The sequence below is a fragment of the Pseudoalteromonas sp. MQS005 genome (genome assembly GCF_001661605.1).
Taxonomy (GTDB): Bacteria; Pseudomonadota; Gammaproteobacteria; order Enterobacterales; family Alteromonadaceae; genus Pseudoalteromonas; species Pseudoalteromonas tetraodonis.
Window position 1 is genome coordinate 1 of the sequence record NZ_LYRQ01000035.1, and the last position, 48,261, is coordinate 48,261.

Here is a 48,261-nt window from a genome sequence, read left to right on the forward strand (position 1 = left end):
CCGGAGGCTCCGATTGATATCAAAAGGGTAGGACCGATAATTTAGATAGAAAGCCAAAATCAAATTCAGAAACAATCCAGCAACTGATTTGCCTGTAGGACTCGCTCATTATGAAACAGTCGCACCAGCGCGCCGTGTTTTTAAAACAAGTTGAGCCAACCAGTAAATTAGAAACTTATTAAAAATATCAATCTAAGCTCAAAAAACAAAACTGTCAAGTTGCATTGAGCTTATGTCGATATGAATAGTCATATTTAATCTACAGAGCAAGGACAAATTAGCGCCCCCTAACATTGTCAATCCAACTTAATTGCGTGATCTACGGAAATCAATAGAAGCAGATCGCTTTGAAGATGATTGTTGTAGTAAAAAGTTAGCTTGCCTTACTGAGAAGCACGATCCGAGTGACAATCAACTCGACGAATGGATGCTGGACACTGTGGTTGAGACACATGCCATTTTGCGGTTAAAAGCCCGTCCAACTTCAGGCGTTAATGTCCGCTCTATCAAGCAAAGCATACTTTCGCATGAGTACTATGATGCGGAGAGAAATTTCTGCTTTTCGCTCAAAGCGGTCCAATCATAAATTTGGCTCGTTAAAATTAGCTGTTGTTACTGGTCACAACAGCTAGTCAGAAAAACACACGATTCATTCATCTATCTGGCCAATCGCTCTTACCGGGATCATTAGCATGTTAGCTCTATGAAATTTTCTGGAGCTGACAATGAGAACCCCCTTGTTCCCTTGGTTCATCCTATGGGTGACCATCCCAATCATTATTTTCTTGCTATTCATCTTGCCCGCCCATGCCAGTGATGGGCAATTCTATCAGCGTGGTCAGGAAGGCTGGTTTTGGTATCAGGTCATTCCTGAACCTGAGCAGCCTGATGAGCTGATAGAGCCGGAAGCTGGTGTCGTGGAGTCCAGTCAGAGTGAGCTAAAGCCCTTCAGTGCCGCATGGTTCCGAGAGCATATGCAATCGTTTATGGACAAGGCAATTGATGAGCCTACGAATGAGAACGTCAGAGCCTATCTGTATCTTCAGCGCGTTATGATGGATAAGGGCTCACTATTTGCTGATGTTAGCCAGCAGGTGGTCATGGGCGATCCTGTTTTGGATGAAATCAGTCGCAGACCCTTGGCGACCTATGCTGCCAATCGGATGGATCGAGAAGCTGGTGCTCAACGGGATGTTGCTTTAGGTGAGATAGCAAAACGGGCTGGCTTGTTCTTCTTCTATCGTTCGGATTGCCCTTACTGCCATGCTCAAGCGCCAATTATTGAGTCCATGGCCTTGAACTACGGTTTCAAGGTGTTTGCTATTGCTGTCGATGGCTTGCCTTTACCTGGTGGAGAATTTCCAAACTACAAAGTCGATTCAGGACAAGCTCAATCCCTGTCCGTTACGACTGTTCCAGCTGTGTTCTTAGTAGACCCGCCTAATGTTATTACTCCAATTGGCCAAGGTGCAATGAGCCTTGATGAGCTCAATAATCGAATCATTCTAGCAGCCCATCAAGCCGGTTGGATTGACGATCAAACTTACTATGCAACCAGACCTGTTCAGCCCGGCGTGTCACTCGCGATGTCAGCCCAAGAGCTTAACGAGAAGATATTACAGGACCCTGAGTTCCTTGTTCGCTATCTGCGTGCACAAGGAGGGTTATAACGATGAAAAAAGTATTCCAAGTATCGCTAATCGCCTGTGCGATTGGTTTTTCTTCTATAAGCCAAGCAAGCTTGCAACAGGAGATGAACCAGTTATTTGGTTCAATGACCAACACCACTGCGCCTGGTGTATTCGAGAGTCAGCGGCGTGGCGTTATATCTGGCGGAAGTGTTGTTGTCCGTAACAGAATCATGAACGAGAACCTCGTCTCTATGGTGCCTCCATCATTCCAAGCAGGTTGTGGCGGCATTGATATGTTCGCTGGAAGTTTGTCATTTGTTAATGCTGATCAGTTTGTTCAATTACTTCGTTCTGTAGCGGCAAATGCCAAGGGGTACGCATTCCAATTGGCGCTCAGTGCTATGTGTGAGAAATGTTCCCAGCACATGGAGACTCTGCAAAAGAAAATCCAGCAGTTGAACGAGTATTTCGGCAATTCCTGTCAAATGGCTCAGGGAGTCGTGAACGATACCCTGGCTGCTTTTGGTAAAAAGGGGCAAACAGAAGCCAGCATGTTGAGCTCACTTAAAGGGGCTGGAGACATTTTTACCAGTTGGAGTGAGTCCAACGGTAAGAACCCTTATGAGAATGCTTCAAGTGTCGCGGCATCTGATGTGAACAAAACGATTAAAGGTAACTTGGTCTGGCGAGCACTGAAACGTCACTCGGCATCAAGCTGGTTTGCATCGGGGGATGACCGTTTTCTTGAAGCGGTTATGTCGGTGACTGGTTCGATCATCGTTGGTGATTTAGCGAATGCGGCTGATGGCCAAGGTAAAGCCCCGAAACTGACCAGACTGAATGGCAATAAAGTGACTATTGAGCATCTAATTCACGGCGGTAACGTCGCTATGTACCGATGTGACACAGTGACACAAGACGGCTGTCTGAATCCGACAATCACTAACGTGACCCTGACGGGGTTATCAACCCAAGTAGAAAATTTACTTCTTGGTACAGGTTCCAGTAACGGCATAATTTTTAAGTTTGCTAGAAATACAGGGGCTGCTAGCACCACCGAAAAGGCTTTTATGACATCGGCTCCTGCGAGCATTGGCGGCATGATTCGAACACTTTCTGCATTAAATGAAGGGGCCGCTAGGTCGTTTGCTTCACGAGCGGCACCATTTATTGCTGTTGAGATGGCGCGAGCATTGGTTGAAGACATGCTCAATGCAGCTAGAAGCACCTCCGGTGTGGAAGATCATGCCTATGCGAAGTTGTTAACTGAAGACCTTGAACGTGCACGTCGCCAAATCAATGAGGAGTACGCTGCGTTGCAGCGAAGATACGGCTCAGAGCAAGAATTGCTGGCGCATTTTAACCAGGTGATTCAGACCATTCGCAAACAGCGTTATTACACCGTTAAATCTACGGCGCTGGGGGAATAGGTCATGTGGGAAATCTATTCCATCGGGGATTCGGCTTTTTTAGAGCAGGTCCTGAACGCTGTCGCGATGATCACTGGTACAGGCGACTTTACTTCAATGGTTCGCATTGGCTTGCTCATTGGGGTATTGATGGTCTCTGTTCAGGCCTTAATGCAAGGTGGTCGTGGGATTAACTTTCAACACGTTTTAGTCTCATGGCTAGTCTTTGCAACCATGTTTGGGCCCAGTACCCGAGTGAGCATTGAGGATGCGTACACGGGACAAGTTCGAGTGGTTGATAATGTGCCCATCGGTGTTGCTGCCGCAGGTAGTACGATTTCGACTGTTGGCTTTCAAATCACGCGATTGTTTGAAACGGCGTTCTCAACTCCCGCCATGACGGAATACGGCTTTGCATCCAGTTTACAGTCACTGATTAAAGTGAGAAAACAGGTGATGGATCGCTCTGGGTTGGGTGATGCAAATCGTGTCGGTGGCTCAGATATCGAGCAATCGTGGTTTAACTACATCAAAGAATGCACCTTGATTGGCATCGACATCGGCCAAAAGAACCTAGATCAGGTGCTGAGTGATCCTAACCCGATGACTGCGATTAGGTTTGATTCGCGCATATATGGCACACGCATCATGCTCAGTGGTAGCAGTAGCGATCTGGACTGCACCGATGCCTATAGCCAACTGAAACTCATGACAGAATCAACCTTCATTCCAAGGCTTAAACAGGTTTTGTCAGCCTCATTGGGGACTTCGTCAGCAACGGATACTGATGACGTGATTCGAAATGCACTGAATAATCTTGGTTTGGCCTCGGTTAACACCCAAGAGTACATGACCGCGTCGGTGCTTTTGCCTATTTATGAGCAAAGCGTGACGGGCAAGTATATGGATGATCAAGCTTTCACCGCAGCCGTGATGGTTAACCAAGCGATTGAGCAGCGCAATACGCAATGGGCGGCGGAGCAGACCCTGTTCCAAAGTATCGTTCGTCCGATGATGACGTTTTTTGAGGGTTTCATTTACGCCATCACCCCATTGATGGCCTTTGTGATTGCCCTTGGCCAAATCGGGATGCGAATGGCCGGGAAGTACTTGTTAATCCTGCTTTGGATTCAACTTTGGATGCCTGTCATGGCCATCATTAACCTATATGTCCATTTAACTGTAGCTGGGAAAATGTCGGCTCTTGATGCCTTTGCAGGTACAGAAGTGCCATCTTTTGCTGGGATGATGCAGATGGATTCAGTGCTGCAAACCTGGATAGCTACTGGCGGCATGTTGGCGTCGAGTGTTCCGGCGATTTCGCTCATGCTCGTGTATGGCTCAGCAATAACCGCTACCCACTTGGCTGGACGTCTTCAAAACGGTGATGCAATTGATGAAAAGATGGCAAGTCCAGATGTCGCGAAAAATGCCCCGGTGATGCAATCACAGTCAATGTTCCAAAATTCAGCCCTTACGGGTTCTGCTATGACCGGCGCGTCAAACCTACTAAGCAGTTTCTCTGTCGGAAACGCAGTGGGTTCAATGGTCGGCTCGGCAAAAGAATCCATGACTCAGGCAACTCAAGCCTTTAGCCGTCAAGTTGGCAATACCATGAGCCGAACTTTTGGTGAAAAGCTAAGTTACGACAACCTTTCTTCGGTTGGACGTCAGATTGGTTCTTCTAATTCCGCATCTAGCGCCGTTGTTAATCAGGTCACTGATGACCTGCAAACACGGTATGGTTTCGGAGACGATAAAAAAGACGCTGTACGTGGCTTGGTATCGGGCGTGTTATCTGGCGGACTAAGGGTTGGTGGCGATGGAACCATTACTAATCCCGGTGAGAAAGAAGTTGCCGATAAGGGTTTTCTTGGGAGGCTTCTTGGAACGGGAGGCAATGATTCTCCACAAGGTAATTTGCCTGGAGTTGATAAGCCAGATTCATCTCGTGTACCAAAACTATCAAGGGTACGAGCTGGGTTGGATCTAGGTGGTAACTTTAGTGGCCAAGTTGAGTCGTCAGAAGGCAGTTCTCGGTCTACGACGGCAAATACGCTCACTGGGGAGATGGAAAGCTTGGCATCGAGTGATTCACGACGTGCTGAGTTTCGCGATGCGATGGTTAAGGACCTTTCAGATTCAAGACGCTCTGGCGTTGAGATGTCGTTGTCTAATCAAGACTATCAGTCACTTCAGAGTTCAGCACAAGACGTTATAACGGCATCAAACCGCTTTAGTGAGCTTGATCAGGCCAGCTACAGTCTATCAGGACAAAGGAACACGGATGGTGCGACGTTAACTCGATTAGCAGCGGATAATCCTGAAGTCATGGATTATTTAGGTCGCTATATGAACCAGCATGTTGAAGCAGGTAACCGATTACGTGAAAACCTTCCAATGTATCAGCGCTTGCTACCTGATGATAATCAGGCGTATGTGGCCGCAGCTATGGAGTCTTTAACCTATAGCAACTCCTCAACGCCCGCTGAACGAGACAATGATTATCAAGCAGCAATGACTGTTATGGCCATGGCTACCGGAGCCGATTTACGATCTATTCAACCGCGCTCTAATGAAGGCTTGTCATCAACAGCACCTACTTTTGGAGGCACTCAAAGCCAAGTGGAATCGGGTGTTCTGGGAGGCTATGAGGATGCTGCAACAGTTCAAACGCAGTTCAACTCAGCTCAATCAGCTTACCAAGCCAATCTGTCTGGTGTAGATGGACAGCTGAATGCGCATCAGCAACAAGCCCAGCAGGCCGTAGCTTCTGACACAAGTACCTATCAATCTGGACTAAACAGTGAAGCTGGCTCTCAGTGGCGATCTCGCATTATGGCTGATGATAGGGGAGTCTCTGGTGCTGAAATGTTCTTCAACAGCGCCAGTGCTATTGGTGATTTCAGTGGCAAGCATACTGATGCAGCATTGCATACCTTGAATCATTTTGGCGAAGACTATGAGAGTTACAAGGAGCAAGCCCTTGCAGAACCTGGCTCACGAGGTTTCTTGCACAATGCAACGGTGGCCAGCAAATCAACATGGGATGGGTTAAAAGCCGCCGTTGATGCCGGAACCTCTTTGGAGAACCCTTTGACGGCGTTTAATGATGCATACAGTGGATCGAGTTCGCAGTATGCCTCCGAAGTTAACTGGGGCACTAAGTCTGAAGCCATGTTGGCGGGGGCATTTGGTGCGGCAGTTAACAATCGGTATGGTGAGTTCTTAGAACAGTACGCCGATGATTTTAAACAGGAAGCATACAGCGAAGGGCAGAGAATGGGATTGACCCCGATTCAAAGTCAAGTGTTCGCTCAAGCTTTCAATGAAGGTTTGGCAGGGCGCGTATTCAACTCTGAAGACTCATCGAGTTGGTCGCCTGAAATGCTTGGTCTAAGGGAGCAAATGCTAAATGAGTATCGTCAAAAGGATGAGAGTGGCGCTTACATCCCTGACAGTGTGTCTGAAGAAGATAAAGCATTTGTGGATAAGCAGATAGCGGTGATCTCAAATGCTTCCCTTGCGGGAGATTATGCTCAGAACAACTTGATTGATATTAGGGCCTATAACCAGGCATCAGGAAGGAACTAGAAATAGAAGGTAGTCAGCGTGGTAGGCTGGCTACTTTTTTGGTTTTTTGGGATACCTTGGATAAAAGCCATCAAAAAACGAATGGAGCTTATACCAATACCATTTTTCTTCAATGCTCAAAGTTCTACCCGAATCTTTAACTTGGCTGCTCAAGAATCTAATTCCAGTACAAATAGCTAAGAAAAAGAGTCCCAATCCAACAATTGTCCAACTCGCTTGCCAATATGCGATTGCTACAAGCAGAGTGATGATGGCTATAAGTCCGATGGGATTACAGGTCGCTTTGAATCCCAAGTAGCTGAAAAAAACGATGGTGCAAATCAGAAATGGCAAAGCCGCTAACTTGGCAAATGCTGTTAATATTTCTGATGGAAAAAAATGAGCCGCAGCCAAAGTCGCCAGAAAAAGCCCCAGAGATATAAACCAGCAGCGTGCTGGTAAAGATTTAAGTAAGTTTGTCATCTTCTTAGTACTCTCAAAGTGCACGGGCGGTGCACAATCAAATCATGCATCAGCATGTTAGTTCTCAAAAAGTGCTCTAGTGGTTTGCTCGGCCATAATCTCACACACAGGACATTTAAGCTGAATGCGCTGTTGTGATACCGTCAAATACAGACTGCCGCACCGACACCGGTGTAAGGATGCAAGCTGTGATCTTAAATCACGAGCTAGAACCCAACCTTCATTGATGGTTAGTTTTTTCCATGGGATCTCAGCTGGAAGATCTGCTTCTTCTCTTGCAACCAAGTACGCATCGTAAGCCTTCATCAAAGCATCAATATTTAATTGCTTGTAGACATTGTCACCACCAATATTGACATAAAGCGCCATCAGCAGAGAGCCTTCAACTAAGGCTCTTCTACTTTTAACGATGGCATCAGATTCTGGCAATTGACCAGGACAAGGTGACTTGCCAGTCACTTCTTTGTGGAGCCTTCTGATAATGTGGATTGGCAAACCTGTATCGAGCGCGATGATGGTTGTTCGAAATCCGTATTTAATAAGCAGCGAGGCTCGGGTAAATAGCTCACTTTTGGACAGGTTATCAATCATGAATCCCCCTTGTTGTTTAGGGTTGATAATAAATAAGCGATTCTTGGGATACCTGTGCCTTTGCTCTTCACCATCTCAATCAGTTGGCTTTGGTTACCCCTTGGTTGAAACAGCATGAATGATGAGGTCGCCACTCGTTGCAGGTCGTCAACACCAGCATTAATCAGAGCATCAACCACGTCGCGTGTAAGTCCAAAGCGCAAGACGGCCTCTTGCGGATCAATTCGCGCCAATTCCCGTGCTGCGTGTAGGTATGCCAAATTTAATTGATAGAAGTCTTGTTGATTGGTTGTCATTGACGGACCTCCAGTTCATGTAAAATATTGCGATAAATAGAAAGCACTCTTTGCCCATACCAGCGTGCACGCTCTTCGTTCCAGCTGTGATAGCGGCCTATGCCAAGCTCTAAATCATTTGGTGAAGACTTAATTGCTTCGGCCAAAATACTTGAGCCGACCGTAAGGTTGGTGATGGGGTCTAGCAGTTCCGCTGCTGAGCTCACCCGATGCCCATACCAATGCAAATTGATTTGCATAAGGCCAATATCGAGCTGATATTTTTCAGTCTCTTGCAGTGCCTGGTTTAACAGTTGCTCTGCTTCTGTCTTAGATTTGGCGTAGGTTGCGTTTGAGCCATTGCGAATTGCGTATGGCCATGGACTGGTCATGTTGAGACCACGATGTGAGGCCGACTCAGCCAAGGCAACGGCGTAGAGCATGACTGGATCAATACCAACGCTTTGTGCTGCTTTTTCCCACTGATAGCCCGGAAACGCATAGACTGAAGTGCTTGCGGACATGGCTATCACTAGGGCAATGGTTTTTGCTTTAATCGTTTTCATTTTTGTCCTCTAATTGATTTCCGAGAAGCGCCTGAATGGCTTTCGGGCTTATTCTTTTTAAAGGCACTGCGCTAAAGTCGGCGATGCCTCTTGTATAAACTTGTGCTGCTTTTGACCAGTCGCCCACGGCAACCGGCGCTTGCATATCAAATCCTTTTTGCTGGTTCTGATGGTCTGCAATACCTTGTAATAGCCTTGGGTATTCACCCACTTCGTCCCGTAGCAAGTAAGCCTGGTAGCGTGTTAAAAACTCTTTTTGCTTAAAGGAGTATTCCCTATCATCTACCTTGCAGAGTTCAACCCATCCCCCCATGTCTGAAATAACGCGGTGGATAAGCGCATCGTCAAACATCACGGATGTCCAAGCGCCAACCTGACGAACAGCCTTGTCAACTTTGTTCCAAGCAATCATGGCTCTTGAACCCGAGTTGCCATCGATATGCTTGATGACGTCAGCGGGCTTTGGAAAAAATTGCCCAGTATCCGGTGATTGAATATGCCGAGTCAGACCGATTCGCACTTCTTCAATGCTATAAGCACGAAGGGCTTCAAATGCGATGGATAGCAATTGTGGTGATACGCTTTTGCCATACATGGCCCAAGCAGCTCCCCAAACTTCAGCAAACTCGCGTTTATCAACCTCCTGCACTTGAACGAACCTCCCGAATACCTGGTCCGGCCCAGCTTTCAGCAATGCGGCGATTGCTTTCTTCAATATTCAATTGGTGATTGCTGCCCTTTAGGCTCGTCGATGATTGCTGTACTTCATCAATGCGAACGTACTCGTCTTCCCATTGCCGGTTTAAAAGCCAGTTATGTGGCATAGGGGTCTTAGTCCGATCTTGATACTGTAATCGGTTGTCTCGTTGCTCTTTCCAGCGTGTTAGCACTTCCAAGGCGAGTTCATGGTCTTCATTGAGGCCCATGCGTAGCCATTCTTCTTTGGCTTTCGCTTTTTTTTCTTTGCGTATTTGTACATCCCAGAAGTCTTCAAACTGTATCTGGTCAACAGTTTTAACTGTTGGTTTATTGCTTCTCTCAGAGTCATCCGACCGTTGAGAGTCCCTTACCGGGTTGCCATCAGGCATAAACAATGATGAAAATTCTTCTGGTAGCCGAGCTTGAAAAGCGGCAAGAGATTTCAAAAGCGATGCCATACCAATGAAGTCGGCAGGTACATCTTTAAGCAACCGAAAGGCTGCCTTACCTTGGTTTGGGTTTTCGATTGGGTTGTGCTTCAGAAAGCTTCGAATCAAAGTCCAACCAGATGCCTCGCAACGAATCAGGAACTGATCTTGTTCTAACTCACTTAACGTCTTGGCAACCTGTTGCTCATCCCAGTTCAAGTCAGAAGCAACGTAACCAATCGGCAGTCGAAAGCAGCCAAGCAAATTACAATGCGGGCATGTAAGCAAATACAGTCCTAGCAACTTCGCTGAGTCACTCCAGGACAAAACATTTTGCTTTAGCCAAAAGCGGGTATAGACCTTGCCATAATCACGCATGGAGGAACTCGCTTTTGTGTTTACGTAAAATGCTGACCATTATTTGCCCTTAATCCTACTGGTTACTGGCTTTCAGCTCGCTTGGGCATTCGGGATAGATGTCCGGTCTTAACTGAGATCGGGTTACCTGTCCTTGCGTAGCTTGTTCGATGGGTAAAACGAATTCAGCGGGAACACGCCCTGATTTATTCAACCAAAACCAGACGTTTTGCTGTTTTGAGTTGATGGCTCTTGCTAATGCTGATTGCCCGCCGACCAAGTCAATGGCACGGCGGAGATGTTTTTGTGTCGTTTTGAACACTTCCATACCGTCTCCTGTTACAATAATAACTGTTACAAGATTGAATGTTACAGTTTAAACTGTAGATAAGTCAACAGTTAAAATTGTTGAAAGACTACAGTTTTATTTGTAGAATGCGGGCTTATGAAAACTTTATCCGAACGACTAAACCATGCCTTGCAGCTTACTGGGGTAACTCAGTCTGAGTTGGCTCGTCGCATTGGTATCAAACAGCAGTCGATCAGCCAGATTTGCTCTGGTAAATCGGCTAGGTCTCGTTACACCATGCAGATCGCGGAGGCGCTTCGCGTGAATGCTCATTGGCTCGCCACAGGTGATGGCGAGATTGGCTTGGGGGTCGGTAATGTAGAAGTCGGGCCTGATATTAAGGGAAGAATTCCTCTCATTAACTGGGTTCAGGCCGGTGATTGGACTGAAATAGCGGAGGGATTTGCCCATGAAGATGCTGAAGAGTGGCGTGAAGTCACTGGGAAAGCACATGAGGGTTGTTTCGCACTTCGCGTAAAAGGCGACAGTATGGAAAATCCAAGCGGGAAAAAATCCATACCTGAGGGGGCAGTGATCGTTGTTGATCCTGAGTTACCTTACTCTTCAGGTTCATTGGTTGTTGCGCGTTTGGATGATTCGAAAGAAGCAACCTTTAAGCAGTTGGTTATTGATGGTGAACAGAAGTATCTAAAACCTTTGAACCCGCAATACCCGGCAATACCGATCAACGGCAACTGCACCATCATCGGTGTAGTACGACAAGCTATCATCGATTTCTGGTAGTATGGCCCTAGTAAGTTTTGTCCTTGAACTCTGATTCTGAGCGAACCGGTTGTAGCTCAATGTTGGACTCCGGTTTTTAAATTTTTATTGATATGTGTGTAAATAAGCACTGATTGAAATTGCGGGTATGAATGCGGGTATGGTTACCATCGCTGTGATAAAATTTACAATTAAAACAATGAGGTAATGCCTGTATGCTACTTATGATCGATAACTATGACTCGTTCACCTATAACTTGGTACAGTATTTTCAGCGCTTAGATCAAGACGTGTTGGTAAAACGTAACGACCAAATAACGCTGAGTGAGATCAAACAGTTAAACCCAGATCATATTGTGATTTCTCCAGGACCTAAAAACCCGACTGAAGCGGGAGTGTCGTTATCTGTGGTAGAGCAGTTTAAAGGAGTTTATCCTATATTAGGTATTTGTTTGGGGCACCAAACCATTGCTCAAGTGCTAGGTGGTAAAGTAGTGCGAGCTAAACAGGTTATGCATGGAAAAACATCGCCTATTTATCATCAGCACCAAGGCATGTTTAAAGGCCTACCTAATCCACTTACGGTGTGCCGCTACCATTCATTAATTGTTGAAGCGCACTCATTGCCAAAGGAGTTAGAAGTAACAGCATGGACTCAAAGCATCGCTGGGCAGCGTGATGAAATTATGGGATTATTACATAACGAGCTCGCACTTGAAGGTGTGCAATTTCACCCTGAAGCGATTTTGACCGAGCAGGGCTTAGCTTTACTTGATAACTTTTTAACGCGCTTCTAGGCTTATACCTGCAAGCTATTTACTTTTTGCCCTAAGATAGAGCTTATGACCGACATATTGCAGCAACAGCGTATTGTTAATGTGCTAAACCAACGAGCGCATGATTTGCTACTGGGTCATAGTTTTGCCAATCAGCAAATTGGCTTTATTCATACCTTAGATCTTAATGACGGCAAACCCGTTAAAAAACGCACCTTATTAGAAGTAGAAGTAGCTGCGCAGCAAAAGCGCCAACAAAAAAGCTCTTCACATCAAAAGTTACAGGCTAAAACCAGTCAAAAACTCCATACCGTTATTGAAAGCGTGATTGCTAAACGTCTTGAAGACATCGATTTTGTGATTAAAGACACCATTGGCATAGAAGATAACGTGTGCGCCATACTCGATATACTGGCTACTCGCGCCGCCTCGGTTGGCCGTCTAGAGCCGCTAATTAACGATTTAAGTTGGTTGGGGCGAGAGCTGGTTACCTTAGTTAATTTACCTTTTTATCGTAAGCAACGCAGTAAAGGCACCTCAGTCAAAGTAGATACCCCAGCGTTGGCATTACGTTATTTGGGCTTAGACAACCTGCAACTGGTAGTGCCTACTTTTGCAGTGCGTCATTGGATGCCACATAGCACAGAACCATTCACGTTATTAAAACGCAGGTTAAAAGACAACACCATGTCGTGTGCCATTGCAGCGCAAACGCTTGCCCAGCTTAACGGGGTAAACCCAATGCATGCGTTTACATTGGGCATGTTACTGAATGTAGGGCAAATTGCTTTAGTGCGCTTATACCTAAAAGTGTTTGATCAGGTATGGCAGCGCAAAGTACTGCGTGCTCGTGAAGAAGGTGATAAAAACCTACACACCGCGCTATTAGAGCTAAAACCAGATCCGTTATTTTTAACAACACTGCTACACGAAAAATCACTGCTTGTCAGCGCCAAGGTCATAGAAACCATGTCGTTCAAATATTTGCCCTTTAACAGTGTTATGCAGCAGTTAGTGAATGGGGTTGAAAAGGGCGATAGTTTATTGCCATTATCGCAAGTGATTTTAAAGGCTCGCTGTTATTCTCAATATTTAAATTTAAAAGAGCACCAGCTGATTGAAGACGATGAATTACAAAGCTGGTTTAGCTATTATCAGTTCACTAAAAAAGAGTTAGATACCCTAAAAACAGGTAATTTTACTAATTTGGCACTTCAAATTGATTAAATCTGTTAATTTTTTTGCGACTATTCATTCACTTTAATTCTACTTATTCATGTGCAGTTGATTTATAAGCGCCATGCTTTTTTCGTTGTAGAGGCGCTCACTAAGGTAAATGCACATCATAATTAGCTCTCAAATAGTTATTCACTATCTATGAAATAATATCTTAAGCCCTTTATTTTAAAGGGGTACATGAAAGTTTTTGAAGAGACATCCCCCTAAATTTCTGAAATAATGAGCGCCTGAAAATTGAACCACAACGTAGTTTCAGGCAAATATACAGCTATTAATTTTTGCCGGCACATTTGGTTATTAACAATAATCACACCCCTATTCTACTGCTTTGTGATGCACACAATTAAGAGGAAATAAAATGACAGTCAATCGCGAATTATTTGATCACGTAATGGTTCCTAACTACGCACCTTCAAGCGTAATTCCTGTTCGAGGCGAAGGCTCTCGTGTATGGGATCAACAAGGACGAGAGTTTATCGACTTTGCTGGTGGTATTGCCGTTAACTGTCTTGGCCATTGCCATCCTGCATTAGTGGGCGCATTAAAAGAGCAAGGCGAAAAAATTTGGCATTTATCAAATGTAATGACCAACGAGCCGGCACTTCGCCTAGCTAAAAAAATGGTTGATGCGACCTTTGCTGAAAAAGTTTACTTTGCAAACTCAGGCGCAGAAGCAAACGAAGCGGCACTTAAATTGGCGCGTCGTTTTGCGCTTGATAAATTTGGCGCAGAAAAATCGCAAATCATCGCCTTTAATAAAGGTTTCCATGGCCGTACATTCTTCACCGTTACTGTAGGCGGTCAAGCAGCCTATTCAGATGGTTTTGGTCCTAAGCCAGGCGACATTGTTCATTGTGATTACAATGACCTTGCCGCATTTGAAGCACTGATCAGCGATAACACCTGTGCGGTAATGATGGAGCCAATTCAAGGTGAAGGCGGTATCATTTCGCCAACTGACGAATTTGCACAGGGCGTTCGCGATTTATGTACTAAACACAACGCATTGCTTATTTTTGATGAAGTACAATCAGGTGTTGGCCGTACAGGTGAGCTATACGCATACCAAGGTTTAAACGTAGTGCCTGATATTTTAACCTCAGCAAAAGCTCTCGGTGGCGGTTTCCCAATTGGCGCTATGCTAACAACCACTGATATTGCACAGCATCTTAAAGTGGGTACACATGGTTCTACTTACGGTGGTAACCCATTAGCGTGTGCAGTTGCAGAAGCTGCATTTGATACTGTAAATAACCCAGAAGTTTTAGCGGGCGTTAAAGCAAAGTCGGCGTTATTTACTGAGCTATTAAATGCCATTAACGACAAGTACAACGTATTTAGTGAAATTCGTGGCCAAGGTTTATTAATTGGTGCTGTGGTAAACGAGCAATACAAAGGCCGTGCAAAAGAGTTTTTAGTTGCCGGTACTGAGCATGGCTTAATGTCATTGGTTGCTGGTGCTGATGTGGTTCGTTTCACACCTTCTTTAGTAATACCAGAAGCGGATATTCGCGAAGGTATGGCACGCTTTGAAAAAGCAGTAGCCCACGTTGTAAATGCGTAATTGCTAATTCAACTTCTTTAGGGGCAAACTTAGTTTGCCTTGCAGTTCCTATTTACCGTTATATATAAGGGAGTAAGCGGATTCATGATGATCCTTCGCCCAATCCAAAAAAGTGATTATGCAGCTTTAGTAACCATCGCCGACGAGTCGGGACATGGCTTTACTTCTTTGCCTAATAATGAAGAGTTATTACAAAAGAAGATAGCGCATTCAGTTAACTCATTTACAAAAACGACATCACAACCAGGTGATGAGGGTTACTTATTTGTTCTTGAAGATACTGAAACTGGTGAAGTAGTCGGTACTTCAGGTATTGAAGCCGCAGTTGGCTTAGATGACGCATTTTATCATTATCATTTGAGTAAAGTGATTCACTCTTCGCGCACGCTAGATGTGTATAAAGCGGTAGATATTCTCACCCTTTGTAATGACTACACTGGGGCGACAGAGCTGTGCACACTGTTTTTAAAAAACGGCTATCGTAAAAATTGTAACGGTAAGCTGCTTTCAAAAGCACGTTTTATGTTTATAAAACAGCATCAACAACGCTTTGCACAAACCGTTATTGCAGAAATGCGCGGTGTATCTGACGAAAACGGTAGTAGCCCATTTTGGCAGTGGCTTGAAGAGCACTTTTTCTCTATGGACTTCCCAACGGCAGATTATCTGACGGGAATAGGGCAAAAAGTATTTATTGCTGAGCTTATGCCTAAATACCCAATTTACGTCAACTTATTGAGTAAAGACGCGCAAGCGGTTATAGGTCAAGTGCATGACAATACGCGCCCTGCAATTCAACTATTAAAAAGTGAAGGTTTTACTTTTAATGGTTACGTTGACATTTTTGATGCGGGTCCAACCGTTGAAGCAAAAGTAGATAACATTGCGACAATTCGCAATGCACAAAACTTTAGCGTTGAAATTGGCGAAATGACAGGCGATACCATGGTGTTGTTAGCCAATGACAAGCTTGAAGATTTTAGAGCAACCGTTGTTCCTATGACATTTGATTCGCGATCAAACAGCCTAGTGCTTACGCAAGAACTTGCTGATGCATTACATTTGAAATCGGGCGATTTTGTTACTGCTACCCCAGTTTAATTTAGGAGAAAGTATATGACTCATCCTGCACAATTTATTAATGGTCAATGGTCACCAGGCCAAGGCACCGAATTTAACTCAGTTAACCCTGCAAATAACGATGTTATTTGGCAGGCATCAGCTGCAAGCGCTGAGCAAGTAAATAGCGCGGTAGCCTCTGCGCGTGAAGCATTTTATAGCTGGGCTGATAAAAGCTTTGCGCAGCGCTTAGAAATTGTAAAAACCTTTGCTGCAACGTTAAAAGAGCATAGCGAAGAGTTGGCTGTGGCAATAGCTCAAGAAACAGGTAAGCCACTTTGGGAAACGCGTACTGAGGCGGGTGCCATGGTCGGAAAAATTGCCATTGCTGAAAAAGCATTTTTAGAGCGTACCGGCGACGTTGAAAACGCGATGCCGCAAGGCCGTGCGATGATCCGCCATAAGCCACACGGTGTTGTTGCTGTATTTGGTCCTTATAACTTCCCTGGGCATTTACCAAATGGCCACATTGTACCTGCACTTTTAGCTGGTAATACCGTGGTATTTAAACCCTCTGAACTAACACCTATGGTGGCTGAGCTAACCCTTAAACTATGGGAAAAAGCCGGTTTACCAGCAGGGGTTATTAACCTTGTACAAGGTGAGGTTGAAACAGGTAAAGCATTGGCGTCACACAAAGGCATTGATGGTTTATTCTTTACTGGGTCTTCTCGTACGGGTCATATTTTACATGAGCAGTTCGCAGGTCAACCAGGTAAGATTTTAGCGCTTGAAATGGGTGGTAATAATCCGCTAATCGTTAAAGATGCAGAAGATACGCTTGCTGTTGTGCACGATATTGTGCAATCTGCGTTTATCTCAAGCGGCCAACGCTGTACGTGTGCGCGTAAATTGTTTTTACCAACAGGTGCTAAAGGCGATGAAATTTTAGCACGCCTAATTACAGCCACTAAAGCAATCAAAGTTGGTAATTATGACGATGCTGACCAACCATTTATGGGCTCTATGATTTCAACGGCCGCTGCCGCTGGAATGGTTAAAGCACAAGATGAGTTAAAGGCCATGGGTGGCGAAGTGCTGGTTGAACTTGAGCACACAGCAAACACTGGTTTTGTTACACCGGGTATTATTGAGTGTACAAATATCAATGACTTCCCAGATGAAGAGCATTTTGGTCCGCTTCTAAAAGTATTCCGTTTTGATGACTTTGACCAAGCAATTGATAAAGCAAACGACACGAGCTTTGGTTTATCAGCAGGCTTACTCAGTGATAACCAAGCTGACTACGATCATTTCTTACGTCGTATCCGTGCGGGTATTGTTAACTGGAACCGTCCTATTACCGGTGCATCAAGTGCAGCGCCGTTTGGCGGTATTGGTGCCTCAGGTAACCACAGAGCAAGCGCTTATTATGCCGCTGACTACTGTGCATACCCTGTTGCGTCTGTGGAACTTGAAAAAGTAACCATGCCAGCAACACTAAGCCCAGGTTTAAAAATCGATTAACTGATTTTTAAACTAGTAATAAATCACTAAAAAAGCAGCTTCGGCTGCTTTTTTTGTACTGCAATCTCACAAAGCTAGCAATTATCAGTGCTTTCTGCTTAAATTAAGCAACCAGTATTTTTGAGGTAAGTAGACAATGGTTTTAAACAGGCAAGGGTACGATGACTTAATAATGTACCTAACTCAGAACTTAGCGTTGTTTGAAAAACCAGGTGAAATAAAGCCAGGTGCACCAACGGTTATTGAGTTAATTGAAGATGTAATTGCCGAAAATGTCATACGCATTTGTCAACAACACCCCGATCTATCTACAGAGCAGCGTAGTCAAATTGTACGCGAAGTTGATGGCATTGTTTACGACTTACAAGAAGTACTCAGCAGTGTGACTTCTCACACCGTCACAGTCGAACAGCATGCTTTTATTGATGAGTTTGCAGGGCTAGTCAAAAACTTATTTGATAACGCTATTAGTTAATATTTCCCCCTTTAAAACCACGCTTTATTCGCTATTTAATTTTAAATGCGCGCGAGTGTCTGCGTGTAATGAATATAAATTATTGAGATAAAACAATGCAAGCAAATGTAAAATGGGTTGAAGGTAATACTTACATCGGTCGCTCTAGCAGTAATCATAATGTCGTGTTTGATGCGGGCAGTGACGGAGCAGCACCTAGCCCAATGGAAATGGTATTGATGTCGGTTGGTGGTTGTTCATCGGTTGATGTGGTGAGTATTTTAAAAAAAACTAAGCAAGAGTTCTCATCAGTAGATGTGCAGTTAACCGCTGAACGAGCAGAAACAGCCCCGCGCGTGTTCACCAAAATTAATTTACACTTTGTTGTAACCGGTAATAATGTGTCTGAAAAGCACCTAGAAAGAGCGGTTTCGCTTTCGGCAGAAAAGTATTGTTCAGTTGCATTAATGCTTGATAAAACAGTAGAAATTACCCACAGCCATGAAGTTGTTCAAGATCAGGGAAAATAACGCTTTTTCCGTGAGTAAAATTCGTATAAAATCCGCGAACTTTTCATTCTGCAGGTGCAGATTTCACTAATTTATAGGTTGGTTTATATGAACAAACCCTTCGATAAACTTAAACTTCATGGCTTTAATAATTTAACTAAAAGCCTAAGCTTTAGTATTTACGATATTTGCTATGCAAAAACAGAGCAACAACGTAAAGAATATATAGAATATATCGATGAGCAGTATAGTGCAGATAGACTAACCGACATTTTAGGTGATGTGGTTGATATTATTGGTGCCAATATTTTAAATATTGCACGTCAAGATTACGAGCCACAAGGTGCCAGCGTAACTATTTTGGTTTCAGAAGAGCCGGTAGAAGAGCAGCAAAATTATGATGCTGACGAAGCACCAGGGCCGTTACCTGACTCAGTGGTTGCACACCTTGATAAAAGCCACATTTGTGTTCACACGTACCCTGAAGCACACCCTGATGATGGTATTTGTACTTTCCGTGCTGATATTGAAGTATCAACCTGTGGCATTATTTCGCCACTTAAAGCGTTAAACTTCTTAATCCATAGCCTTGAGTCAGATGTGGTTACAATTGACTACCGTGTACGTGGCTTTACCCGCGATATTAACGGCGTTAAACATTACATTGACCATGCAATTAACTCGATTCAAAACTTCATGACAGAAGATACTAAAGAAGCGTACCAAATGATGGACGTGAACGTGTATCAAGAAAACCTGTTTCATACCAAAATGATGTTAAAAGAAACCGATTTAAATACGTATTTATTTGGTTTATCTACTGATGATTTGTCAGATGACGAAGAAGAAGAGATTCGCTCAAAACTAACACGTGAAATGCAAGAAATATTCTATGGTCGTAATCTGCCAGATACAGAATAATAGCAACGCATTAAATAAAAAATGGCGCTCACTGAGCGCCATTTTTGTATGTGTTGTTTAATGCTACTTAATCAGTAATAACTCGGTTTGTCGGCCATTTAGATACCACACACCGGTTTTATCAAATAGGGCGTCTTCTTCTAGCATTATTCTTATTTCTTTATTCCACGGCTTTATAAACACCGCATTGTTAAGCTCAATAGAATAAGCGGTATTTAAATGCAGTGGGTAATCGCCATCACCCGGCACACCTTGCTGTGAATCCCACATGCCTAATGTCGTGCCAGCTGCATGGCCATGATAGCCAAGCGGGTGCGTATAAATAGTGGGTTTTAAACCTTGTGCAATGGCTTTTTCGCGGGCGGCTTTTAATACCTGATTACCCGTTTTCCCAGCTGTAAATTCAGCCGTAAAAATGTCCTGTAGCTTATTACCCTTTTTTAACGCATCAACAAGGTAATCTGGGGCTTTTGTCTCGCCTGGTTTTAAAACATACGCATGTTGTTGAGTGTCGGTATTTAGGCGTAAATACGTAATACCAAAATCAACATGCAGTAAATCGCCAGCTTGAATAACATTGTCGGCATAGCCATTGGTAAAACTGTCTTCGTGGTGGAACGATTTACTGTCGGCGCGTTGTATTGCAATACTTGGGTGAAACCACGTTTGCAGTTTAAGCTCCCTTACGCGCTCTCTAAACCACCATACTAAGTCGTCGCTGGTTGTTTTGCCCACCGTAATTACTTTATTTGAAAAGCCCTCAGCAATAATAGAATGAGCAATAGCAACAATGTGTTTGTACATGTCCACTTCTTCTGGAATGCGTTGCTCTAACCATGCAACAGCCAGCGGCTCGGCTGAGGTTATTTTATTTTTATATGTCGCAGGTAAGTTGGCCATTAAAGTGGTGTAATCGCCAAGCACTAAGCCATCAGCGTGTGCCCAGTCTGTAGATGTATTGAGAGCAATATTTCGCGGTTGGTATTGCTCAATAAGCTCATTAAGGGCAAGCCACTGATTGGGCTGGGCTTGCTTGTCCCATGCCTTTTTAAACACATTCCCTATTTTATAAGGCGCAATAGCAAAAGCATCTACAGCCCCTGAGGCATTGCGTGCTAGCACTAAAATGGTGGTGCGTCTTGCCGACAACCACGTTGCTGGCAGCATGGTTTTTAATATCGGATCTTCATTATATTCGCGGCTTATCATTAGCCACATATCTATATTGTGTTGCTGCATTAATGTGGGTAATAACGTATTGATGCGTTTTTCGGTAATGCTATCGATAAACGCGGCCCTGTTTTTCATTGATAAAATAGTCGGGGACTCAGCGGCTTTAATTACAGGGCTAAGAAGTATGAGTATAAAGGCTAATAAAAAAACGCATTTATTGTTTTGCATAGTTGGCTTATTTTTAGGCGAATATATAAGCTAACATCTCACAAGCAATACGATAAAAAAATCATTTGCGATAAACCGCAGGCACAAAAAAGCCCAGCAAAATACTGGGCTTTTTAGAGTCAAAACGTTTAGCTAAGCATGCTGTACAGTAACGCACACACGGCTAACGAACCGACCGCCAGTACAAATAAGGTACTTAAACGGTTACGGTATTTTTGTAAGCTAGGTACTTTGTAAACCGCAATCATTGGCATAATGAATAAAATCATCGCAATGATTGGGCCCGATAACTGATCCATCATATCTAGTATGCTTGGGTTTTTAACCGCGCAGAACCAAATAGCAAAAAACATCAGTACCGCACCCACTTTGTCAGCCACTTTAGGGCTCATGCTTGAGTGTTTAGTTACTAATCCGGTAAAGCTTTCGCGCGCCCCTAAAAAGTGACCTAAAAACGACGACATTATCGCAATAAAGGCAACCAAAGGTCCCAGCGTTGCAATGAATGAGTTTTCTGTAATATTAGCTAAGTAAGACAAAACAGAAACGTTTGCCGCTTTAGCTTCTGCCATTTGTTCACCGGTAAGTGATAGCACACATGAGAACACAAATAACAAAACAAAGGTGATCAGTAATAAACTAGTGCGCTTTAAAATCGCTTCTGACTTAGACGTTGCCAGTTCACCGTAGTGGCTGCGTTGTTTATTAACAAAGCTTGAAATAGCCGCTGCATGGCTAAACGAAAATACAATAATAGGAATTGATAACCAAAGTGTTTTACTAAAGCTGCCTAGCTCAGGCAAACTTGTATCCGGCATTTGCCAGCTTGGGATTAAATACAGCGATAAAAAGAATAATATACCCACTAACGGATACACTAAAATAGCAAAGGCGCGCAGCATTAAGCGCTCACCGCCCATCATTAAGCCAATCATCAGCGCAACTAAGATACCCGATAACGCAACGCGTGACGGCGACTCCATCCCTAGCTGATTGACCATAAAGCTGTCTACCGTATTGGTTAAACCCACACCGTAAATAAGCAAAATAGGAAAAATTGATAAAAAGTATAACAAGGAGATCAGTCGACCCGCATTTACGCCAAAGTGCTCTTCTACCACATCGGTAAAATCAGCCTCTTTATTTTTTGACGATAATACAAAACGCGCCAAGCCACGGTGGGCTAAAAAGGTCATCGGAAAGGCTAAACACGCCATAATAATCAGCGGCCAAAAACCACCAATACCAATGTTAATCGGTAAAAATAAAATACCTGCACCTACTGCGGTGCCAAAAAGACTAAGTGTCCACTGCGTATCATGCAGATTCCATTTTGATTTAGACGTGTGTGCGTCTTGTGCTGGTGCATTTGAAAGTGTTGCACCTTGAGATGTTGTCATGTGTGTGTATCCATTATTTATCATAATAATTGCGCCGAAGAATATAGTTTTTAGGCACTCATTTCATGTGTTTTTATGTCTTGGATATAAATTTGTTGTAGCGTATTAGTTACTGACTGTCACGAATATGAAACAGTGTTTAAAAGCTGCGCAATTAGTGCAGGAATATGCCGCGAAATGCGTGAATAATCAGCATGATTGGTGTGAAAGGCGGGACATACAATCTGAAAAGTTATTTTCAAGTCAATGTGTACTTGGTATAGATTAACTCAGTGAATGATTGATAAGTGTACTTATGAGAATTGAGAGTACTTGCTCACTTTCTTGGCCAGTTAATTGATAGCTAATAACTCAAAACGGGTTTTATCCTGTAATATTGAAGCCATTAATCGGAACTTCATAAGAGATTTTTTCTAAACTCCGTTATACTTTCTACAATTCAATAAGCCAAATGAAGTAAATAGGCCGCTAATTGCAATGAGCAAAGACATTCTTTTCCATACTATTTTTGTGCACGAAACCAGTAAAACATGGGTAGTATTTGTCCATGGCGCAGGGGGTAGTTCGGCAATCTGGTTTCGTCAGCTTAAAGCTTATAAAAAAGAATATAATGTGTTGTTGCTTGATCTTCGTGGTCACGGTAAATCTAATGATCTATTACAAAACTTTGTAGATAATAATTACTCATTTAATAATGTTTCTAAAGACATTATTGATGTGTTAGATCATAACAATATCACCAGCGCACACTTTGTTGGTATTTCATTGGGCACAATTCTTATTCGAAATATTGCAGAAATCGCCCCGCAATATGTTTCTAGCATGGTGCTAGGTGGAGCGGTTACTCGTTTTAATACTCGTAGTAATACTTTGGTTTATTTAGGCAATACCTTTAAACACTTGTTGCCTTACATGTGGCTGTATCGTTTATTTGCTTTTATTATGATGCCGAAAAAGCGCCATAAAGAGTCCCGACTTTTGTTTGTTCGTGAAGCAAAACGCTTGTGTCAAAAAGAGTTTATAAAATGGTTTAAATTAGCCATGGACGTAAACCCTTTAATGCAATATTTCAAAGAAAAAGACATTGATATACCCATTCTTTACATTATGGGTAAAGAAGATCACATGTTCCTTGGCCCGGTTAAAGAAATGGTTAAGCGCCATAAAAATAGCGTACTGCAAACTATTCACCAATGCGGCCATGTTTGTAACGTAGAACGCCCTGACTTATTCAATCAACACTCGCTTGCTTTTATCGCCCAGCAAAATCGTTAGGGTTGTAGATAAATAGGGATAGGACTTTCTTTTTTGACTTACAAAACTTAAAAAAGATCTAAATGGGTTAACTTAAAAGGAATTTAAATTGGAAGCGTTAAGTACAGCTAAGCAAGTTATTGATATCTTTTCGGCTTTATTAAGCCCTGTAATTGCCATCTCAGTAGGCTTTATTGCATACCAGCAGTGGAAGCTTAATGTTGATAAAGAGAAGCGTGAAAGTAACTCAAATAAACTGCATATTTATATAGTTGTTAAAAGGTTTTTGCGTAGCGTTGATATAAATCGTGTGGTCGATGATAAGTTATACGAAGAGCTTCAAGAGGCACTCGCCCTAGCTGATTTTTATTTTGACGGTATTGTGACCGATTGGTTATTTCAAGTAGACTCTGATGCATCAGCCTGGCTAAACTTAATGCAAATTAATTCATTACCTGGTACGCAAGAATCAAATCCCGAGTTTACTCGTAATCTAAGGGAAATTGAGGAGCTAATTGATAGTCTTCAAAAGTTTCATTGTGAGTTATTTGATGTATTTAAAGGTAGTATGATGTACTTAAAACCTAGCAAGTAATAAATTAGGCATGTTTTTTCACCGTTTGCTAGACATCAACTGGTAACATCAAAGAGTTAAAGCTACCACTTGTCTTGCTGACAACTGATAGCTAACCACTAAAAACTACCCTTACTCTTCTATCGCACTCACAATAAAATACGGATTCAAGTATTCATCTTTGGTGTTGTACAAAAGCGGGCTTCCATCAAGTTGAGTGACTTTTGCTCCGGCTATTTCGGCGATGGCGTGGCCTGCTCCGGTATCCCATTCACAAGTTGGGCCTAAGCGCGGGTATATGTCGGCGCTGCCTTCGGCGACTAAACACAGTTTCAGTGAGCTGCCTTTTGACACCATTTCAACCTCATCAAAGCGTTTTACAAATTCAGCTAAATCAGGGGAAGGGTGCGAGCGGCTACCTACAACACGAATAAGGCCTTTGTTAGGCTTGGTGGTCACTTTAAGCTCGATGCGCTCATCGCCTTTATCTTTAAAAGCACCAATGGCTTCGGCGGCTAAATAAGATACACCCAGTGCAGGGGCATCAACCACGGCTAAAACCGGTTTGCCGTTTTCGATTAGGGCAATATTAACGGTAAACTCGCCGTTCTTTTTTATAAATTCTTTGGTGCCATCGATTGGGTCAACCAGCCAGTAGCTGTTCCATGTTTGGCGTACATCCCAACCAATATCGGCACTTTCTTCACTAAGCACAGGAATATCGGGGGTGAGCTCTTTTAGTCCTGCACTAATGATTTTATGAGCTGCTAAGTCGGCGTCGGTTACAGGGCTTTCATCGGCTTTGTACTCAACGTTAAAGTCTTTATTGTAAATACCCATAATCGCGCTTCCCGCTTTGCGGGCGAGAATAAGGGTTTCTTCTAGCAGTTCAGTTTGGTTCATTACATGGGCCTATAGTATATGCTGATGTTTTAGATACGTTATCAGTTGAGCTACCGATTGGTCTAGGGTGTTTTTACTGGTATCTAAAATTATTTCAGGATTAACCGGCGGCTGGTAAGTTGAATCAATCCCAGTAAAGTGTTTAATTTCACCGGCGCGCGCCTTTTTATATAAGCCTTTTGGATCGCGGCTTTCGCACACCTCAAGAGGGGTGTCGATAAAAACTTCGATAAATTCACCCTCATCTACTAATTCACGAACCATGTCGCGCTCAGCTTTAAAAGGAGATATAAACGCAGTAAGGACTAACAAACCAGCGTCAACCATTAGCTTGGCGGTTTCGCCTACGCGGCGGATATTTTCAACGCGATCGGCATCGCTAAAGCCTAAATCTTTACATAAACCATGGCGTACATTGTCGCCATCAAGTAGGTACGTGTGCGCGCCTTGCTGATTGAGTGCCGCTTCTAAAGCATTCGCAACGGTGCTTTTACCTGAGCCAGAAAAACCAGTAAACCATATAATAGCGCTCTTATGCTTTTTTTGTTCGCTGCGCTGTACTTTAGTGGTGGCGTAATTATGCCAAACAATATTGTTATCCATTTGCTGTGTCTCTTTATGCTATAAGCGCGGGCATTAAAACGGAAATACCAGCGGGATCAAAGTTAGTACGGTAATTGAATAAATAATAGAAAGGGGTAGCCCCATCATTACATAGTCTTTTAGTCGGTAGTTACCCGCGCTATAAACCATTAAGTTAGTTTGATAACCAAAAGGTGAAATAAAGCTGGCTGAGGCGCCAAATGCAACCGCCATAATAAACGGTAAAGGTTCTACGTTAAAGCCAATAGCCAATGAGTAAGCAACCGGAAACGACAGTGCCGCTGCGGCGTTATTAGTGATCAATTCGGTAAATAACACCGTCATTAAAAATATAGCGATAAACGCGCCATAAGGGCCAAAGTCGCCCAGCACTACAAACATGGCGTCTGATATTTGCCCGGCAAGGCCGGTGCCTATCATCAGCTTAGCTAAACCTATAGCACTGCCCACGACAGCAAGTAACTCAATAGGAAAGCGGCGCTTTATTTCGCTTAGTTTGATAGTACCACACAGCATTAGGCCAATAAGTAACACTAACAAGCCTTTAACCAGCGGTACTGCACCTAAAATACTTAATCCCAGTACACCCGCAAAGCTTAACAATACAATATTTGATTGCTTTGCACTGAGGTGGGTTTGTAAATCAAGCCCTGAAATATACACAAACTCGCGTTTTAAGTTAGTTAAGTCATAAAAGCTTTTACCAGGGGCGAGGATTAATGAGTCACCCGCTTGTAAGCGCACTTGCCCAAGCCCGTCTTGTAAGCGGTCATGACCACGGCGAATAGCAATAACGGCCGCATGAAATTGCTCTCTAAAGCGGGCTTCTTTTACCGTTTTGCCAATTAATTTAGACGACTGACTAACGACAACTTCAACGAGGTGTTCTATGTCTTTTTCGTGTTTGTCGTGCACCACTTTTAAGCCGTCAAAGCGAGTGAGCAAAGGTACCGACTTTATATCGCCTACAAACAGCAGTATGTCGTCTTGTTGAATAATATGTTGGGGGGTCACGGCGCAAATGCGATTGCCATCGCGAATAATTTCAGCCAAAAACAAGTCTTTTAAATCGCGTAAACCGTTTTCTTCTACGGTGCGGTTTATTAGTTTAGAGCCGGTTTGTACTTTCCCTTCTAAATAAAAAGGCACCACCTCTTGGCTATTTTTACCGTTGTCGGGCAGGCATTTTAGCATCACTAAAATAGTGATTAAGCCCACACTGAGTGCGCCTAAACCCACTAAGGTAAAATCAAAAAAGCCTAATGGCGCCATCCCCGCATCTACTGCAAAGCCATTTACGATTAAGTTAGTAGAGGTACCGATGAGTGTAATAGTACCGCCTAAAATTGCGGTGTACGACAAAGGTAGCAACAGCTTTGAAGGGGAGTGGTTTGGGTTATCTTTTATGGCGGTAATTAAGGAGGCAACCACCGCGGTATTGTTAGTAAAGGAAGACAAAAACGCTGTAGAAAGCCCAAGCTTGGTCACTGATTTAACTAAACTGCCACTGGATAACGATTTAGCTAAGCGTTGAATAAGCGTGGTTTTTTCTATCGCTATCGACACTAAAATTAATAACACTAAGGTAATTAATGATGGGTTAGTATAATTAACCAGCATGTTTTCTAAGTCAATGAGCCCAGTTAGGTAGCTGGTGCCTATGGCACTGACAAATAACCACGCAGGGTTAATACGGGTGCCAAATAGGCACCCGACTAAAAGCAACATAATGCCTGTTAAAATGAGCTGTTCTACCATGCTTTAAATATTCCTAACAGGCGGTTATTAAACGTTATAGCTTTGAAATATCAAGCGCTTGCCAATGTGGAAAGTGCTTGCGTACGAGGGCGTTAAATTCAACTTCAAAGTCGCTAAATTTACCCGCATTTTCTTCACTTTGTAGTACCTGTTCTATCATTCCCGCTGCAACCGTTAAGTTTGATAAACGGTCAATAAGAATAAACGAACCAGTTTCATGATTGTGATGGTACTGATCCGCTAAAATAGTCTCGGTCAGCTCGAGTGTCACAATCGCAATTTCGTTTAACTGTAATGAATCTGCGCTGCCATGCTCTAGGGTGTTTACATCAATAGTGTGGTCTATTTTAGTGACCATAGCCGAGGTGTTTTTGCTGCCTAGTTTTAAGTTATAGCTTTTACCTAGTACTAATGGCGATTCGTGCATCCACACAATTTTAGCCTGTAATTGGTTGGTTACTTGCGCTTGCGAATTCGCAGGCACAATAACGTCCCCTCGGCTAATATCTATTTCAGTATTAAGAGTAACCGTGATTGCTTGGCCGGCTTCGGCGGTGTCGAGGTTGCCATCAAAAGTCACAATCTCTTTAATGTTAGATGTTTTACCTGAAGGCAGTACTTTTATCTCATCGCCAACGCGTAATTTACCTGAGGTCAGCGTGCCTTGAAAACCACGGAAGTTTAAATTAGGGCGAACTACATACTGCACCGGAAGGCGCGCTTCAAAACCAGTGTCGATTTCAGCTGCCGGAGAGTCTTCTAACAGCTCAAGCAATGGTTTGTCGGTGTAATAAGGAGTGTGTGCAGAGCGAGTTACTACATTATCGCCTTTAAGCGCCGACATAGGCACAAACTTAATGTTTGATACGTTAAGTTGCTCGGCAAATTTTAAATAATCGGCTTTAATTTTTTCATAAACGGTTTCGTCAAAATCAACAATATCCATTTTGTTAACCGCAACCACAAACTGTTTAATGCCTAATGAGTCACAAATAAAGCTATGGCGCTTAGTTTGTACCTGCACGCCATAACGTGCATCCACTAAAATAATGGCAACATCACTGGTTGATGCACCCGTTACCATGTTACGGGTGTACTGCTCATGCCCAGGGGTGTCGGCAATAATAAACTTACGCTTAGCGGTTGAGAAATAACGGTACGCTACGTCAATTGTTATGCCTTGCTCACGCTCAGCTTGTAGGCCATCAACTAACAATGCTAAATCAAGTTCTTCACCGGCATTACCTACTTTTTCGTTATCTTTATGAAGTGCAGCTAGCTGATCTTCATAAATTTGGTGACTATCGTGCAGTAGGCGGCCAATTAGGGTTGATTTACCATCATCCACGCTGCCACACGTTAGCATACGTAATAAGCTTTTATCTTGTTGACGTGCTAGGTAAGCGTCTATACCAATTTCTTTTACTTCGTTAAATGTATCGTTATTTAGGTTAGACATTAGAAATACCCCTCACGTTTTTTCTTCTCCATAGAGCCTGCTGAATCATGATCAATCACCCGACCTTCACGTTCAGATGACGACGATAGCAACATTTCTTCAATAATTTCTGTTAGGCTGCTTGCCGTTGATTCAACCGCGCCAGTGAGTGGATAACAGCCTAAGGTTCGAAAGCGAACCGACTTCATTTGCGGTACTTCACCTTCATTAAGCGGCATGCGATCGTCATCTACCATGATTAAGGTACCGTCGCGTTCTACTACTGGGCGCTCTTTAGCAAGGTACAGTGGCACCATTTCGATATTTTCTTGATAAATGTATTGCCAAATATCTAGTTCAGTCCAGTTAGATAGTGGGAATACTCGAATACTCTCACCTGGATTCACTTGGCTGTTATAGGTATTCCAAAGCTCAGGACGTTGGTTTTTAGGATCCCAGCGATGGTGTTTATCACGAAATGAATACACGCGCTCTTTAGCCCGTGATTTTTCCTCATCACGGCGTGCGCCACCAAATGCTGCATCAAAACCGTACTTGTTGAGCGCTTGCTTTAATCCTTGGGTTTTCATGATATCGGTATGTTTACCCGAACCATGGGTGAATGGGCCTACACCCATTTCGATGCCTTCAGGGTTTTTGTGTACGATTAAATCAAAGCCATACTCTTTGGCTAAACGGTCGCGAAACTCAATCATTTCACGAAACTTCCAGTTGGTGTCTACGTGTAATAACGGAAACGGAATTTTTGCAGGGTAAAATGCTTTACGAGCTAAGTGCAAAAGTACCGATGAGTCTTTACCGATTGAGTAAAGCATAACTGGGTTCTCAAACTCAGCGGCGACTTCGCGCATGATTTTGATACTTTCAGCTTCAAGTTGCTGAAGGTGAGTTAAAGCCATTGTTGGTCGTCCTACTAAAATGATTAAATTAAAATCTGTTAAACTACGCTACGTCTGTCAGCGGCTGAGCAAAGCTACTGATCTGTGCTTTTTCGCCAAACCAGTGTAATTCTTGATGCAGCGAAGCTACTTCACCAATAATCAGTAAAGCGGGTGAAATAATTTGATGCTGCTCAATGAGCTGCGCTAATTGGTCTAACTGTCCTGTGACAACACGTTGATTTTTGCGTGTGCCGTTTTCAATTATGGCCACTGGTGTTGTTGCTGCTCGCCCATGTTTTAATAGCTCGGCTTGAATATGCGGCGATTTAATTACCCCCATATAAATAGCCAGTGTTTGGTTTTTTTGTGCAAGCGACTGCCAATTAAGTTCTTGTCCTTCTTTTTTGCAGTGGCCGGTAACAAACTGAATAGCCTGAGCATGGTCGCGATGCGTTAAAGGAATACCTGCGTAGGCACTACATCCCGCGGCTGCCGTTATACCTGGCACTATTTGGTAATTTACGTTATTGGCTGCCAGTACTTGGACTTCTTCGCCACCACGGCCATAAATAAATGGGTCGCCCCCTTTAATTCGGCACACTTTTTTACCTTGTTGTGCTAAATCAACCAACATCTTATTTGTATCTTCTTGAGCTACGCTGTGATCGCCTAAGCGCTTACCCACACAGATTAAATCGGCATCGCGACGCACTAATTCCATGATCTCATCGGATACCAAGTAATCATATACCACCACATCGGCTTGTTGCATTAGTTGCAGCGCTTTTAGTGTGAGTAGCTCTGGGTCGCCAGGGCCTGCACCGACTACGTATACTTCGCCTTCTGGTTCAACTTTGGCATCCAGCATTTGCTCTAGTTGTTGCTCAGCGCCATGGGTATCACCGGTTTGGACTTTGCTTACTACTGATGAATCAAACACGCCTTCCCAAAATTGGCGACGATCAGCAAAATGTTTAAAGCGTTGCTTTACTTTATGGCGAAAGCCACCGACCAAGTTAGCGAGTGGGCCGATATGCTGCGGAATAAGTGTTTCGAGCTTTTCACGTAAGCGCCTTGCTAAAACCGGCGCGGTACCTGCACTTGAAATCGCAATGGTAATTGGGTTGCGATCAACAATAGAGGGGAAAATAAAGGTACATTTAGGTTGATCATCCACCACGTTCACAAACACATTACGCGCATTGGCGAGTTCAAATACGGTGTTGTTTACTTCATCGTTGTCGGTGGCGGCAATAATCAAAATTTTGCCATCAAGATGCGACTCTTCAAAATAGGCATCTATTAATGTTACTTCATTATTATGCGCATGTTCTTTTAATTCTTCGCAAAACCAAGGAGCAACTAGCGTTACATCGGCACGTGCTTTTAAAAACGCACGGCATTTTCGCAAGGCAACCTCTCCACCGCCAACAACCAATACGGGTTTGTTGTCGAGTTTGGTAAAGATAGGTAAATATTGCACTGAATAACGCCCCTAAAAAATAATAAAGTGTTTAACTGAGAAGCAGAATATAGTGGCTATTGATAAGTAAAAAATAATTAAATCTTAGTTGATATTCTTAAAAGTTATATGAATCATGTTTTTTAGGTCTAAATCGTATTTAGTAAGGGGTAGAGTGACATTTAGTATAAAAAACGCGCTTATAGTGTTTGGTTATGAGCTATAGCAAGTTTAAGCTATGATGCTCTTATATAGTTTAAGGTCACACAATTTCATAGGCATAAAATGACAAACAATACTCAAAACGCCACGCTAGCCGTTAGCTTAATGGACTTAACCAGTTTAAACACTGATGATAGTCAAGCCAGTATTAACGCATTAGTAAACAGTATAAACCCTAAGCTAGGCACGCCTGCTGCGCTTTGTGTGTTTAGTGAATTTGTTGATGACGCTAAAATAGCACTTGCTAATCGCTTATTGAGCCATGTAAAGGTGGCCACCGTAACTAACTTTCCCTCTGGTGATGCGCCACTCAATGAAGTACTCAATGAAACCCTGATAGCCATAGAGCGGGGGGCCGATGAAATTGACCTAGTTATTCCTTATAAAGCGCTTTTAAAAGGTGAAGCCGATACCGTGCTGGAATACGTTAGTGAAAGTAAAAAGGTATGTGGCAGCCGTGCTAAGCTCAAAGTGATCATTGAAACTGGCGAGCTAAAAACAGCAGCATTTATTACTCAAGCAACCGAGCTTGCCATTCAAGGCGGAGCTGATTTTGTAAAAACCAGTACAGGAAAAGTAGCGGTGAATGCCACGCTTGAAGCGACTGAAATAATGCTTAAAGCCATCAAAAAATCATCAAAGCGAGTTGGTTTTAAGGCTGCTGGTGGAGTCAAGACCGCAGTAGATGCAAATGCTTATTTGCAACTAGCAACCGAGATTATGGGGCATGATTATTTAGCACCAGAAACATTTAGGTTTGGCGCTTCATCGCTGTTAAATGACGTTTATAAGGTGTTGAATGAAGCGCAGCAGTGATGCCGAAAAACAACAATTAGAGCACGATGCGGCCAAGTTGTTTTTGCGATGTTATGAGCAGCAAACGGGAATTCACATGCGCCATATTTGGCACAATGAACCGAACAGACCCGATGTAAGCTGTTATCAAGAAAATCAGCAGCTCGATATAGAAGTGGCGCATTTATACGCCAGCGAAACGGAAGCCATGGCCGTGTTAGGCCGGCCACTGTCGATACAAATGCAGCGTGATTTAGCCGACATGGCGCAACAACCAAGCGAACACCGGTTGCAATCAGCGTTGGAGCGCTTATTAAAACAAAAAGCGACTAAGCGTTATTATTCAAAGCGTACGTGGTTGTTAATTCGTAACGCTAGTACTATTTGGCATAAGAGCGACTTTGAAGCGGCAGTCAAAAAAGTATGTTTTCCAAATACCCATCAATTTGAACAAATATGGTTACTGTGTGATTTTTATCGCGGTGAGTTATTACGAGTGGATCATTAAAAAAGTGATTTGACTAATACGTATTAAATGTTTCTAAACGGATGAAAGCCACAGGATTAATTTGATTATCAGGCCTATAAACTTATTAACAGTGAAGATTTTATCAGATGACTATCTTTACTCTTGTGTTAATGAATTGCGTAAGTATAATAGGCATCCACTTTGCAGGGGCGTAGTTCCAATTGGTAGAACAGCGGTCTCCAAAACCGACGGTTGGGAGTTCGAATCTCTCCGCCCCTGCCAATTTTTACAAAGTGAATAAAGTCTAGAACTAAAAATCGGTTTGAGTAAGCTTGTTTTTAAGTTTAGATTTTAATGGATTAACCCTGTCGACGTGCAGGGTTGTTGTGTCTGTAGTTAAGGTAATAATATTATGAGCACGAATATAGAAACACCATCAAGTGGGATGGAGTCAGTAAAGTGGTTAGTAGCAATTGCGCTACTTGCAGGCGCAGTCGTTGGTAATCATATGTTTGCAGATCAGTCTGTATTACTACGTGCTATTGGCGTTGTGGTTGCAATAGCGGCGGGTTTAGCTATTGCTTCGCAAACTTTTAAGGGACGTACCTTCCTTGCTTTTGCTAAAGAAGCGCGTATTGAAGTACGCAAAGTAATTTGGCCAACGCGTCAAGAAACAACGCACACGACATTAATCGTAATGGTTGCAACAGTGATTATGGCACTTATCCTTTGGGGATTAGATGGCATTTTATTCCGCGCTGTAGGCTTTTTAACTGGATTGGAGATCTGATCCCATGTCGGATGAGAATAACGAAAAGAAACTACGTTGGTACGTAGTACAAGCTTTCTCAGGTTATGAGAAGCGTGTTGCTCAAACATTATTAGAGCACATTAAAATCAAAGGCCTAGAAGATAGCTTTGGTGAAGTATTAGTTCCTACTGAAGAAGTAGTTGAGATGCGTGCTGGTCAAAAGCGTAAGTCTGAGCGTAAATTCTTCCCAGGTTACGTACTAGTACAAATGGATATGAACGATGCAAGCTGGCACTTAGTAAATAGCACTGAACGTGTTATGGGCTTTATTGGTGGCACATCAGACCGTCCTGCACCAATTAGTTCTAAAGAAGCTGATCGCATTCTTAATCGCCTACAAGAAAACGCTGAAGCGCCTAAACCAGCAACATTATTTGAACCAGGTGAAGTGGTTCGTGTTACTGATGGTCCATTTGCTGACTTTAGTGGTGTGGTTGAAGAAGTTGACTACGAAAAGAGCCGCGTAAAAGTATCGGTACTTATTTTTGGTCGTTCTACGCCAGTTGAACTTGAGTTTGGTCAAGTTGAACAAGATAAGTAATTGATTTAAAGCGTTGTGTTAAAAGTTTCTTAATTTTTGGCACGAAGCTTGAAAAAGGCCGCTGATTAACTTATAATCAGCGGCCTTTTTGTATTCAGGGAAAACGTTTGTTTAACTGTTTACTAAAAAGTGAGAAACCAATTTTTAAACTGGGAAGCCGCTAGAGTACGCGTCCTCGCGCGCACAAGGCTAAGACCCACCTAATGAGGTATTTATAATGGCTAAGAAAGTTGAAGCTCTAATCAAGCTACAAGTTGCTGCTGGTATGGCTAACCCTAGTCCTCCAGTAGGTCCAGCACTAGGTCAACACGGTGTAAACATCATGGAATTCTGTAAAGCGTTCAACGCACGTACAGAATCTATCGAAAAAGGCGCTCCAGTTCCTGTAGTGATCTCTGTTTACGGCGACCGTTCATTTACGTTCGACATGAAAACGCCACCGGCTGCTTACTTACTTAAGAAAGCTGCAGGTATCAAATCTGGTTCAGGCCGTCCTAACACTGAAAAAGTAGGCACAGTAACTCGTGCTCAACTTGAAGAAATCGTTGAGACAAAGAAACCAGACCTTACAGCTTCTGATTTAGAAGCTGCGGTTCGCACTATCGCAGGTTCTGCGCGTGCGATGGGCTTGAACGTAGAGGACTAAGATAATGGCTAAATTAACTAAACGTATGCGTACTATCCGCGAAAAAGTGGAAGTAACTAAAGATTACGAAATTAACGAAGCAGTTGCTCTTTTAAAAGAATTAGCGACAGCTAAATTCGTAGAAAGTGTTGACGTTGCTGTTAACCTTGGTATCGATGCTCGTAAATCTGATCAAAACGTTCGTGGTGCGACTGTACTACCTAACGGTACTGGTCGTGACGTTCGTGTTGCTGTATTCACTCAAGGCGCTAATGCAGAAGCTGCAAAAGAAGCCGGTGCTGAATTAGTAGGCATGGAAGATCTTGCTGAACTAGTTAAGAAAGGCGAGATGAATTTTGACGTTGTTGTTGCATCACCAGACGCTATGCGTGTTGTTGGTCAACTAGGTCAAATCTTAGGCCCACGTGGTCTAATGCCAAACCCTAAAACTGGTACTGTAACACCTAACGTTGCAGAAGCAGTTAAAAATGCGAAAGCAGGTCAAGTGCGTTACCGCAATGACAAAAATGGTATCATCCATACTACGATTGGTAAGGTTGATTTCACTGCTGAGCAGTTACAACAAAACCTTGAAGCTCTAATTGTTGCGCTTAAGAAGGCTAAACCTTCTCAAGCTAAAGGTGTTTACTTGAAGAAAGTAACTATCTCTACAACAATGGGCGCAGGTGTTTCTGTTGACCAAAGCACTTTAAGCACAGTTGTTGCTTAATTGAGTGTTTACATGGCGTGAAATTTGTACTATAATTTTGCGCCATTTTGTTGATTAATTTAGTTAATCGCAAAGTAAAGAATTCGGGTTGAAGTCCATAATTTCGAAGCGCCTTTGGGCAACGCGATAAATTGGGCTTCCGTCCAAGACCGTAGGCGGCTTCGGCCTTAATATTACCTACGTAGACGGTGTGAATCCCCAGATAGATTTTTCCTAATCTTCTGGCTCTCGCCGTAAAAAGCATCTCCATCTTTATTGATGGGGAAGAGTAAAACAGGGAAGCCGATAAACGGTAACCCATTAAACCAGGAGTAACACCCATGGCTTTAAATCTTCAAGGCAAAAAAGCAATTGTTGCTGAAGTCAACGAAGCAGCCAATGGTGCTCTTTCTGCAGTTGTTGCAGATTCTCGTGGTGTAACAGTTGGTGCAATCACTGCCCTTCGTAAAGAAGCTCGTGCAAATGGTGTTTGGATGAAAGTTGTCCGTAACACTTTAGCAAAACGTGCTTTTGAAGGTACAGAGTTTGAGTGCCTTTCTGACTCATTAGTTGGTCCAAGCTTAATCGCTTTCTCATCAGAGCACCCAGGTGCTGCTGCGCGTATCTTCTCAGATTTCGCGAAAAAGAATGAGCATTTCGAACTTAAGATGGCCGCTTTTGAAGGTAATGTAGTAGACGCAGCTATGCTTGCAACTCTACCTACATACGACGAAGCTGTTGCACGCTTAATGAGCGCTATGAAAGAAGCGTCTGCTGGCAAATTGTGTAAAACAATTGAAGCAGTACGTGTACAGAAAGAAGAGCAAGCTGCTTAATTTTAAGTTGTTTAATCCCTTTCGGTGTAAATTTATTTGGACCTTAGAGTCCGTTAATTATTAGGAAATTTGTAATGTCTGTAACTAAAGACCAAATCCTTGACGCAATTGCTGAAATGTCAGTAATGGACGTTGTTGCTCTAGTTGAAGCAATGGAAGAAAAATTCGGCGTAACTGCTGCAGCTGCTATGGTAGCAGGTCCTGCTGCTGAAGCTGCTGAAGAGAAAACAGAATTTGACGTAATCCTTACTGGCGCTGGCGCTAATAAAGTTGCGGCAATCAAAGCTGTTCGTGGCGCAACTGGTCTTGGCTTAAAAGAAGCTAAAGCACTTGTTGAAGCTGCTCCAACTCCAGTTAAAGAAGGTATTTCTAAGGAAGAAGCTGAAGCTCTTGCTAAAGAACTTACTGAAGCTGGTGCTGAAGTTGAGGTTAAGTAATCTAGCTTTTGCTAGGTTCGCTGCCTGAGAAATCAGGCAAGGGCTGGTGATTATTTAATCACCGGCCTTTTTGCGCTATAGAGCGACTATTCTTATAGCGCAAATAAAATCTGATTTATTCTTTAATTTCAACGCTTTATAGTTTGCTAGTGTTGAGGTGGGATTAAGTTGGAACAACAGTTAAATGTTGTACATCTTGGCATAGATGCCAGTTAAGTCTGTTCTTACAAGAACAGGTCGGGTCAAAGATCAGCAAGCTGAGGAATCCCATGGCTTACTCTTATTCTGAAAAGAAACGTATCCGTAAGGATTTTGGTAAACGTCCACAAGTTTTGGATATACCTTTCTTACTGTCGACGCAGTTAGAATCGTTTAAAAAATTCTTAGTCCCGGACGCTGATGGCGATCATGGTTTGGAAGCTGCCTTCCGTTCTGTGTTCCCAATTAAAAGCTACTCGGGAAATTCTGAGCTTCAATACGTAAGTTATCGTATTGGTGAGCCAGTATTCGATGTAAAAGAATGTCAAATTCGCGGTGTGACTTATTCTGCTCCACTTCGCGTGAAACTGCGTCTTGTAGTAATGGACAAAGAAGCTCCAGGCACAGTTAAAGACATTAAAGAGCAAGAAGTTTACATGGGCGAAATTCCGCTCATGACCGATACCGGTACTTTTGTAATCAATGGTACAGAGCGTGTTATCGTTTCTCAGCTACACCGTAGCCCTGGTGTATTCTTTGATAACGACCGCGGTAAAACTCACTCGTCAGGTAAAGTGCTTTATAACGCACGCGTAATTCCTTACCGTGGTTCATGGTTAGACTTCGAATTTGATGCAAAAGATAACTTATATGTACGTATTGACCGTCGTCGTAAATTACCGGCGTCTATCATCTTACGTGCACTTGAGTACACGAGTGAAGAAATCCTAGATATCTTCTTCGATACTACTGCGTTTGAAATTGCTGACGGTAAAGTTCTTATGGAACTTGTACCTTCACGTTTACGTGGTGAAACTGCCGCTTTTGATATCAAGAGCGAAGACGGTGAAGTCCTTGTTGAAAGCGGTCGTCGTGTTACGGCTCGCCACATCAAGAGCATCGAGAAAAAAGGCATTAATCAATTAGAAGTACCACATGAGTACATCATTGGCCGTGTATTAGCGAAGAACTATGTTGATGAGTCAACAGGTGAAATCATCGCGACTGCAAATGACGAGCTAACGCTTGAAATGATGGCTGAATTGGTTAAAGCAGGTCACACTACTATTGATACATTATATATCAATGAAGTGGACAGCGGCGCTTACATGTCAAATACATTAAACATTGACTCGTCAAGCAACCGTTTAGAAGCACTAGTAGAAATTTATCGCATGATGCGCCCAGGCGAGCCACCGACGAAAGACGCGGCTGAAGCCTTATTTGAGAACTTATTCTTCTCAGAAGAACGCTATGACTTATCAACAGTAGGTCGTATGAAGTTCAATAGCCGTGTTGGTTACGATTCAGACACAGGCCCTGGCACATTAAGCAAAGAAGACATCGTAGCGGTTATGAAAGTATTGATTGCTATTCGTAACGGTGTTGGCGATGTTGATGATATAGACCACTTAGGCAACCGTCGTATACGTAGTGTTGGCGAAATGGCTGAGAACCAATTCCGTGTAGGTTTAGTACGTGTAGAACGTGCTGTACGTGAGCGCTTAAGCTTAGGTGACCTAGACGCGATCATGCCACAAGATCTTATTAACGCTAAGCCTATTTCGGCAGCAGTTAAAGAGTTCTTCGGCTCGTCTCAGTTATCACAGTTTATGGACCAAAATAACCCGCTATCAGAAGTAACGCACAAGCGTCGTATTTCTGCATTAGGTCCGGGCGGTCTAACTCGTGAGCGTGCTGGCTTTGAAGTACGTGACGTTCACGTAACTCACTACGGTCGTGTATGTCCAATCGAGACTCCTGAGGGTCCAAACATCGGTCTAATTAACTCATTGTCTACGTATGCACGTACCAATGACTACGGTTTCTTAGAAACACCTTACCGCAAAGTGGTAGACGGTGTAGTAACTGATGAAGTTGATTACCTATCAGCCATTGAAGAAGGTCAGTTTGTTATCGCACAGGCGAACTCAAACTTAACTGAAACCAATGAGTTTGTAGATGAACTTATTCCGTGTCGTCACAAAGGTGAATCAACCTTTATGGGTCGCATGGACCAACAATATATGGATGTATCACCACAACAGGTGATCTCTGTAGCGGCCGCACTTATCCCGTTCCTAGAACACGATGATGCTAACCGTGCATTGATGGGTTCAAACATGCAACGTCAAGCAGTACCAACATTGAAAGCGGACAAACCGTTAGTAGGTACTGGTATTGAGTTAACACTAGCGAAAGACTCTGGTGTAACGATTGTTGCAAAACGTGGTGGTGAAGTAATGTATGCCGACGCAAGTCGCATCGTTGTTAATGTACATGAAGAAGAACGCATTCCTGGTGAAGCGGGCATCGACATCTACAACTTAACCAAGTACACACGTTCTAACCAAAATACATGTATTAACCAAAAACCAACATGCATGGTTGGTGAACCGGTTACTCGTGGCGATGTGTTAGCAGATGGTCCTTCGACTGACTTAGGTGACTTAGCCCTTGGTCAAAACCTTCGCGTGGCATTCATGCCATGGAACGGTTACAACTTCGAGGATTCAATCTTACTATCAGAGCGCGTAGTTGAAGAAGATCGTCTAACGACTATTCATATTCAAGAACTACAGTGTATTGCCCGTGATACTAAATTAGGCTCAGAAGAGATCACAGCAGATATCCCGAACGTGGGTGAATCTGCACTAGGCAAGCTTGATGAATCAGGTGTTGTATATATTGGTGCTGAAGTTAAAGGCGGCGATATCCTAGTAGGTAAAGTGACTCCGAAAGGCGAAACGCAATTAACACCAGAAGAAAAGCTACTACGTGCTATCTTCGGTGAAAAAGCGTCTGATGTTAAAGACAGCTCTTTACGTGTACCAAACTCTGTAACTGGTACTGTAATCGACGTACAAGTTTTCACCCGTGATGGTGTTGAAAAAGATAAACGTGCGTTAGAAGTTGAAGACATGCAGCTTCGCGAAGCGAAAAAAGACTTCAACGAAGAGTTCCGTATTCTAGAAGCCGGTGTTTTAGACCGTGCACGCAAGTTACTTGTGGCAGCTGGTTTCGATGAAGACAACTTAGCGTCACTGAATGCTGAAAAGTTACTAACTCAAAGCCTTGCTGAAGAAGACAAGCAAGCTGAACTTGAGCAACTAGCTGCACAGTACGATGAGCTTAAAGCTGAATACGATAAGAAGTTTGAAAACAAACGTCGTAAAATTACCCAAGGTGATGACTTAGCACCAGGCGTACTTAAGATTGTTAAAGTATACCTAGCTGTTAAACGTCGTATCCAACCGGGTGATAAAATGGCGGGTCGTCACGGTAACAAAGGTGTTATCTCGACTATCGTACCAGTAGAAGATATGCCATACGATGACAAAGGTCGTACAGTAGATATCGTACTAAATCCACTAGGTGTACCATCACGTATGAACATCGGTCAGATCCTTGAAACACATATGGGTCTAGCTGCACGTGGTATTGGTGAGCGCTTAGAAGAAATGATGAAAGAGCAACGCGAGCTTCATGAGCTACGCGAATTCATTAAACAAGCTTATGAGATCGGTGAGTCTCGTCAGGTTGTGGATATTGCTAGTTTCTCTGATGACGAAATTCGTCGTTTAGCTGAAAACTTGAAAGGTGGTTTACCGATTGCTACTCCTGCATTTGATGGCGCGAAAGAAAGCGAAATCAAAGACATGCTAGAGCTAGGCGGCTACCCTAGAAGTGGTCAGGTTACACTTTATGATGGCCGTACTGGCGATCAGTTTGAACGTCAAGTAACTGTAGGTTACATGTACATGCTTAAACTTAACCACTTGGTTGACGATAAGATGCACGCACGTTCTACTGGTTCTTACAGCCTTGTTACTCAGCAGCCGCTGGGTGGTAAAGCACAGTTCGGTGGCCAGCGTTTTGGTGAGATGGAAGTATGGGCACTTGAAGCTTACGGTGCTGCTTACACGCTACAAGAAATGCTAACAGTGAAATCGGATGACGTGAACGGTCGTACTAAGATGTATAAAAACATCGTTGATGGTAACCATAAAATGGAACCAGGTATGCCAGAATCGTTCAACGTATTGTTGAAAGAAATCCGCTCACTGGGTATCAACATCGAGTTGGAAGAAAATTAAGCCAATTAGATGCTGCAGTTAGCGCTGCAGCATCTGTTATGGCTGAATAGAATGTAGGGACGAGAACATCCGTCCTCAAGATTAACTCCGACAGGAGAGCTAAGGTGAAAGACTTACTTAAGTTTCTGAAGCAACAAAATAAGACCGAAGAATTCGATGCAATTCGCATTGGTCTTGCTTCACCAGACATGGTTCGCTCATGGTCATACGGTGAAGTAAAGAAACCTGAGACTATTAACTACCGTACTTTCAAGCCTGAGCGCGATGGCTTATTCTGTGCCCGTATTTTCGGCCCAGTGAAAGATTATGAGTGTTTATGTGGTAAATATAAACGCCTTAAACACCGTGGTGTGATCTGTGAAAAGTGTGGCGTTGAAGTAACACTCACTAAAGTGCGTCGTGACCGTATGGGTCATATAGAACTGGCAAGTCCAGTTGCGCATATATGGTTTTTAAAATCATTACCGTCACGTATCGGCTTAATGCTTGATATGACGCTTCGTGATATTGAACGTGTTCTTTACTTCGAATCATTCGTAGTAACTGAGCCTGGCATGACAACGCTTGAGCGTGGTCAGCTATTAGGTGAAGAAGAATACCTAGATGCACTTGAAGAGCACGGTGATGAATTTGAAGCGAAGATGGGTGCTGAAGCAGTATTAGACTTACTGCGTGAACTCGATCTTGCTCAATTAATTGCAGAAATGCGTGAAGAGTTACCAACAATTAACTCTGAAACTAAGCGTAAAAAGATCACTAAACGTCTTAAGTTAATGGAATCGTTCCACCAATCAGGTAATAACCCTGAGTGGATGATCATGACAGTACTTCCAGTATTGCCACCTGACTTACGCCCATTAGTACCATTAGACGGTGGTCGTTTTGCGACATCTGATCTAAATGACCTTTACCGTCGTGTTATTAACCGTAATAACCGTCTTAAGCGTCTACTAGATTTAGCTGCACCAGATATTATCGTACGCAACGAAAAACGTATGCTACAAGAAGCGGTCGATGCGCTACTTGATAACGGTCGTCGTGGTCGTGCAATTACAGGTTCTAACAAACGTCCTCTTAAATCGCTTGCTGATATGATCAAAGGTAAGCAAGGTCGTTTCCGTCAGAACTTACTTGGTAAGCGTGTAGATTACTCTGGCCGTTCTGTAATCACGGTTGGTCCTACACTTAAGCTTCATCAGTGTGGTCTTCCTAAGAAGATGGCATTAGAGCTTTTCAAACCATTCATCTATGGCAAATTAGAGCGTCGTGGCATGGCTACGACAATCAAAGCTGCTAAAAAGATGGTTGAGCGTGAAGTAGCGGAAGTATGGGATGTACTAGACGAAGTAATTCGTGAACATCCAGTATTACTTAACCGTGCACCAACACTTCACCGTTTGGGTATCCAAGCGTTTGAACCTGTGCTTATCGAAGGTAAAGCGATTCATTTGCACCCATTAGTATGTGCGGCGTACAACGCCGATTTCGATGGTGACCAAATGGCGGTACACGTACCGCTAACAATTGAAGCGCAACTTGAAGCTCGCGCGTTAATGATGTCTACAAACAACATCTTATCGCCTGCTAATGGTGAGCCAATCATCGTTCCTTCACAGGACGTTGTATTAGGTCTTTATTACATGACGCGTGATCGTATTAACGCGAAAGGCGAAGGCGCCGTATTTAAAGATCCTAAAGAAGCAGAAAAAGCATACCGTAGTGGTAATGCCGACCTTCACGCTATCGTGAAAGTACGTATTAGCCAATCAGTTAAAAACGAAGAAGGTGTTGTTGAAGACACTGTAACCGTAATTGATACTACTGTTGGTCGTGCGATTCTGTCTTTAATTTTACCAAAAGGCATGCCGTATGAGTCAATCAACCAAGCCCTAGGTAAAAAGCAGATTTCTGGCTTAATTAATGAGTGTTACCGTCGTCTTGGTCTAAAAGACACAGTTATGTTTGCTGACCAAATCATGTACACCGGTTTCCACTATGCAATGAAGTCTGGTGTTTCAATTGGTATCGATGACTTAGTTATCCCACCAGTTAAAGCAGCAATCATTGAATCAGCTGAAGCTGAAGTAACTGAAATCAACCAACAATTCCAATCAGGTCTTGTAACGGCTGGTGAAAAGTACAACAAAGTTATCGATATCTGGTCACGTGTAAATGAAAACTTATCACGTGAAATGATGGCCAACTTGTCAAAAGACACGGTTATCAATGCAAAAGGTGAAGAAGTAGAGCAACCGTCATTTAACTCAGTGTTTATGATGGCCGACTCAGGTGCTCGTGGTAGTGCCGCTCAGATCCGTCAGCTAGCAGGTATGCGTGGCCTAATGGCACGTCCAGATGGTTCAATCATCGAGACGCCAATCACGGCTAACTTCCGTGAAGGTCTAAACGTACTTCAGTACTTCATCTCAACGCACGGTGCGCGTAAAGGTCTTGCCGATACAGCACTGAAAACAGCGAACTCGGGTTACCTAACGCGTCGTCTAGTAGACGTTGCACAAGATTTGGTAATCAACGAAGACGATTGTGGCACAGAAGATGGCTTAACAATGAAACCGCTAATTGAAGGTGGTGACGTTGTAGAAGCACTTCGCGAACGTGTACTAGGTCGTGTTGTTGCTGAAGATGTTGTAATACCAGGTACTAATACAGTACTTGTTGAACGTAACATCATGCTTGACGAAAAACTGTGTGACCTTTTAGAAGAGCACTCAGTTGATGAAGTTCGCGTACGTTCAGTTATCACTTGTGATAACGACTTTGGTGTATGTGCTAAGTGTTATGGTCGTGACCTTGCACGTGGTCATATCATCAACGCGGGTGAATCAGTAGGTGTTATCGCAGCTCAATCAATCGGTGAGCCGGGTACACAGCTTACGATGCGTACCTTCCACATCGGTGGTGCGGCATCAAGAGCGTCTGCTGAAAATAATGTACAAGTTAAAACAAACGGTACATTAAAACTTCACAACGCTAAATATGTATTAAATACAGACGGTAAGATTGTTATTACCTCTCGTTCTACCGAGATCACTATCATTGATAGCTATGGTCGTGAGAAAGAGCGTTATAAAGTACCTTACGGTGCGGTATTAACAGTGCAAGACAATGCAGAAGTTCAAGGTAACGACATCGTTGCTACTTGGGACCCGCATAGTCACCCAATCGTTCTTGAGCATAAATCAAAAGTATCGTTCAGCGATATCGATGATTCAAACACTGAAGCACAGACTGACGAACTAACGGGTTTAACTCGTGTAGTTGTTAAAGATCTTGCTAAAGCGAATGCGAAAGAACCAAAGCTTATCATTGAAAGTGATGAGCGTGGCTTGCAAGAAACGCGTCTTCCTTCATTCACTACGATTGAAGTAACAGACGGCGCGACTGCAAACCCAGGTGACGTGTTAGCACGTATTCCGCAAGAAGGTTCGAAAACTCGTGATATCACGGGTGGTCTACCACGCGTAGCCGACTTATTTGAAGCACGTAAGCCGAAAGATCCAGCTATCTTAGCTGAAATCACCGGTACGATTAGCTTCGGTAAAGAGACTAAAGGTAAGAAACGTTTAGTTATTACACCAGCTGAAGGCGATCATTACGAAGAAATGATTCCTAAGTGGCGTCAACTTAACGTGTTTGAAGGTGAACAAGTGTCTAAAGGTGAAGTTATCGCCGATGGTCCAGAATCACCGCATGACATCTTACGCCTACGTGGTGTGACTCATGTTGCTAATTACATTGTTAACGAAGTGCAAGAGGTTTACCGTTTGCAGGGCGTTAAGATCAATGATAAGCACATTGAAACTATTATTCGTCAAATGCTACGTAAATGTATCATTCTAGACGGTGGTGATACTGAGTTCTTAGCCGGTGAGCAAATTGAAGTGGCACGCGTTAATATCGCAAACCGCGACCTTGAAGCTCAAGGTAAGATCCCAGCTAAGTTTGAAATCCAGTTAATGGGTATCACAAAAGCATCACTAGCGACAGAATCTTTCATCTCAGCAGCCTCGTTCCAGGAGACAACTCGTGTCCTAACAGAAGCCGCTGTAAATGGTAAGAGCGATGAACTACGCGGTCTGAAAGAAAACGTAATTGTGGGTCGATTGATCCCAGCCGGTACCGGTTTTGCGTATCATCAAGAGCGTATGGCTCGTCGTAAGCAAAAAGACGTTGTTGAAGAGCAAACGGTAAGTGCGGAAGAGGCAACTCAAGCACTCACTGATGCTTTAAACGCGGATTTATCTGGAAATCAATAAACCGAATCTAATCAATAGATTAGAGTTTCACAAGGCAGTTATCTACTGCCTTGTGAGCGGTTTAGGTTGACAGGTCAATCTTTGCTCATTAAAATTCCGCCACCCATTTACTTGCACGTTTAAAACATGCTGGTAAAACAAGGGCGGATTTTTTATTTTTTTCAGTAGTAATTTTAATTTCAGGAGCTATTTAAATGGCAACTATTAACCAGCTAGTGCGTAAGCCACGTCGTAGCAAGGTTACTAAAAGTAACTCAGCTGCGCTTAAAGCGTGTCCGCAAAAGCGTGGTGTATGTACTCGCGTATATACAACTACACCTAAGAAACCAAACTCGGCGTTACGTAAAGTAGCTCGTGTACGTTTAACTAACGGTTTCGAAGTAACTTCATACATCGGTGGTGAAGGTCATAACCTTCAAGAGCACAGTGTAATCCTAATCCGTGGTGGTCGTGTTAAAGATTTACCAGGTGTGCGTTTTCACACTGTACGTGGTGCACTTGACTGTGCAGGCGTTAGCGACCGTCGTCAAGCTCGTTCTAAATACGGTGCAAAACGCCCTAAAGGCTAATTGTTTTCCGTTAGTAAGGCCAAGCACTAAATATTATTAATTATTGTTTTGGGTGATTGACTCGAAAGAGCAAACCTGAATAAACCGGAGATACAAAATGCCTAGAAGACGCGTAATAGGTCAACGTAAAATTCTTCCAGATCCTAAGTTCGGATCGGAACTTCTTGCTAAGTTCGTTAACATCGTAATGTTAGACGGCAAGAAATCTACTGCTGAAAAAATCGTTTATGGTGCGCTAGACGTGGCTGCTGAGAAATCAGGCAAGTCGCACCTAGAAATCTTTGAAACTGCACTTGATAACATCCGTCCACAGGTAGAGGTTAAATCTCGCCGTGTTGGTGGTTCAACTTATCAAGTACCAGTTGAAGTACGTCCAGTACGTCGCAACGCATTAGGTATGCGTTGGTTAGTAGACGCTGCACGTAAGCGTGGCGAAAAATCTATGGGCTTACGTTTAGCTCAAGAAATCGTTGACGCTGCTGACAACAAAGGCACTGCGGTTAAGAAACGTGAAGACGTTCACCGTATGGCTGAAGCGAATAAAGCATTCGCTCATTACCGTTGGTAATCTGTCCTTAACCTTTAAGAGGATTTTATGGCACGTACAACTCCACTTGAGCGTTACCGCAATATCGGTATTTGTGCTCACGTAGATGCAGGCAAAACCACCACAACAGAACGTGTTCTGTTCTACACAGGTCTTTCTCATAAGATCGGTGAAGTACATGATGGCGCCGCAACTATGGATTGGATGGAGCAGGAACAAGAGCGTGGTATCACAATCACTTCTGCTGCAACAACGTGTTTCTGGAAAGGGATGGACGCGCAATTTGACGACCATCGCATCAATATCATTGATACCCCAGGACACGTAGATTTCACTATCGAAGTAGAGCGTTCTTTACGTGTACTAGATGGTGCGGTAGTTGTTCTTTGTGCTTCATCTGGTGTACAGCCGCAAACTGAGACAGTTTGGCGTCAAGCGAACAAATACGAAGTTCCGAGAATGATCTTCGTAAATAAAATGGATCGCACAGGCGCTGACTTCTTAACGGTTGTCGGCCAGGTGAAATCTCGTCTTGGAGCAACGCCTGTTCCAGTCCAGTTGCCAATTGGCGCTGAAGACGACTTTAAAGGTGTTATTGACCTTATTAAAATGAAAGCTATTAACTGGAATGATGAAGACCAGGGTATGACTTTCTCTTATGAGGCAATACCGGCAGAACTTCAGGATTTAGCTGAAGAATGGCGCTCTCATTTAGTTGAAAGCGCTGCTGAAGCCTCTGAAGAACTAATGGATAAATACTTAGAAGGTGAAGAGTTAAGCGAAGCAGAAATTAAAAATGCTTTGCGTCAACGCACATTAGCGAACGAAATTGTTCCCATGACCTGTGGTAGTGCATTTAAAAACAAAGGCGTTCAAGCTGTGCTTGATTGCGTTGTTGAATATATGCCATCACCCACACAAGTGAAACAAATCCAAGGTATCCTCGAAGATGGTACCGAGGAAGAGCGTCCTGCTGATGATAAAGCGCCGTTTGCTGCACTTGCTTTTAAGATTGCAACAGACCCGTTTGTTGGCACCTTGACCTTTTTCCGTGTTTACTCTGGTACTGTTAAACAGGGTGACGCGGTATATAACCCAGTAAAAAGTAAGCGTGAGCGTCTTGGTCGTATCGTTCAGATGCATTCAAACTCACGTGAAGAGATCAAAGAAGTCTACGCAGGCGACATCGCGGCGGCTATTGGTCTCAAAGACGTAACAACAGGCGAGACACTGTGTGATCCGAATTCTATTATTACGCTAGAGCGTATGGAATTCCCAGAACCAGTTATCTCTGTTGCGGTTGAGCCTCGCACAATCGCTGACCAGGATAAAATGGGTATCGCGCTAGGTAAACTAGCGGCAGAAGATCCATCTTTCCGCGTACAAACTGACGAAGAATCAGGCCAGACGATTATCTCTGGCATGGGTGAACTTCACCTTGATATCATTGTCGACCGTATGAAACGTGAATTCAGTGTTGAATGTAACGTTGGTAAGCCGCAGGTTGCATACCGAGAAGCTATTCGTTCAACTGTTGAAGTTGAAGGGAAGTTTATACGTCAATCAGGTGGTCGTGGTCAATATGGTCACGTCTGGCTTAAACTTGAACCGATGGATATTTCGGATGATGAAGCCCCAATTTACGAGTTCGTTAACGAAACCGTAGGTGGGTCAGTTCCGAAAGAATACATCCCTGCGGTAGACAAAGGTATCCAAGAGCAAATGGCTCAAGGTGTACTAGCAGGCTACCCATTACTTGGCGTGAAAGCGACTTTATATGATGGTTCATTCCATGATGTAGATTCGAATGAAATGGCATTTAAAATAGCAGGTTCACTCGCCATGAAGCAAGGTGCGCTAGATGCAAACCCTGCTTTATTAGAGCCAGTAATGAAGGTTGAAGTACTCACTCCTGAAGCAAACATGGGTGATGTAGTTGGCGACCTAAACCGTCGTCGCGGCATGATCGAAGGCATGGAAGATGCACTTGGTGGACTTAAGCAAATTAATGCTCAGGTTCCGTTATCTGAAATGTTTGGTTATGCGACTGCTTTACGATCTGCAACACAGGGCCGTGCCTCATACTCTATGGAGTTTTTGAAGTACGCTGAAGCCTCTAAACAGGTTGCAGATACAATAATTTCAGCTCGCGCTGTTATATGATTTTAGCTTGTCTGGCTCAATACTGAGTCAGGCTTTAATTTCTTTATTAGGAATTTTTTAAGATGGCAAAAGAAAAGTTTGAACGCGTAAAACCGCACGTAAACGTTGGTACAATCGGCCACGTTGACCACGGTAAA

42 protein-coding genes, 1 tRNA gene and 1 pseudogene are annotated in these 48,261 nt (G+C 43.3%); 29 read left to right on the plus strand and 15 right to left on the minus strand.

Annotated elements, in window-relative coordinates:
* The first annotated feature begins 725 nt into the window (after positions 1-725).
* The 3 genes from A9479_RS12750 to A9479_RS12760 are packed head-to-tail and all read left to right on the plus strand — an operon-like array spanning position 726 to position 6,634.
* Positions 726-1,670 carry a thioredoxin family protein gene (locus A9479_RS12750; RefSeq protein WP_064663594.1) on the plus strand — a complete coding sequence of 315 codons (945 nt, stop codon included), beginning with the start codon at positions 726-728 and terminating at the stop codon, positions 1,668-1,670.
* Between the two features lie 2 nt (positions 1,671-1,672).
* Complete coding sequence (locus tag A9479_RS12755) at positions 1,673-3,061, plus strand: conjugal transfer protein TraH (protein ID WP_064663595.1); 1,389 nt, start codon at positions 1,673-1,675, stop codon at positions 3,059-3,061.
* A 3-nt stretch (positions 3,062-3,064) separates the two neighbouring features.
* Positions 3,065-6,634, plus strand: coding sequence for a conjugal transfer protein TraG N-terminal domain-containing protein (locus tag A9479_RS12760; protein ID WP_064663596.1), 3,570 nt, complete (start codon positions 3,065-3,067; stop codon positions 6,632-6,634).
* A gap of 30 nt (positions 6,635-6,664) precedes the next feature.
* On the opposite strand, the gene eexS is transcribed toward A9479_RS12760, so the two are convergent.
* The 7 genes from eexS to A9479_RS12795 are packed head-to-tail and all read right to left on the minus strand — an operon-like array spanning position 6,665 to position 10,340.
* A complete protein-coding gene (eexS, locus tag A9479_RS12765) occupies positions 6,665-7,096 on the minus strand; it encodes an entry exclusion protein EexS (protein WP_007105462.1) in 432 nt (143 codons plus the stop codon).
* A gap of 57 nt (positions 7,097-7,153) precedes the next feature.
* Positions 7,154-7,687: a FlhC family transcriptional regulator gene (locus tag A9479_RS12770; protein ID WP_000566753.1), complete on the minus strand. Its 534-nt coding sequence runs from the start codon at positions 7,685-7,687 to the stop codon at positions 7,154-7,156.
* On the minus strand, positions 7,684-7,983 hold the full coding sequence (locus A9479_RS12775) for a flagellar transcriptional regulator FlhD (protein WP_008843241.1): 300 nt from the start codon (positions 7,981-7,983) through the stop codon (positions 7,684-7,686). Before A9479_RS12775 ends, A9479_RS12770 begins: the two co-directional genes overlap by 4 nt.
* Positions 7,980-8,528: a lytic transglycosylase domain-containing protein gene (locus tag A9479_RS12780; RefSeq protein WP_064663597.1), complete on the minus strand. Its 549-nt coding sequence runs from the start codon at positions 8,526-8,528 to the stop codon at positions 7,980-7,982. Before A9479_RS12780 ends, A9479_RS12775 begins: the two co-directional genes overlap by 4 nt.
* On the minus strand, positions 8,515-9,177 hold the full coding sequence (locus tag A9479_RS12785) for a DUF6475 domain-containing protein (protein WP_064663598.1): 663 nt from the start codon (positions 9,175-9,177) through the stop codon (positions 8,515-8,517). The genes A9479_RS12780 and A9479_RS12785 overlap by 14 nt, the downstream gene beginning before the upstream one ends.
* Positions 9,164-10,033, minus strand: a complete 870-nt coding sequence (locus A9479_RS12790; protein ID WP_064663599.1) for a hypothetical protein — start codon at positions 10,031-10,033, stop codon at positions 9,164-9,166. Before A9479_RS12790 ends, A9479_RS12785 begins: the two co-directional genes overlap by 14 nt.
* A 55-nt stretch (positions 10,034-10,088) precedes the next feature.
* Positions 10,089-10,340 (minus strand): helix-turn-helix domain-containing protein, encoded by a 252-nt coding sequence (locus A9479_RS12795; RefSeq protein WP_024015942.1) that lies wholly within the window; start codon positions 10,338-10,340, stop codon positions 10,089-10,091.
* 117 nt (positions 10,341-10,457) lie between these two features.
* Between A9479_RS12795 and A9479_RS12800 the strand changes: the two genes are divergently transcribed.
* The 9 genes from A9479_RS12800 to speD all read left to right on the plus strand — a co-directional run bounded on the left by A9479_RS12800 (position 10,458) and on the right by speD (position 19,133).
* Positions 10,458-11,105, plus strand: a complete 648-nt coding sequence (locus tag A9479_RS12800; protein WP_000854920.1) for a LexA family transcriptional regulator — start codon at positions 10,458-10,460, stop codon at positions 11,103-11,105.
* A 194-nt stretch (positions 11,106-11,299) separates the two neighbouring features.
* Positions 11,300-11,881 carry an aminodeoxychorismate/anthranilate synthase component II gene (locus A9479_RS12805; protein WP_013463824.1) on the plus strand — a complete coding sequence of 194 codons (582 nt, stop codon included), beginning with the start codon at positions 11,300-11,302 and terminating at the stop codon, positions 11,879-11,881.
* A 45-nt stretch (positions 11,882-11,926) separates the two neighbouring features.
* Positions 11,927-13,087, plus strand: a complete 1,161-nt coding sequence (locus A9479_RS12810; protein ID WP_016900057.1) for an HDOD domain-containing protein — start codon at positions 11,927-11,929, stop codon at positions 13,085-13,087.
* A gap of 370 nt (positions 13,088-13,457) precedes the next feature.
* The gene (locus tag A9479_RS12815) at positions 13,458-14,663 is read left to right on the plus strand and encodes an aspartate aminotransferase family protein (RefSeq protein WP_024602228.1); all 1,206 of its coding nucleotides are present in this window, start codon (positions 13,458-13,460) and stop codon (positions 14,661-14,663) included.
* Between the two features lie 84 nt (positions 14,664-14,747).
* Entirely contained in the window at positions 14,748-15,764 is a 1,017-nt protein-coding gene (gene astA / locus A9479_RS12820) for an arginine N-succinyltransferase (RefSeq protein ID WP_013463827.1), read from the plus strand.
* Between the two features lie 15 nt (positions 15,765-15,779).
* Entirely contained in the window at positions 15,780-17,249 is a 1,470-nt protein-coding gene (gene astD, locus A9479_RS12825; RefSeq protein ID WP_064663600.1) for a succinylglutamate-semialdehyde dehydrogenase, read from the plus strand.
* A 136-nt stretch (positions 17,250-17,385) separates the two neighbouring features.
* The gene (locus A9479_RS12830; RefSeq protein ID WP_013463829.1) at positions 17,386-17,724 is read left to right on the plus strand and encodes a DUF3802 family protein; all 339 of its coding nucleotides are present in this window, start codon (positions 17,386-17,388) and stop codon (positions 17,722-17,724) included.
* Positions 17,725-17,819: 95 nt separating this feature from the next.
* The gene (locus A9479_RS12835; protein WP_028835943.1) at positions 17,820-18,233 is read left to right on the plus strand and encodes an OsmC family protein; all 414 of its coding nucleotides are present in this window, start codon (positions 17,820-17,822) and stop codon (positions 18,231-18,233) included.
* Between the two features lie 87 nt (positions 18,234-18,320).
* Entirely contained in the window at positions 18,321-19,133 is an 813-nt protein-coding gene (speD, locus tag A9479_RS12840) for an adenosylmethionine decarboxylase (RefSeq protein ID WP_013463831.1), read from the plus strand.
* A gap of 63 nt (positions 19,134-19,196) precedes the next feature.
* Here speD and A9479_RS12845 read toward each other — a convergent pair whose 3' ends face one another.
* Both A9479_RS12845 and A9479_RS12850 read right to left on the minus strand, forming a co-directional pair.
* Positions 19,197-20,534 (minus strand): M24 family metallopeptidase, encoded by a 1,338-nt coding sequence (locus tag A9479_RS12845; protein ID WP_064663601.1) that lies wholly within the window; start codon positions 20,532-20,534, stop codon positions 19,197-19,199.
* Between the two features lie 128 nt (positions 20,535-20,662).
* Entirely contained in the window at positions 20,663-21,934 is a 1,272-nt protein-coding gene (locus A9479_RS12850) for an aromatic amino acid transport family protein (RefSeq protein ID WP_028835945.1), read from the minus strand.
* 477 nt (positions 21,935-22,411) lie between these two features.
* Here A9479_RS12850 and A9479_RS12855 point away from each other — a divergent pair, with 477 nt between their 5' ends.
* Positions 22,412-23,209 (plus strand): alpha/beta fold hydrolase, encoded by a 798-nt coding sequence (locus A9479_RS12855; protein WP_036955729.1) that lies wholly within the window; start codon positions 22,412-22,414, stop codon positions 23,207-23,209.
* 88 nt (positions 23,210-23,297) lie between these two features.
* The gene (locus tag A9479_RS12860; protein WP_036955732.1) at positions 23,298-23,783 is read left to right on the plus strand and encodes a hypothetical protein; all 486 of its coding nucleotides are present in this window, start codon (positions 23,298-23,300) and stop codon (positions 23,781-23,783) included.
* 111 nt (positions 23,784-23,894) lie between these two features.
* Here A9479_RS12860 and cysQ read toward each other — a convergent pair whose 3' ends face one another.
* From cysQ to cysG, 6 genes are read right to left on the minus strand one after another with little or no spacing between them, the layout of a single operon-like run.
* Positions 23,895-24,665, minus strand: a complete 771-nt coding sequence (cysQ, locus tag A9479_RS12865) for a 3'(2'),5'-bisphosphate nucleotidase CysQ (protein ID WP_064663602.1) — start codon at positions 24,663-24,665, stop codon at positions 23,895-23,897.
* A 9-nt stretch (positions 24,666-24,674) separates the two neighbouring features.
* On the minus strand, positions 24,675-25,268 hold the full coding sequence (cysC, locus tag A9479_RS12870; protein WP_013463834.1) for an adenylyl-sulfate kinase: 594 nt from the start codon (positions 25,266-25,268) through the stop codon (positions 24,675-24,677).
* 33 nt (positions 25,269-25,301) lie between these two features.
* On the minus strand, positions 25,302-27,026 hold the full coding sequence (locus A9479_RS12875) for an SLC13 family permease (RefSeq protein WP_064663603.1): 1,725 nt from the start codon (positions 27,024-27,026) through the stop codon (positions 25,302-25,304).
* 34 nt (positions 27,027-27,060) lie between these two features.
* Positions 27,061-28,485 (minus strand): sulfate adenylyltransferase subunit CysN, encoded by a 1,425-nt coding sequence (gene cysN / locus A9479_RS12880; RefSeq protein WP_028835949.1) that lies wholly within the window; start codon positions 28,483-28,485, stop codon positions 27,061-27,063.
* Complete coding sequence (gene cysD / locus A9479_RS12885) at positions 28,485-29,384, minus strand: sulfate adenylyltransferase subunit CysD (RefSeq protein WP_013463837.1); 900 nt, start codon at positions 29,382-29,384, stop codon at positions 28,485-28,487. Before cysD ends, cysN begins: the two co-directional genes overlap by 1 nt.
* A 43-nt stretch (positions 29,385-29,427) precedes the next feature.
* Entirely contained in the window at positions 29,428-30,849 is a 1,422-nt protein-coding gene (cysG, locus tag A9479_RS12890; protein ID WP_016900055.1) for a siroheme synthase CysG, read from the minus strand.
* 264 nt (positions 30,850-31,113) lie between these two features.
* Here cysG and deoC point away from each other — a divergent pair, with 264 nt between their 5' ends.
* From deoC to A9479_RS19735, 15 genes and pseudogenes are all read left to right on the plus strand, one after another.
* Positions 31,114-31,866, plus strand: a complete 753-nt coding sequence (deoC, locus tag A9479_RS12895) for a deoxyribose-phosphate aldolase (protein ID WP_028835951.1) — start codon at positions 31,114-31,116, stop codon at positions 31,864-31,866.
* Entirely contained in the window at positions 31,850-32,353 is a 504-nt protein-coding gene (locus A9479_RS12900) for a hypothetical protein (RefSeq protein ID WP_064663604.1), read from the plus strand. Before deoC ends, A9479_RS12900 begins: the two co-directional genes overlap by 17 nt.
* 166 nt (positions 32,354-32,519) lie before the next feature.
* A tRNA-Trp gene (locus A9479_RS12905) sits at positions 32,520-32,596 on the plus strand.
* Positions 32,597-32,726: 130 nt separating this feature from the next.
* Complete coding sequence (gene secE, locus A9479_RS12910; RefSeq protein ID WP_013463843.1) at positions 32,727-33,104, plus strand: preprotein translocase subunit SecE; 378 nt, start codon at positions 32,727-32,729, stop codon at positions 33,102-33,104.
* 4 nt (positions 33,105-33,108) lie between these two features.
* On the plus strand, positions 33,109-33,666 hold the full coding sequence (nusG, locus tag A9479_RS12915) for a transcription termination/antitermination protein NusG (protein WP_013463844.1): 558 nt from the start codon (positions 33,109-33,111) through the stop codon (positions 33,664-33,666).
* 217 nt (positions 33,667-33,883) lie between these two features.
* Positions 33,884-34,312, plus strand: coding sequence for a 50S ribosomal protein L11 (rplK, locus tag A9479_RS12920; protein WP_008108462.1), 429 nt, complete (start codon positions 33,884-33,886; stop codon positions 34,310-34,312).
* A 4-nt stretch (positions 34,313-34,316) separates the two neighbouring features.
* Positions 34,317-35,021, plus strand: a complete 705-nt coding sequence (gene rplA, locus A9479_RS12925; RefSeq protein WP_013463845.1) for a 50S ribosomal protein L1 — start codon at positions 34,317-34,319, stop codon at positions 35,019-35,021.
* Positions 35,022-35,341: 320 nt separating this feature from the next.
* Complete coding sequence (gene rplJ / locus A9479_RS12930) at positions 35,342-35,836, plus strand: 50S ribosomal protein L10 (protein ID WP_013463846.1); 495 nt, start codon at positions 35,342-35,344, stop codon at positions 35,834-35,836.
* A 74-nt stretch (positions 35,837-35,910) separates the two neighbouring features.
* On the plus strand, positions 35,911-36,273 hold the full coding sequence (gene rplL, locus A9479_RS12935) for a 50S ribosomal protein L7/L12 (RefSeq protein ID WP_013463847.1): 363 nt from the start codon (positions 35,911-35,913) through the stop codon (positions 36,271-36,273).
* A 269-nt stretch (positions 36,274-36,542) separates the two neighbouring features.
* A complete protein-coding gene (gene rpoB / locus A9479_RS12940; protein WP_024602214.1) occupies positions 36,543-40,568 on the plus strand; it encodes a DNA-directed RNA polymerase subunit beta in 4,026 nt (1,341 codons plus the stop codon).
* Positions 40,569-40,672: 104 nt separating this feature from the next.
* Positions 40,673-44,845, plus strand: a complete 4,173-nt coding sequence (rpoC, locus tag A9479_RS12945; RefSeq protein WP_013463849.1) for a DNA-directed RNA polymerase subunit beta' — start codon at positions 40,673-40,675, stop codon at positions 44,843-44,845.
* 194 nt (positions 44,846-45,039) lie between these two features.
* Positions 45,040-45,414, plus strand: coding sequence for a 30S ribosomal protein S12 (gene rpsL / locus A9479_RS12950; protein WP_002958885.1), 375 nt, complete (start codon positions 45,040-45,042; stop codon positions 45,412-45,414).
* A gap of 97 nt (positions 45,415-45,511) precedes the next feature.
* Entirely contained in the window at positions 45,512-45,982 is a 471-nt protein-coding gene (rpsG, locus tag A9479_RS12955; protein WP_010392135.1) for a 30S ribosomal protein S7, read from the plus strand.
* A gap of 27 nt (positions 45,983-46,009) precedes the next feature.
* Entirely contained in the window at positions 46,010-48,124 is a 2,115-nt protein-coding gene (gene fusA / locus A9479_RS12960; protein ID WP_013463850.1) for an elongation factor G, read from the plus strand.
* 62 nt (positions 48,125-48,186) lie between these two features.
* Positions 48,187-48,261, plus strand: a pseudogene (locus A9479_RS19735) (elongation factor Tu); the annotation flags it as partial.

Coding starts and splice junctions, on each gene's coding strand:
- rpoB (WP_024602214.1), top strand. CDS start 36,543: ATGGCTTACTCTTATTCTGAAAAGAAACGTATCCGTAAGGATTTTGGT.
- A9479_RS12805 (WP_013463824.1), top strand. CDS start 11,300: ATGCTACTTATGATCGATAACTATGACTCGTTCACCTATAACTTGGTA.
- fusA (WP_013463850.1), top strand. CDS start 46,010: ATGGCACGTACAACTCCACTTGAGCGTTACCGCAATATCGGTATTTGT.
- eexS (WP_007105462.1), bottom strand. CDS start 7,096: ATGACAAACTTACTTAAATCTTTACCAGCACGCTGCTGGTTTATATCT.
- nusG (WP_013463844.1), top strand. CDS start 33,109: ATGTCGGATGAGAATAACGAAAAGAAACTACGTTGGTACGTAGTACAA.
- A9479_RS12775 (WP_008843241.1), bottom strand. CDS start 7,983: ATGACAACCAATCAACAAGACTTCTATCAATTAAATTTGGCATACCTA.
- A9479_RS12815 (WP_024602228.1), top strand. CDS start 13,458: ATGACAGTCAATCGCGAATTATTTGATCACGTAATGGTTCCTAACTAC.
- cysQ (WP_064663602.1), bottom strand. CDS start 24,665: ATGAACCAAACTGAACTGCTAGAAGAAACCCTTATTCTCGCCCGCAAA.
- A9479_RS12755 (WP_064663595.1), top strand. CDS start 1,673: ATGAAAAAAGTATTCCAAGTATCGCTAATCGCCTGTGCGATTGGTTTT.
- A9479_RS12790 (WP_064663599.1), bottom strand. CDS start 10,033: ATGCGTGATTATGGCAAGGTCTATACCCGCTTTTGGCTAAAGCAAAAT.
- A9479_RS12810 (WP_016900057.1), top strand. CDS start 11,927: ATGACCGACATATTGCAGCAACAGCGTATTGTTAATGTGCTAAACCAA.
- astA (WP_013463827.1), top strand. CDS start 14,748: ATGATGATCCTTCGCCCAATCCAAAAAAGTGATTATGCAGCTTTAGTA.
- A9479_RS12830 (WP_013463829.1), top strand. CDS start 17,386: ATGGTTTTAAACAGGCAAGGGTACGATGACTTAATAATGTACCTAACT.
- A9479_RS12850 (WP_028835945.1), bottom strand. CDS start 21,934: ATGACAACATCTCAAGGTGCAACACTTTCAAATGCACCAGCACAAGAC.
- rplL (WP_013463847.1), top strand. CDS start 35,911: ATGTCTGTAACTAAAGACCAAATCCTTGACGCAATTGCTGAAATGTCA.
- rplJ (WP_013463846.1), top strand. CDS start 35,342: ATGGCTTTAAATCTTCAAGGCAAAAAAGCAATTGTTGCTGAAGTCAAC.
- cysD (WP_013463837.1), bottom strand. CDS start 29,384: ATGGCTTTAACTCACCTTCAGCAACTTGAAGCTGAAAGTATCAAAATC.
- rplA (WP_013463845.1), top strand. CDS start 34,317: ATGGCTAAATTAACTAAACGTATGCGTACTATCCGCGAAAAAGTGGAA.
- rplK (WP_008108462.1), top strand. CDS start 33,884: ATGGCTAAGAAAGTTGAAGCTCTAATCAAGCTACAAGTTGCTGCTGGT.
- A9479_RS12770 (WP_000566753.1), bottom strand. CDS start 7,687: ATGATTGATAACCTGTCCAAAAGTGAGCTATTTACCCGAGCCTCGCTG.
- A9479_RS12795 (WP_024015942.1), bottom strand. CDS start 10,340: ATGGAAGTGTTCAAAACGACACAAAAACATCTCCGCCGTGCCATTGAC.
- cysN (WP_028835949.1), bottom strand. CDS start 28,485: ATGTCTAACCTAAATAACGATACATTTAACGAAGTAAAAGAAATTGGT.
- speD (WP_013463831.1), top strand. CDS start 18,321: ATGAACAAACCCTTCGATAAACTTAAACTTCATGGCTTTAATAATTTA.
- A9479_RS12760 (WP_064663596.1), top strand. CDS start 3,065: ATGTGGGAAATCTATTCCATCGGGGATTCGGCTTTTTTAGAGCAGGTC.
- A9479_RS12845 (WP_064663601.1), bottom strand. CDS start 20,534: ATGCAAAACAATAAATGCGTTTTTTTATTAGCCTTTATACTCATACTT.
- A9479_RS12875 (WP_064663603.1), bottom strand. CDS start 27,026: ATGGTAGAACAGCTCATTTTAACAGGCATTATGTTGCTTTTAGTCGGG.
- A9479_RS12855 (WP_036955729.1), top strand. CDS start 22,412: ATGAGCAAAGACATTCTTTTCCATACTATTTTTGTGCACGAAACCAGT.
- astD (WP_064663600.1), top strand. CDS start 15,780: ATGACTCATCCTGCACAATTTATTAATGGTCAATGGTCACCAGGCCAA.
- A9479_RS12750 (WP_064663594.1), top strand. CDS start 726: ATGAGAACCCCCTTGTTCCCTTGGTTCATCCTATGGGTGACCATCCCA.
- rpsL (WP_002958885.1), top strand. CDS start 45,040: ATGGCAACTATTAACCAGCTAGTGCGTAAGCCACGTCGTAGCAAGGTT.
- A9479_RS12900 (WP_064663604.1), top strand. CDS start 31,850: ATGAAGCGCAGCAGTGATGCCGAAAAACAACAATTAGAGCACGATGCG.
- A9479_RS12835 (WP_028835943.1), top strand. CDS start 17,820: ATGCAAGCAAATGTAAAATGGGTTGAAGGTAATACTTACATCGGTCGC.
- A9479_RS12800 (WP_000854920.1), top strand. CDS start 10,458: ATGAAAACTTTATCCGAACGACTAAACCATGCCTTGCAGCTTACTGGG.
- cysC (WP_013463834.1), bottom strand. CDS start 25,268: ATGGATAACAATATTGTTTGGCATAATTACGCCACCACTAAAGTACAG.
- deoC (WP_028835951.1), top strand. CDS start 31,114: ATGACAAACAATACTCAAAACGCCACGCTAGCCGTTAGCTTAATGGAC.
- secE (WP_013463843.1), top strand. CDS start 32,727: ATGAGCACGAATATAGAAACACCATCAAGTGGGATGGAGTCAGTAAAG.
- rpsG (WP_010392135.1), top strand. CDS start 45,512: ATGCCTAGAAGACGCGTAATAGGTCAACGTAAAATTCTTCCAGATCCT.
- A9479_RS12780 (WP_064663597.1), bottom strand. CDS start 8,528: ATGAAAACGATTAAAGCAAAAACCATTGCCCTAGTGATAGCCATGTCC.